The sequence below is a fragment of the Candidatus Vogelbacteria bacterium genome (assembly GCA_021414225.1).
Lineage (GTDB): Bacteria > Patescibacteriota > Minisyncoccia > Phycocordibacterales > XYD1-FULL-46-19 > JAIOOX01.
This window is the reverse complement of the sequence record JAIOOX010000005.1, coordinates 1-46,185: the sequence shown is the minus strand read 5'-3', so window position 1 is coordinate 46,185 and position 46,185 is coordinate 1. Positions and strand designations below refer to the sequence as shown.

Here is a 46,185-nt window from a genome sequence, read left to right as displayed (position 1 = left end):
TCGGAGGGAAGCGCTGGCTTCTCCCGCACCTTCGTACAATTTTTGCCCGTCATGCCCAGCGCCGTCTTGTCGAGCCGTTCTGTGGCGGCCTTGCGATCACGTTAGGGTTACAGCCAGAAGATGCCCTTCTCAATGACATCATTGGCATACTTTACATGCATAAGAATGACGTCATACTGATAAGCGTCATAATTTGAGAACACACGATTTACGGCACCGGAGACATCCTCAAAACTAGGTGTGAAATCGGGCAGATTCGGGTTGCCGCCATTATCCAACATTATTCTCGCAACTTCGAGATCTGCCAGATACCGAATCTCGATACCTTGTAAATCCGATCTCGCTGTACGTAAGCGCTCCAATGTTTGAATCGCTTCGCTGTGGCGATTAGCAGTTTCCTCTAACAGCGCACGATAGCCCATGCAGTAAGTGTAGGCATCAGACGTAGGTTCGGCGGTCAATTCGGTAGTAAGTCGCTGAATAGCACGCAATGCCCCGTCGAGATCTTGTCTCTCCTGGCTCGCTTGGAACTCGCGGAAATATTCCAACAGACTTGGCGAAAGTGATTCCGCTATGTACTCTGGTTCTCTGACGATACGGATTATTTCGCCTGCAAAGTTTGTTGCTCGTGCAAGTTGCGCCCAGAATACGCCTCCTAGTAGAAGGCAAATAGACACGAACTTGATGCTTGATGCTAAGCGAGATTTCATCGACAGCTCTATAGCTCACTTGTTGGGCGCATGAGCATGCTTTAAGGAAGTTCAGCAGTAGTGTTGGAAGTCGGTTCTGCGGTATTAGTAATACCCGCCTTGGAACGTGCTTCATTCACAATATTGCCGAGTACAGTTGGATGCATGTCGTTACAAGTGGTGCCCACAAGTCGCTCGACCAGCGCGACGGCTTCGGAGGATGCTTGCCAAGTTATGCTCAATAACGCCGCTTCACGTAGTCCCGCAATGATGCGTTCGCGCTGAGAAGCTTCCATAGTCATGATTTGGGTTCCGGCAACTTGAAAATCAGCACGGCTATCCCAATACGCTCCTGAAGACCAGTTTTCGAGTTGGCGTAAAAGGCTTGAATTCTTAATGCGGCCCAAGTACATAATGCCTGTACGAAGCACATCCAGTCTTTGCTCCAACGTTGTACCCTCTGGAAGGCTGCTGGGTAAGGGTGCCTCGATAAACTTTGTTAGTTCAGTCTGTGCCGCGTCCGTACCAAGTTCTGTCAATGCCCAAACCGTCAGACGGCGCGCGTAAAAATCGGAACTCTCATCTCTCAGCACGCTTAGGAGCGCCGTCTCGGTGTTCGAATCGCGCCCAAATACAGCAAAGAAAGACTCCGTTGCACTGGGAAATTCACACGGCGGTTGGGCGATCCGAGTTAGTTCTTCCAAGAAAGCGTCGCTTTTTATGGAATCAAACGTAGAATCTGCGGTTGCATTTGCGATGAAAAGGGTCAAGGAAACGCAGATCGACAAGATGTATACATTTAAAGAAACCTCATGTCTTCCGCGAAGAACATAATGTGACGTGCTCATGACAGCGCCTCCTTTTGGGCTAAGTTGATAGCAATTGTGAACTCTCTCATGAAATATGCAGCTAAAACATGCTAGAACACTGGGTAGACGTAAATTCGCCCGCACCAGAGGGAGTTTGCATTATGTTTGGAGCAGGTACATGTCCAAGACCACCTTCAGTATGCCCAAATTCGTGTGCAATCGTCGAATTTGAGGCTGCCACTTTGATAATGGCGTTTCGGGCGTGGTATGCGGTCATTGCACAACCGGAATAACTTCCTGGCATGCCGCCGCAGGTATTAATTGTTGTCACCCACTTTATTTTTGCCCCACTACCTACTGCGAACACGGCATCTTTCTCGCCGTCATTGTCAATCACGTCCAAGCCGTCACCTGCTGTTCCAAAGCTGGCGAGACTTCCAGAAGGTTGAAGGCCAATGCAACAGTGTATATCCGCTGTTCCGGTGTGGCCATCATTATCCATCAAGTAAAAATCGCTGCTTGCACTCTTGAATTTAGCGGTAAGGTCGCCGGGCGAGGACGCATCAACATGTTTATGGTTCGCAAAGCTTGTGAGTGGTGGCGTGCTTATCGTAATCGTCTCAGTGTCAGTATGAACGCTGCCTTCGTCCACGTGCGAAGCCTCATCCCTGCTTACGGTGACAGTTCCGCTAGTGCCCCATATTGCGGGATCAGTCTTGTACCACTGCTTGTTTTCAAGGGTGCCGGTTGCTGGGCCATCCTTGGATAAGGATCCTGTTGATGTCCACGTGAAAACGACATCACTATTGTCCACGTCTGCACCGCACCGTGAGGAGGTAGAACATGCGGGGCTGCACCCAGTGGTTCGCTTAACGTCACAGTCGCCACCTCCGCTTGCGACCAATTCACTCGATGCTCCAGGACACAAGGACACTGGAGCCGTTAATGTCACCGCAGCATATGCAGATCCTGAATCCCCATTCACCGGTATAGGGTCTGTGGCGCAATCTGGTGAGCCTGTAACGTCACCCAAGGCAGGGGCAACTGCCAGAAGGGATAGGACGCCGACGGAGAGAAGGGTTAATCCCCTTAGGATAAAGTGGAATTGCTGGCGATACTCTGTCTTCGTCTTAAGTTCCTGCAACTGACACATAGTTACGTCTTCCTCCTAAGTCGGGACCTTGCAACCTTACATCTGGAGCAGTATTACACAATAATTTTTGCTTGTCAAGTAGATGTGGTTATGGTACTCTGTTGGTGGAAACCGAAGCAGAGTTTTGCTCGCTTGCCCCCCCTTGCGGCGCATCGTGCCTCATGTCCATGCCGTTTACAGAGGTTTGGTGCTTTTGAGATCAAATTCTTTCGTTTTTCTTGAGTTCCGGTGTTCCGAACACTGTTGCAGGAGTGGTCGTTTCCGTGCCGCTAGAATTAATAGAATCTATACCGATCCTTCTGCTTGAGGGAACACCAGAAGAAATGGGGCACGAGCATGGCCGCTTGCTGAAGAATGAGATCGGGCTCCTAGTGGATGGTTTTGTGCGACGAAGTAACGAGATATTCGGGGTTCCTTATCATTTCCTCCTTGAGCAATCAGCCAGATGCGCGAATTTCATACCGTCGATGTACCTGGAAGAGATGCGTGCCATTGCCGAGGGATGCGAGGTCCCGTATGCCGACATTCTTGCGCTGAACTGCATCGCGGATGTCGATGGCTGTTACATGGGAGCCTTGCATCAATGTTGCAATTTTGTGTTACTTCCAAGCGTTACTAGAGGTCGGCTTATACACGGAAGAAACCTTGATTTTCCGTTGGGTCGCGACATCCATGCAAGGGTGGGCATTTGCATAGCTCGGAGTCCGGCTTCGGAGACGCTGCTTCCAACAATATCGCCGACAATTGTGGGGATGGTTGGGACGTACACGGGAATGAGTGCTGCTAGGCTTTCGCTCTCTGAAGTCAGCACCCCGGCGAGCGATTGCGACATTGAGGGGGTACCGATTTCGATTGTGCTTCGAATGGTCCTGGAAAAGGCACGAAACCTCGCCGATGCTTTGGAAATAGTCAAGAATGTGCCCCGTACCTGTGGGTATAATCTTGCGCTCGCTGACGGAAAGAGCGGGGAGGCCGGTGCGATTGAGTTCACCCGAAGTTTGTGTGCCTGGAGGTCGGCGCGGAGAGGGACGCTCATTGTTGACGATTGTTGCCAGTGCCCACAGACTGCGCGAAATAGACTTACCTATTCAGCAGGAACCTTTCGATACGCGCGAATGCGCACCTTGATAGAGGAACATCGAGGAGCGCTGTGCGCGGAGGCCGCGCTTCGATTTCTGCGTGACAAATACGACGGAGCGACAGGCCGCGAGAATGGGAAGAGCTATAATTGTATATGCAACCATCACACGATTCAGAGTGTCTTGATGTTTCCGGCGGAGATGAGCCTTGCTGTTGCCCATGAGATGATTCCAGCGCCAGACGGGGAATACAGACTAATTGACATGTCTAGTATTTGGGCGCAATATCATGAGTAGTTTTTTGTTTCGTTTGCAATTGCACTGGCATTCCGATCTCTTTCTTCGGCGGTTCCACGGTAACTGGGCCTTTTCACCAATGTCTACAGGGATGATAGAATATCCAGATGGAGCATAGTGTGCCTTTGCCAGCCAGAGATCACGACAAAGCTCGACGGGCAGTCGAAGAAGCCTGGCGACATGACCGTAAGACAATGCTGAAGCGGGTTACTGGTCGAAGCATGTCGCCAACACTTCCCCCAGGCTCAGAGGTAGAAATTCGCTATGCGCTCGATCCGAAGCCCAAGTTCGGAGAGGTCATCTGTTTTCGTCGCGGCTGTGCGAGAGTGCTACATCGCTTCATCTTGCGTTTTGGCCCCGTATGTGTCGAAAAAGGGGATGCTAATCGCTGGCCTGGTATTTGTCTTTATCGCGATATCCTTGGCATTATGGCCGCTCGCTAAATGCCACGCATAATGTCTTGCGTTGACACATGAAGTTGAGTGGAGAGGATACAGATGCTTCAGCCCAAACGACTACCTAGACGAAGAGCGGACGTGAGTGTTCATGAATTTGGTGAGGATGGGGCCTTGTACGATGCCGCCGGAGGTCTAGTGCACGTTTTGAACGACTCTGCCTTTTTCATTTGGCAGAAATGTGATGGGATGACAACTGTCGAGGACTTGTTGGAGCAGATGCTTCAGCGATACGGGCAGGTTCCACGCGAGCGTTTAGAGTTGGACATCCAAGTTACACTCGAAAAACTCTACAGCTTGGGCGTTTGCATGCGCGGCTTAGAATAGATGGAGGTGCTTCTGAAGCGTCTTGACAACTTGCCCTGCCAGTACCGCAGTAGTGGGAGAGGCGATGGATTTCGCTTGACATCAATTGCATATTAGGCTACAATTCCGCAAACTTTGGAGGAATTTGTCATGAAGAACCCATACGAAATGCCGACTATCGAGACCTATTCGGAAGCCGATTTTGCCAGCGAGCCGGTTGTTGCCCTCTGTACATGATGAGGGCGGAGAGAATTTGGTTACGCTAATTTCCTACGCGGAAATTGGAGTTCATGGGCTATTTTCTTCTCCCTTTCGATGTCTTCACGACCGTGTACTGGAGCATTTTCAAACGCTGCCCCGTACTTCGATTGATGGCGTCCAAGCGCAATGGCAACTGCAAGTGCGCGAACAACGGGCCGGCAAGTTTAAAGCTGAGCTGGCTTCAAACACCGCATTGCTGGTTCTGCAAAGGGAATGGCCGGGATTAGAGCATCTCATTGAACTTCTCATCGTTAAGTCCGCTTCAAATTTGAGATTCATCCACGCATCCTGTGTCGCTGTTCTCCTTCAGCCTTTTGTGGCGGCAGATGCATGGCGGAAAAGCCAACGGCTGGGATCAGTACGACAAACGGAAGGCCGAGTGAGCACCCCGAGGCCGACGAGGAGGGGATCTCATCGACAAGACGGCAAAGACCACCATACTGCGAGAAGAAATTCCGGTACTGGGTCCAACTGGTTCACAGAACTTTCCAAGGCATGACGATTGTTTCGTCTATGCCTCAACCGGGGACATTGGAATTGTCTCCATACCCCAGGGGCAAGCGGATCAGTATGGGCTGGATTGCGGTTTCGTTGCGGTAATGCTCCTGTCCCAAAAGGATGGCCTGCTTTTTCAGGCGCTGCCGCGCCGCTCGGCGGAGCGTTGTGCCCCAAAAGGCGGACTGAAATTATTCCGCCCACTTGCCGCTCGCCCAAAAGACAACACCCAAAGGAGTAAGTAAAATAAGGGTATAGCGAGCTTTTTGAGAGTCATTGCGTACCCCCCTTATTAGTAAGTGTAGGGCTTGCGATGGATCGGGGCTAGAAGGCATTTTGTGTTGTGGGCGGCACCTAATCAAGGCGAATGTGGCCATAGGCCACCCTGGCTTGATAATTTCAGATGTTGCTTTGTCAATGGTTTTACCATAGACGCATTTTGATAGTTTTCTGTTTCTTACTCTTTTTCGTGCTCGATCAGGCAAAACACTACAGATAGTGTCGGCAAACTAATCCGCCCCCACCCGAAGCGCTCTCTTGGGTGCAAAAAAGCACCCACAAGAGGGCAGCAATTGTTATCCACATCCCAATCTAGAAGTCCATAAGATATTGGGATACAATGGCTTATGGATAGTTGCGAAAGTGACGAGGGGAAAATACTTGACATTTGCATCGTTGTTCTTTAAAAAGCGCACAGTGAAAGCACATACATGCTCAGCATGTATCTTAAGGGAGGCTCTTTACTTCTACAGCGTCGCATGGTATTCTCTAGGGTTTTAACTTCAGGATTTCCGCAAAAGGAGGCCGTGCATGGCAACGGTTCCAGATGCGTCAAAGACGCCTCTAACCTTCGAAATCGACCAAAATGTCTCCGATGACGACATTGAAACGATAGCATGTGAGCTTGACGCGGAAATCGAAGAGTTGGAGGAATCGCGGGATTAACATTGGATCTTTGACACACGAACTCATTATTTTTGTCGGGGAGATGCCTTGATGCAGCGTTTTTGGGGGTGGTTCGGGCCAATAGTCAACAACTTGAGCGCCGTAATATCGATCATGGTGGCAGTTGGAGCTGTCTGGGCCAAATCACAACCCGACGCTCGCATTGGCATATTTTTTCTTGGACTACTCGCAGTTCTTTTTTTCATCGTCATGGTCTATCAGCAGTTTCGTTACTCGAGAAAAGCACGGTATGTGGAATCACTCCAAATGCTGACGGCCGCTTTCCTTGATGCACAGGACGCCTCACCCGAAGCGATGGCAAATTCCGAGCCGATTACCTCGATTACAAATCTCATCGCCGAAGCATTCACTGTTTTGACAGGCACCCAGTGTGCAGCATGTGTCAAATTTGTTCAGCCCACTGCTGAAAGCTCAGATCTAGAGTTTGTCACATTGTGTCGGAGCACACACTCGAAAGATCGAGATGCCGCACATGGTAGAGTGAGGCACTCACTTCAGAAAAATAGTGCATTACTTTGGATTTTTGAGCATGTTGGCCAACCTGAAATGGAAGTCTTTTTCGAAGACGACTTGCCAGGACGACCGCATTATGAAAATACCTCGTTCGAGGTATATGGTAAACCAAAAGAAGATCGGCCAATGTTTCTTAATCCGTTGCGGCGTCGGATGACTTGGAGATTACCATACCAAAGTGTCATCCTGTCGCCGATAGTGCCGCGTTTGAGCGGCGAGAAAGAGAAAATTGTCGGATTTCTTGCCGTAGATAGTCGGTCCCGAAAAGCATTTTATCGACGTTACGATATTCAATTGGTAAGAAGCTTGGCTGCTGCTCTACACCCGTTGGTATACGAATGGCTGTCAAAAAAATATCCCAAGCAGGAGAATCTCAATGACAAAAAAGGATGAGTCGTCGCTCCATTGCGAACGCGTCGATGACCGGACATTTAAGGTCATAAGCGAGAACGCTCAGGGGCATCGAGTTGAATCACTGGTGATGGTTGCACCTCCGGGTACACCTTCTCCGGTTCAGGTAGAGAGACGCATTACGCGCCCTCCAGGGCTATTCCAGCGTGTATTTCGGCACAAGATTGCTTGATTGCGCTGGGCAATTCGCAACCTTTGCTTGAGTGATATCCGTCATTCAAGCATTTTTTATAAATAGAGATCACAGCCATCCCATCATTATTCAATGGATGGGATAGCTGTGCAATAAAACATAGATGCGAATTGCGACAAAATTATTGACCCCGGCAAGCTGCATCCAGATTCCGGTAACTATCGTTGGGGAGAACCTCAATTTTAAAGCGACAAACTTGGAATCAATTATACTGCGCCAAGCGAAATGGTTGCTTCAAGTAAAGACGGTATTAGCCATGCTCGAAATAGGGCTTTTATATCCTAACGAGGATAAAAACTCTAAGCGCGCCTATAACGAAATGCATGCTAGCATTAAAGAGCTTGAGTTATATGGACAGCTCGATAAGAATCTACACAAGGCGGCATTGCGACTGGATGATAGACTGAGAACTCAGTCGTTAGATTGGATTCCCCTTCTTTCCTTTTTAATAGAAAGAATGAGAATATCTTTGGGGGAAATGCGGGATATTCTTGGAGAAGTTGATGAACTTGCAAGCGTTTTCGGGAAATCAGAAAAGCTGACCTATTACGAGAACGTCCTTTGTGTCGATATGGTGACGTCAAATGCTCAACGGGGTGCGAACTGGAGCAGGCTCCGAGGGATTCTACATGCGATTCGTATGAAAGCCCGTAGACAGTCAAAAAACGGACGCACGGCAATTATAGCCGAAATTCCTCCAGGAGAGACGGTGGTTTCGCATGGCGCTTGGATCTGCGCTACAGGACCTCTTGCGCGAGTTTGGCTTACCAGAATGGCGATTCAGGCGATTGAAGAGCTTGGTTCGGATATTGTAGTTCGGTGTGTACTGTTTTCAAGTCTACCAAGTAATGGCCGGTTAGTTAGAAGCGATCGTTCAACAAGCTATCTCGGGCCAACGTTTTGGGAGAGGGCACGCATATTCCTTGATGCTAAACTCGGTTATGCGAAAGCGACCGCCTTGATGTTGGTATCTGGTACTGTAGACGGTGATATCAAGGGCATTGAACGGGAAGTTCGTATCGAGCTTGGCAAACGCATTTTTCGAGCGTCTGAGCTCGAGAGGCATTCTATCGGGGCGCTAGTTCCCCATATGATCGATCTAGTTCAATTCGAAGTATCCCCTAAGAGCACGAAAAGGGTTCATGAAATGCCGAGACGACCAAAGGTTGACGTTGGAATTCTAACTGTAGTTCCAGATGAAATGTATATGGTAAGGAATTGGTTGAAAGAAAGAGGTGGGTTTGGAGAAGCCGCTGGCTCACGTTCGACGCGAAAGTATTCCGAAGGATTTGGAAGGTTGCCTGCTGGCGAATCATTTAGTGTAGCCGCCGTGCGTGCCCTTGAGCAAGGCAATAGGTCGATAATGCCAGCGTATCGTGATCTGGCAGAAGAGTTTGCCCCAAAGGTTATGGTATTAGTTGGAATCGCCGGATCTATACACAAGGATGTGAGCATAGGTGACGTTGTCGTGGCAGATGATATTTTTTATTATGATAAACGCGTCGTGACTAAGCAAGGCACTCAGCATAGATTATTGCCGTATAATTTAAATCCTATAGTGAGAAACGCTATTAATTCCGTCTTTGATAATTCGGGTGATATCTGTTGTCTCAATTCCAACGCTAATGATGATTCGACAAAGTTTCGATTGCATTTTGGACCCATTGGCACTGGGGAAGCCGTGATCAGGTACCGAGAGGCGGAGGAGCGAGTGTGGCTAAATGGCGTAAATGATAAGACGTTGGCTCTTGAAACTGAGGCAGGCGGTGTCGCACAACAATTTGTCGAAGATCAGCTACACTATGGATATAGACCCCAAGCCTATCTTATAGTGCGGGGGGTGAGTGACCATGCAGATTGCGAAAAAGATGATAAATTCCGGCAAATTGCCACGGGAAATGCCTTATACGCATTAGAGCATATTCTTTCTCCAATGCTACCATTGCTGGAATAGGCCTGAACTCAACCAATAAGGGAGCTGCTCTTTGCCTGAACAGCTCCCGATGACCCATCGTTCTAAGTACTGTGCGTAAGCGCACCCGCGGCATCGGTATACATCGGCGACAAGGTCTATGCTCCGTACATCCTTAGCTAGCGGTCCGGGGCGACCACCCCATTCGCCAGTTATCACATGAATTCTGTTCAATGCGATTTCTGACTTTCCTCTCACGAAAGGCCACCGCGTGATTTTCCGCGATGGAAAAACACACAATGTAATAGTAGCATGTGGGCAAATTCTTGCAAGCCTCTGTAGCCCGCAGCTTCGATCTCAAAGTGCAACGATTCCCGCCTGAAAAGCTGCGCTGGGGTGCTGTAAACGAGTTTCTTACTGGGATGCTAACTTAGCCTGTCGACGTAGACCTTTGAATCGGCCTGAAGGCGCTGTATCTTTTCCTGGACCTGCCGGTCAATTATTTCGCTGCGGACACACTTTACCGGGCAGCCCTTCGTGTGACAGCGGTAATAGGTGTGGCCTTTCTTGATCTCGCCGATGAGGTGGTTACGGCAAGAGGCGCAGCGGAGAAGCTTGCGGTAGACCAATGAAGGCGACTTCACCTTTCGCCTCATCCGGCCATTTAGGATTGCCCCGACGCGGCGGAAAAGATCGTCCGGGATGAACGGTTCATGCAGGCCTGCGAAAACCTCACCGCTTTTTCCAAGAACCATCTGGCCGCAATAGAAACGGTTGCGCAGTATCCGCGCCAGGGCGTTGTTGGAAACGGAATGTCCAGTACTGTTGCGTAAGCCGCGACTGAAGCACTCGGCGGAAAGCTGTCGGAGGGTGAATTCACCAGCGGCGTAGAGCTCGAAAGCGCGCCGAACAAGCGGGGCCGTCTCCGGGCACCAGGTTTTTACCTTGCCCCGTCCATTGTTGAGGTATCCCAACGGCGCACCCAAAGGATACAACCCTTGGTTGAGTCGACCGTAGAATCCTTTCCGGGCTTCCTCTTTCAGGTTGCGTACATAGTCGGCAGCAACCACCGCTTGAATGTCTGCCGATAGGCGACCCGAGCGGGAACTGAGGTCTACTGAGTCAGCGACGAACCGCACTTCTATTCCATGATCAATGAGTTCACCCAGGGCGGCCCAGTCTTTGAGATTGCGGGCACCCCGATCTATTTTATGGATGATGACGCCGGTAGCTTGGCCTTTTCTGAGCCGGGTCAGCATTTGAGTGAACAGGGGACGACCAGCTTTGGCGGCTGTTACTGTTTCTTCAATCCACTCTGAAATCATAATGTTGTGACGGGCTGCGTAATACTCGATGCTCCGACGCTGAGCCGCCAGCGAGGAACCTTGCTCGCCCTGGCGCGGGGTGGAGACGCGGATGTAGGCGAAGTACACAGGCTTACCGGTCATTGTCCGGCGTATTGAGGGAACGCTGGTAAATCTGGATGACCAGGGCGAGGTAGGCTTGTAGGGCCAGACCCGAATATTCGTTAAAATTGTTTTTCATTGTCTTTTTATTGAACTAATTGTTGAAATATAGCATCACTCGCTACATTGGAATCTGGATTGCAGCAGTATTGCGATTTGCGTCTCGCGAGAGTATGCTATGTCAATGAATGCGAAAAAAGTCAAGACTAACAAATACTCTGTCTACATGATCAAGCCGGAGTTCCAAACACTGGATGAGATTGTCCAGAGTAGCAAGAATTCGATTGAGATCGATGGAGTTGGGCACTTTGTCTCTGCTTCAGTGCCTCCCAAAACTCCGAGCTGGGTCAAAGACTTTTTTGGTGATGCTATAAGCCTAGACCGGCCCCTCTTAAACGCCAGCTCGAAGGGGCTTTTGATTGTACCTATTTCGAGACACGGGAAGGCGACGTATTTTGCAGTGGTGTTTGGATTTGGTCGACACCTCTTACGGCCCGGTGTGCTTGAAGAGCGTTTCGGTTTAAAGACGGTTCTCAATTCACTTGATGCGGCAAGTTTTCGCAAGATCGATAAGACGACGCTAGGATCGGTACCGAAACACAGCCAGGAACAAATGAGCCGGAATGTTGCCGCAACTGATTTCGGAATCGATATTGAGCAAGACCTGGTTAGCTCAGTAACCGGAAAGTCACGTGACCCTCTTCTCGGGGGCATTATCACGGGGAAAGATGCACTAAGTGGGTCGGCAAAGGTTAATGTCGGAAACATCGTGGAATTTCTAACTCATTGCCTGGAACGCTATACGAGCGAAGACTATAAGAAAGATTTTGATTGGATTGATCAGATTGCCGAAGTTCGTGACAAGAAAATCGAAGAAGAACTGAATCTTGTGCTGGTTGACAAACTAAATACTCGGACACTAGACAAAGTGTGGATGGCTGTTCCCGAAGTCATTGAGTGGTCCGACGTAAAAGGCTTTCGCTACGCCCGTCAAAAGAGCAACGATTTGCACGACGATTTAGACGTACCAGCTTGCTTGGAGACGCTACCCAGTCCAGTGACGTTGGAGCGACTTAAGCACTCTGCAATATTTCGCATATCCATGGCCACAGACGATGTTGTCGAGCGGTGGACCGTTTTTCAGTGTATGTATGCTGAGGTTGAGTTACGGGATGATGTTTACATTCTGAACAACGCAAAGTGGTATCGAATTGCAAAGGGATTCACCGAGCAGGTGCAGGAACACTTTGATGCTGTCAGGCGATCGGATATTGACCTGCCGGTATGCACCGTGACCAGGGAAGGTGACTACACACCCATCGCAGCCGCGGCTTTGAAAGGCGCTTGTTGTATGGATGGCGAATTAATCATGCACGGCGGTGGCCATAGCAGTGTGGAGTTTTGTGACATTTATACCGGGGAAAATAAACTCCTACATATAAAACGGTATGGCGGATCTAACGTATTAAGTCACCTGTTTTCCCAAGGGGTCGTCTCTGCCGAGCTTTTTGTCAGCGACGCGGATTTCCGCCAGAAGCTGAATGTAAAGTTACCGGTCGGCCATAAACTGGCTGATCCCTCTGCCGCCCCGAATGCGAAGGACTATGAGGTAATCTATGGCATTATTAGTGAGTCAGACAAACCGTTAGATATCCCGTTTTTCAGTAAGGTGAGTCTGAAAAATGCACGCCGTCGACTGAGTATGTACGGTTACCAGGTGGGAATTAAGCAGATTAAGAAAGCTGTAAACTAGCTTTGTTGCCTCCCGTGCCAACTTCACCCCTCTTTCTTTTCCGTCTCACCTCGCCTAAACTGTTTCCATATGCCCGGCTCCAACATCAACACCTCCAACAACCGTGTCAAAAAAGTTCGAGTCGTGGTCAGTAATGGGGCACAAATAAGCGAAGCGTAATTTGTGCGCATGGAGAAAGTGAACTACTTCACTTTCGTCAGGACGAGAAAGACTTTTCTCTGTTTATGAGCCGATAGGCGAGTAAACCAGAAAAGTACCCGCGACGGTAGTCGAGAGTTCTGGCATTAACTCGGTAGAAAATCTTAAGTCGCGGGAGAGTCCTGGTGTGTGCCTTTGATTGCCTAAACCATCTCCTTGGCTATATCGGGGAACAGTTGAGGTAAGACTCGTTTTAGGTTGGCGTGGGAACTGTCCCTCCAGTGATTATCATTACCCTCAGCTTTCTTGGTTGAATAAATTGTTTTAATTTTTTCGTACATTTTTCGGTAAATTTCACCAATTTTTACCTGATCTTCGGCGATAGCTAAACGGCTGAAGAATTCACACTGCATCATTATTTCTTCTAAAATCTGAAATTGAGCAGGATGGTTAGCTAGGTGCTCGTTAGCATTATTAAGCCAGAGGTCGGAAATATTCATAATAGAATTAGTATCTAAGCCGACAATAATCCTGGGCACATTAATTAATTCACCTCTGATTCCCGCTTGGTCAGAAATATAATATTTTATTTTAGTTAGTTCGCCTTTAATTATTTCATTGGATATTTCTATTAATTTTTCTCCAACGTGGCTACTAAAAGTTGCGTCAATGGCTAGGGCTAATTGAGAAGTGTTATTAGGATTAGTTAGTTCCATAATACAGTCAGTCCCATGGGTTAAGTCGTCGTAGTCTGTTGTTCTGGTTAGGGTTGCTTCACTACCAAACCAATTACTTTGTTCTCCGTGATATAAAATAATAGCTTCTAAGACTTCGGCTAGCTTTCTTAGTTCTTTTTCTTGGTCAGTCATATGGATTTCAAATCCTTTTTTACGTCTTTCCACTTCTTTTTGGTCAGCCAGTATTACCTCTGAGCTATAAAGATCAGAGAAACTATCCATTCGTATTTGGTAGCTTTGGAGTTTTTCTTGGGCCAAGGGATAGATATCTTCAATAGAGAAGGGTAGGACTTCAGAAGCAGACTCAAGATTTGGTTTTTTCATAATGTTTAGTATAGCAATAGGTTTTTAGATCACAAATTAAAAAGAAAAGCCCCGGCGCGTGCGCGCGCCGGGGCTCTTGTGTCAGGCGTAGGTCAGACTCTTGGGCAGTCTGACTTCTGGTCTAGACCCCACCCAAGGAAAACCCTCGTCGTCGATGACGACGATCTCATCTACCCCGTCTACTTCGTAACAGATGGACCGTGGCCCACTGGTCAAAGTGGGTCTGAGGGTTAGACCTAGCTCGCCCAGATTTTTCTGGAGTTCTGTCATTGGTGAACCCTCCTTCTGTTTATAATCTTAACACGTTTGGATGATCGTGTCAAATAAGATTTTTATGGTTTTAATTCAGGTTTACTTTTTCAACCCTTATTTTCTGTCCAAAGAATTTACTACCCAGGGTCTGAAATTTGGCGGTGGTATCAGTTGAGTAAAAGCTCAATTTTGATTTTTTAGTTAGAGTGGTTTCTATTTCCGGATGTTTTACAAGATATATTTTTAATTTCTTAGCTACCTCTTTACCTTCAGAAATAACTTTAACTTTGTCACCAAAGATTTTTTTAATTTGCTCTTCTACTAGACCATAGTGGGTGCAGCCCAGGATGACGGTATCAATCTTTTTTTGTTTTAGAGGTTTTATATATTGTTCCAGAATAATCTTAGTGGCTGGATTATTTTTTTCACCGGCTTCGATTAAGGGGACTAACAGAGGACAGCTTTGTTGAAAAACTTTAATGGTTGAGTCTAGTTTTTTTATTTCCCTAACAAAAGAACCAGAAGTTACAGTACCTTCAGTGGCCATAACTCCAATCTTTTTATTTTTTGTTTTAGCTACAGCAGCTTCAGCTCCTGGAATTAAGACACCTAATACTTTTTTTGAAGGGTAATATTGTGGCAGGTATTCTTGCTGAATTTTTCGTAGAGCATCACTGGAGGCGGTATTGCAAGCCAAGATGATTAACTGGCAATTATTTTTAAATAAAAAATCGACAGCCTGCCTGGTGAATTCGTAGATTATTTCTGGTGATCGATTACCGTAAGGCGTCCTAGCATTGTCACCAAGATAAATATAATCATAGTTTGGCAATTCCTTAGTGATTGCTTTGAGAATACTTAATCCACCAAAGCCGGAGTCAAAAATACCAATTGGTCCTAGCTCTTTTTTTATCATAATTCTCACTATACTATAGGAATATGCTACAATGCCAAAATATGGATTATAAGGAGTATTTTAAGGGTAAAAAGGTGACTGTAATGGGACTAGGACTCTTGGGTCGTGGTCTTGGGGTAATTAAGTTTTTGGCTGACTGTGGGGCAGATTTGATTGTGACGGATTTGAAAACCAAAGAAGAACTAGTCTCATCCCTCAAACAACTAAGTCGGTATGAAAACATAAAATATATTTTAGGGGAGCATAGGCTTGAAGATTTTCGTAATCGAGATTTGATTATTCGCGCTCCTAATGCGCCACTTGACTCAATCTATCTTGCCGAGGCTCATAAAAATGGGGTACCAGTGGAAATGGATGCATCACTATTTTGTAAACTAACTCCAACTGGCCTGGTCACTATTGGTATTACCGGGACACGAGGTAAAAGTACCGTCACCCAGTTATTGGCCGAAATTTTAAAGACGGCCGGGCTCACTGTCCATATGGGGGGTAATATTAAAGGTGTAGCGACCTTGCCTCTACTTAAAAAAGTTAAAGCTAATCATGTGGTAGTAATGGAACTTGATTCTTGGCAGTGCCAAGGTTTTGGTGAGTCTAAAATTAGTCCCAACATCGCTGTTTTTACCACCTTCATGAATGACCATATGAATTACTATCAAGGTGATATGGATCGTTATTTTGCCGATAAGGCTAATATTTATCGTTTCCAGAAAGAGGATGATATTTTAATTTTAGGCAGTCAGGTGGCTAGTTTGGTTAAAAAAAATGACGGTCAAAAATTAAAACAACAGATTATTACTCCCAAAATATCTTCAGTGGCTAGTTGGAAATTGAAAATGCCGGGCGAGCATAATCTTTACAATGTCTTGTTGGCTATGACAGCGGCTCAAGCTCTGGGTGTTAAAGATTCTGTTATTAAAAAAGTAGCCCAAAATTTCCCAGGATTACCTTATCGTTTGGAGTTGGTTGGGGAAGCGGGAGGAGTTAAATATATTAATGATACCAATGCGACTAGTCCTGATGGATTGTATGCGGCCCTGGAGGCATTTGAAAAATACAAAGGTAAAATTATTTTACTGGCCGGTGGTACAGATGCTGGTTTGGATTTAGATAATTACTACAAAAAAGTCAGTAAATACGTTAAGGGTTTAATTTTATTCAAGGGAACAGCGACTGATAAGATCTTAACCCAATTGCCACAGCGGCAAAACTTTTCTACAGTTGTGGCTAGTTCAATGAAAGAGGCTTTTATTCAGGTTGAGGAGTTGGTTAAAAAGGGTGATTTAGTTTTGTTGTCACCTGGAGCAAAAAGTTTTGGTGTCTTTAAAAACGAATATGACAGAGGTGATCAGTTTAATGTGGCTGTCAAAAAAATTAAATAAGATATGATTGATTTAGAAAAAATTAATAAAATCCACTGCATTGGGATTGGGGGAGTGGGGATTTCATCTCTGGCTCGGTTATTAGTACACCAAGGTAAAGAAGTGTCCGGCACTAATGATGGGCCCAGTCCAGACACTTTGGACGGCTTAAGACAATCAGGAGTGCAAATTTCTTTAGATCTAGATCCAGCTAATTTACCAGAAGCAGACTTATATATTTATAGTGATGCGTGGCTAACTAATAATCCGGAAGTTTTGGCGCAAGCCAAAACTTCCGGTAAGCCCTGCTTATCATATTTCGAGGCCCTTGGCTTAATAGCCTCAGGATATGATGTGATTGCTATTGCTGGAACTCACGGTAAAACCACCACCACTTCGATGGTGGCCGATGTCTTGGAAGATGCTGGTCTTGATCCCACGGTGGTGGTCGGTTCTATCCGAGCTAAAACCAAAAGTAATTTCCAAGCTGGTAATAGTAAATGGTTAGTAGTGGAGGCTGATGAATATCGCCGTCATTTTTTACAATTTACTCCGAAAGTTTTAGCCATTATTAATATTGATGCTGATCATCTTGATTATTATGAAGATCTGGCCGACATTCAATCAGCCTTTCGGGAGTTGGTGTTGAAAGTTCCAGTTGATGGTGTGGTGATTTGTAACCCAAGTGATCCTAATATTGGACCAGTAATTAAAGACGCAACTTGCCAAATTGTTGATTATACAAAATTTATTGACCCCAACCTTAAACTTAATGTGCCAGGCGAACACAATCGACTGGATGCTGGAGTGGTGTTAACGGTGGCCGATTGGTTGAAAATATCCATCACGCTTAGTCGAGGGGCTTTAGAAAAGTTTACTGGCACTTGGCGCCGATTTGAATATTTGGGTACAACTAAAGATGGAGTTTTGGTTTATGACGATTACGCTCATCATCCAAAAGAAATCCAAGCGACCTTAGCTGGTGCTCGAGAAAAATGGCCAGCTAAAAAAATTGTTGTCGTGTTCCAACCTCATTTATATTCTCGAACTAAATTATTACTTAATGACTTTGCTGGCAGCTTTACTCTGGCTGACGAGGTCATTATTTTACCAATTTATGCAGCGCGAGAGACGGCCGATCCGACAATTAGTCATCAAATATTAGTCGACGAGATAAGTAAGCATCAAGTCCAAGTTTTGGCTGTGGAGAGCTTTTCTGAGGCTAAAATTAGGCTAAAAACAACCCTCGAAAGTGGGGAAGTGGTTATCACAATGGGGGCTGGCAATGTTGTGGAAATAGCTAAAAGTATGTTATAATCCAACACATTATGCATAATATTATTTGGCGCAACCGAGCTAGCGCGATATTGGGTTTGATGATCATTGTGCTACCTTTCACTGGTTTTCCAAGTGTGATTAAGACTAGTTTATTTGTGATTTTGGGGGCAATTATAGCTTTATTTGGTTTTACTGGAACTAGACATCGAGAAGAATTTTTGAGAACTGTTTCTGAAGTGAGTGATAATAACGAGAGCAATCAATAAATTATTTAAACTTATGCCAAAATCATCCCACCTCGGTATTTATCTTGGTCTGGGATTATTTTGTTTATTGCTGGTGGGTTATTTTTTGTATGCTGGAGATTTTGTGACTGCTTCGGATTATACAGTTCCGATTTACGGCAGTTTAGGAGCCACTACTAGTTTAGAAAAAATAGAGACTAAAAAGAGAGTTCACTTAGCCACTCCAGAGCCGGTGAAAGCTATTTATATGACCAGTTGGGTGGCGAGCACTCCTTCTTTGAGAAACCGGGTGGTTAATTTAATTAAAGACACGGAAATCAATGCAGTCGTAATTGATGTTAAAGACGATACTGGTAAGGTGTCTTTTACGACTGATAATCAGATAATTACGAAAATTGGTTCAACGGAAAATAGAATTCGTGACCTGGCGACTATTATTGAAGACTTACATAAAGATGATATTTATGTGATTGCTCGGATTGCTACTTTTCAGGATCCTTATTTAGCTAAAGTTCGACCAGACTTAGCGGTGTTGAGATCAGGTGATGGCGCTGTCTGGAAAGATAGAAAGGGGTTGTCTTGGGTTGATCCAGGCGCTGAAGAGGTGTGGGAGTATGTGGCCGAAATTGCCAAAGAAGCTCACGAGCTTGGTTTCGATGAAATAAATTTTGATTATATTAGGTTTCCTTCTGATGGTGATTTACGGAATCTAACTTACCCTCATTCTAATTTGGCTTCTACGACCAGATCGGCGGTGATCAAAAATTTCTTTAGTTATATTGATAAGACTCTTGAGCCACTTGGGGTGCCGTTGTCAGCTGACTTGTTTGGTATGACCACCACCACTTTTGATGATATGAATATTGGTCAGATTTTTGAAAACGCCTTACCTTATTTTGATTACGTCTCACCGATGATTTACCCATCACATTATCCGCCTCATTTTAATGGTTATGCTGATCCAAACGAAGCACCTTATGAAATAATTAAATATGTGATGGATTCAGCTGTTAAGCGGGCGATTGCGGCTAGTTCTAGTCCAGACAAAATTAGGCCCTGGTTACAAGATTTTGATTATCCGGTTACTTACACGGTCGCTGATGTTAAAGCGCAAAAACAGGCTGTTTATGATGCTGGGTTAACTAGTTGGCTGATGTGGGATCCATCTAATACTTATACTCGCGAGGCTTATGACTCGGCAGTGTTAACAAAACCAGTTAGTAATTAATCAATTACTATTTTTAACTTAGTAAACCTGCGCTATACTAGAACTAATTATGTCTTCCAATCCTCATATTAACTATTTTGCTCAGACTGATTTTCGCGGTAAAAAAATTCCTTTCGGAATTAAGTCTGAAGACAGAGCTCGTCATATGTATATTATCGGTAAAACCGGTATGGGTAAGTCGACCTTGTTGGAAAACCTGGCTATTCAAGATATTAAAAACGGTGAAGGTTTAGCCTTTATTGATCCGCACGGTAAGTCAGCCGAATTATTGTTGGATTATATTCCACTAGAACGAAAGAAGGATGTTATTTATTTTGCACCTTTTGATTTAGATAACCCGATTGCTTTTAATATTATGGAGGATGTTGGCAAGGATCAGCGCCACTTGGTGGCTAATGGTCTGATGGCTACTTTTAAAACTATTTGGGCTGATGTGTGGTCAGCTCGAATGGAATATATCCTGAACAATACTATTTTGGCCTTATTAGAATACCCAGGCTCAACTTTATTGGGTGTTAACCGAATGTTTTCTGACAAAGAGTATCGTCAGAAGGTGGTGGACAATATTCAAGATCCATCAGTTAAATCTTTTTGGGTAGACGAGTTTGCTAATTATACCGAGCGATTTGCTCAAGAAGCCACCCCAGCGATTCAAAACAAAGTTGGTCAATTTTCTTCTAATCCGTTGATTAGAAATATTATTGGTCAACCGAAATCAACTATCGACTTTCGTAAAGCGATGGACGAGAAAAAGATTTTTATTATTAACTTGTCCAAGGGTTTGGTGGGTGAAGATAATGCGCGACTGTTGGGTGGGATGTTGGTATCCAAACTTTATTTGGCGGCGATGTCTAGAGCTAATGTTCATGAGTTGGAATTACGTAAGTTGCCCTCTTTCTATTTATATGTTGATGAGTTTCAATCTTTTGCTAATGAATCTTTTGCCGATATTTTGTCAGAGGCTCGTAAGTATAAACTAGCTCTGACAATTGCTCACCAGTATGTGGAACAAATGCCGGAAGAAGTCCAAAGTGCGGTATTTGGTAACGTGGGTACCACTATTTGTTTTCGAGTTGGTCCACTAGACGCCGAGACGTTTGAAAAGATATTTTTTCCGACTTTTACTAAAGAAGATTTGGTGAACATGGGGCGATTTCAGATGTATTTAACTTTAATGATTGATGGAGTTGGGTCTCAGCCGTTTTCGGCGATGGCTTTACCACCTATTCCAGCTTTACTTAATTCTAATAAACAAGAGTTGATTGATTGGTCAAGACAAAATTACTCTAAACCACGAGCGGAAGTGGAAGCTCGGATTATTACTTGGATTGAAGAAGCGAGGGTAGCTGCTAGTCAGGCACCTAAAACCAATAACAATAGTTATGGTAATCAAAAAAAGGTTGGTGGCGGACGATCTGATGACCGACCGAAAGCTGTCACTGGGTCTACTAATAAACCAACAGCTCCTCTCAAACAAGAACCAAAACCAACCCCTAAAGAGGTGACTTACGAAGGGGTACCGGTTTTTAAATCCCAACCAGAGACAGTTAAAGAAGTTCCTGCAAAACATTTTTCTTTAGATCAACTTAAAAATAAAAAACGAGAAGACAAACCGAAAAGTACTGGTGCCAGTAAGGCGGAATTACGGTCAGCCCTTCAAGAATTGTTGGGAGATAATAAATCAGATATTAAAATAGAGGAGATAAAAAATGGTATAAAACCAACCCCAGAGAAGACTGAAACTGATCAGATAAAAAAGTCAGATCCGGTTAAACCATTAGTACCAGAAATTCCGGAAGATGTTTTACGGCAAATGTTGGCGGTTGATAGTCAGTAAATTATGGTTAGTCCTATCTCAAAACCAAGAGTCCTTATTTTTTCGACTGCTTATTTTCCATTTGTGGGTGGAGCAGAAATAGCGATCAAAGAAATTACTGATCGACTAATTGATTATGATTTTGACTTGATCACTGTTAATTTTGGTGCTGAATACCTACCAATTGAAACTGTTGGTCGAGTGACTGTTTATCGAGTAGGTAGAGGGACTTTAGGGAAATTTCTATTACCAATCTTCGGAGTAATAAAAGCCTATAAACTTAATCAAATAAGAAAATATAATTTTTTGTGGGCGATGATGGCCAGTCAGGCTGGCGTGACTACAGCTATTTATAATAAATTTTTCTTTCAAGGTCGATTACTTCTAACTTTACAGGAAGGGGACGAAGAAACTCATTTAGCTCGATATGTAGGTGGTGTTAGTTTTTTGTACCGCTTATTAATTAAACCTTGGTATTTATTTGTTTTAAAAAGTGCCACCCAAGTAACAGTTATTAGTCATTATCTTAAAAGCAGAGCAGTCACAACTGGAGTTAATGTGCCAATTACAGTCGTCCCTAATGGGGTTAATTTTGAAGTGTTTAAACCAGCGACCAATAAATTTATTTTAGATTATAAGTTGGTGGTGACAACTTCGCGGTTAGTTGAAAAAAATAATATTGATACCCTGATCAGGGCAATGGTTTATTTACCATCAGATGTTCATTTAGCTATTGTTGGCGATGGTCCAGATCGGGGGAAATTAACTAAAATCATAGACGAGTTGAGTTTATCTGATCGGGTAGAAATAATTGGTTATTTACCACAGGTAGATATGTTGACCTTTTTGCGGCAAGCTGATGTTTACGCTCGAGTTAGCCGTTCGGAAGGTTTAGGTAATTCTTTTTTAGAAGCGATGGCAGTCAAAGTACCAGTACTGGCTTCAGCGGTAGGTGGTATTGTAGATTTTCTTGATGACGGGCGGACTGGTTGGTTTGCAGACCCTAATAATTCTAAGGATATAGCAGAAAAAATAACATATATTCTTCAGTCTAGTAATAAAGAAGTGGTTCAAGAGGTGGTTGAAAAAGCTTTTATTAAAGTTCATCAAGATTACACTTGGGAGTCGGTCGTCTTGCGCCTGAAGCCGATATTTGATTTGCTTACTACCAATGATAGTAAATAAGTCTCAAGGCCAGTTGATTTTAATAGCGACGGGTATATATCCGCCGGCAATTGGTGGCCCAGCTCAGTATGCCGTTAACGTGGAGAGAGAGTGGCGGCTAAAAGGTTTTAAAGTGGTGGTTAAAACTTTTACGTTTGAATATTTTTTGCCGACCGGGATTCGTCATCTGTTTTATTTGGGTAAAATTTTACCAACTATTTGGCGGGCTGATTTTATTTTTATCCTTGATACTTGGAGTGTGGCTTTGCCGGTAGCGACTGCTTGTTTGTTGTTGCGGAAAAAATTTGTAGTTAGGACTGGGGGAGATTTTTTATGGGAAAGTTATGTAGAGAGAACTAAAAAACCGGTTTTATTGCGAGATTTTTATAAAACAGAAATGCAGAACTTAAGTTTCAAAGAAAGAATTATTTTCAAAACGACCAGGTTTGTTTTATCTCAAGCAAAAACTATAATCTTTTCCACTAAATGGCAGCAGTCTATCTGGTTAGAACCATATTGTTTATCCTCCCAGTCTATGGTCATTGTTAGTAATTATTTGGGTACTCAAGATCAAAAAAAGACCGACTCACCTGAGGTGCACAGTGATTTTATACTAGTGTCATCTAGTCGGGGTTTGGTTTGGAAAAATAAAGGAATTTTGGAAAAAGCTTTAGCTATAGCTCAAAAAAGTAATCCTAAATTACGTTTATTTGATGACAATGTTTCGTATCAGGATTTTATGAAAGTGATCGAGAAATCTCAAGCTATTATTTTAGTATCCCTTGGTGATATTAGTCCTAATATGATTTTAGATGGTTTGCGTTTTGGTAAGCCTTTTGTCTGTACGAAGGAGTGTGGTCTGTATGAAAATCTAAAAGATCTTGGTCTATGGGTCGACCCTTTAGATAGTTTAGCTATCGCTGAGGCAATGGTTGAAATAAGTAAACCGGAAGTTTATCGTTCACTGGTCGATAAAATAAATAGTTCTGAATACAGACACAGTTGGGTTGAAATTGCTGATGAGATCATGCTTATAATGACAAAAAAATGAAACTAATTATCTTTTCCAAAGATACTAAAATATTTGACAAGTCTAGTTCAGTCCAAAAAAGGATGCTGGACCTGGCTGGTGCCTTTGAACAAGTTCATATAATAGTTTTATCATCTGGCCGTCAAAAATATTTACCAGAGCTTTTACCACCTAATTTGTTTTTATATAGCGGTCAAGCAAGTTTTTATTTTTTTGGATATGCAACAGCTTTGTCGATAGGTTTGCAAATAGTAAAAAAAATAGGAAAAACCGGAGTTGTTATCACAGCTCAAGATCCGTTTGAGGTTGGCTGTATTGCTTATTTAGTTTCTAAAATAAGTAGGGTCAAACTACAACTACAAGTTCATACTGACTTGGGTAATTTTTATTTTAGAAAAGATCTGTTTAAAAACAGAATTCGTTTATTGATTGCTGGTTACTTATTACCAAGAGCGGACAAGGTCAGGGTTGTTTCAAGTAAAATAAAAGATTTTTTAATTTCTAGTTTCGGAGTTGAAGAAAAAAATATAACCATTCTGCCGGTCTGGATGGATTTTGGGGAATATAGATCAGCTCCAGTTAAAATTGATTTAAGAAAATTGTATCCTCAGTTTGATGAAATTATTTTAATTTCATCTCGCCTGACTAGAGAAAAAAATATCAGTCTTGCTTTGTTGTCTTTTAAAAAGATATCAGAGCAAAGGCCAATGGCTGGTTTAATTATTGTTGGTGATGGTCCGGAGAGGTTAAATTTAGAAAATCAGGTCAAAGCTTTAGGCCTTGAAGGCAGGGTGGTTTTTAGGGGTTGGTCAGATGATCTGACTTCTTGTTATAAAACAGCTGATTTATTTGTAAATACTTCCTGGTATGAGGGTTTTGGGCGGACCCTGCTAGAAGCATTGGTTTGTGGTTGTCCAGTAGTTTCAACTGACGTTGGTATAGCCAAAGAAGCCGGTGTAACAATTGCTGATTTTACCCCTGACGATTTTGCTGGTAAGATGATCGCTGTATTAAGTAAACCTGGCCCAGTATTGTTTCCGGCCAAATTTAATCTAACTAAGGAAGAGTATATTAAAATTTTTAAGACCAGTTTAGAGTGAAAAATTCTACAGCCCAAATATACGAATATCACCATTCTACAGCTCGAGCTGAAGATTTTAGTATCCTAAAAGAAGCTAGGGGGAAATTATTTAAATTCTTAGTGGGTCAAAATAAAATGGTTTTAGATATTGGTTGTCGTGATGGCGCTCTAACTAGTTTTTTTGTTGAAGGAAACAAAGTTTTAGGGGTTGATGTCGATTCCATTAGTCTATTAAGGGCTAAAGAGAGGCTTAATATAGAAACGACCATTTTGGACCTTCATGGTAACTGGGCTGAGATATCAGGGCGGTCGTTTGACTGTGTAGTAGCTGGAGAGGTTCTAGAGCACGTTTATTACCCGGAAGAGGTAATTAAGAAAGTCAGGGGTCATTTAAATAGTGGTGGTGTTTTTATTGGCTCTGTACCTAATCCTTTTAATTTTAAAAATAGACTACGGTATTTATTGGGATCAAAAAAAGGAACACCGCTTTCAGACCCTACCCACATCAACCATTTCCATATTAACGAACTAAGGTCTGTTCTGGGGAAGTATTTTTCTAAAGTCGAAATAATTGGATTGGGTAGATGGGTCAAACTAGCTCGTTGGTTTCCGGGCTGGTGTAGTTTTGATCTAGTTTTTGTTGCTCGAGACTAATTTAGGTATGAAGCTGCTAATTATTACTCAGAAGGTTGATTTAGCTGATCCGATATTAGGTTTTTTTCATGGTTGGATATTGGCATTTTCGCAGAAATTTAATTCAATTACAGTTATTTGTTTAGGAAAGGGTGAGTATAACTTACCTGGCAACGTTAAGGTTTTATCTTTAGGTAAAGAGATAAAAAAATCCAAGGCAGTGTATTTATGGCGTTACTTCTTTTTTCTTTTGAAAGAAAGAAAGAAATATGACGCCGTACTGGTTCATATGAATCAGGAGTATGTTATTTTGGCTGGCTGGTTGTGGTGGTTTTTGGGTAAAAAAGTTTTTATGTGGAGAAATCATCATTCAGGCTCATGGCTTACTGATTTAAGTGTCCTTTTTTGTGATAAGGTTTTTTGTACTTCAAAATATTCCTACACTGCCAAATATCGAAAAACAGTTTTAATGCCGGTGGGTATAGATCTTGATTTATTTAAAGAAAATCTAGTTGGCGAGAAAATTCCAAAGTCCATTCTTTTTGTAGGTAGAATTTCTCCAGTTAAAAAAATTCACGTTTTGATTGAAGCCCTAAAATATTTAAAAAATGAAAATATAGACTTTTCAGCTAGTGTCTATGGTGACCCTTTGGAGTCGGATCAGGGCTACTACCAAGAACTACAAGAAAAAGTTGTTCAAGGTGGCCTCGACAGACAAATTAAGTTTTATTCAGGTGTACCAAATAGTTCAACTGCCAATATTTATAATAGTCATAAAATATTTGTTAATCTAAGTTCAAGTGGTATGTATGATAAAACTATTTTTGAATCGATCGCCTGTGGGTGTTTACCAGTTGTTTGTAATAAAAATCTAGTAGGACAAATAAATAATGACTTTATTTTTATTGAAGATGATCATCGAGACTTAGCTAGTAAGTTAAAAACGATGTTGAAATTTGCACCTACTGAGAGAGACAGATCCTGTTTACATGATGTTGTTATTAATCATTCCTTGACTAGTTTAAGTTCTAAAATATTTAATGAAATTAGATAGGTTTATAAAATTTATATCAAATAGACTTAAGATATGGCAGCTTGAGTTAACTTTTATCAGTAAATTGAGATTATTTTTCTGGTCTTTTTTGTGCCCTTTTTTTAAAAAAATAAAAATACCAATACCAACCATACACATAAAATTTAAAAATAAATCCCTTTTTATTTTTGATTGGACGGATATGGGTACTTTTTTTGAGATTTTTATTTTTGAAGAGTATTTTGTCGAAGTTGATCAAGCTCTGGTTAAGAGGGTTTTAGATTTGGGGTCAAACCGTGGTTATTCTTCAATATATTTAGCAAATAAATTTCCTGGAGCTCAGGTCATTTCAGTTGAGGCTGATCCAGGTAATATAGAAAAACTTAAAATAAACCTAAGTGATTTCGGGGATAACGGTATCGTAATAGAACCTAAGGCGATTTCAGATCATGGAGGGGTAGTTGATTTTTATTTAAACTTTGGAGTTAGTATTTCAGGATCTACATTGATTAGAGATGCTAAGGCAAAAAAAGTTTCCGTTCCAGCTATGACCTTGGTAGATTTAGAAAAGAAATACGGATCATTTGATGTGGTTAAGTTTGATATTGAAGGAACAGAAACCACAGCTATTAAGCCTGAATCTTTAGGATATAAACCTATGATTTGGATAGGTGAGTATCACGAAGATTTAACTGCGGTACCGTTAGATGTTTTTTTGCAACGGTTCGAAGGTTACCGATTATCAAGTGTTAGAAAAATTGCTAAATTTCGGAGTTTAATTATTTTGGAATTAATCAAATAGGTTTGTAATCATCCTTTCTTTTTGGTAGGGTTGTGACATGAAAGTAGGTTTAATTCTGCACCCTTATGGTGAAAAAATGGCCGCCGGCTTAGGGCGGTCTATTTTTTCTTTAGCTAAGTCTATAGTTGAAGGTGGGCCAGAGACCCAATTTACTATTTTCTTAAAGGATACAAAGATGGTTGAGCCTTTTTCTGAAACAAAAAATTGGATACCTGTTACCTTGCCTGGGCATCTATTCTGGTTGGATTTTGGCCTGTTCCGTAAAAATGACCTTGATGTTTACGTCTTTTTCACACCAGTGATGCCGTTGTTTGTTAAGTTGAAGAAGACTGTTTTAGTTGTTCACGATCTGGGGTATTTAAACTTACCCGCTAATGGAATTAGGCAGTACCTCAGTAGAATGGCGGTTAAACTTGTTCACCGGCACTCTCTAATGAGGGTGGATAAAATAATTGCTGTATCTGACTACACGAAAAGCGAGATTGAGAAGTTTTATCCCGAAGTGGTTGATAAAGTAGTAGTCATTCTAAATGGTTTCAATAAAATTAATGCAAACAATTTAGAAGCTGTAAAGCAGTTGCCAGACCATGATTTTTTCTTATTTGTAGGGGTTTTGAAAGACCGTAAAAATCCTATGGGTGTAGTAAAAGCTTTTGACTTGTTTAAGGAACGTACCCACTCGCATAATATATTAGTTTTTGCTGGTAAAAATGATAATAGTGAGGTGTCAAAGCTTATTAACGAAAGTAAGTACAAGAATGATATTTTTTGTTTGGGTTATGTTAGTGAAAAACAATTGGCTTATTTATACAAAAAGGCCCTAGCCCTAGTTTTCCCTAGTTTGTTGGAAGGTTTTGGTATGCCTATTTTAGAATCAATGGATGTTGGGACACCGGTTATTACTTCTGATAGGGGGGCTATGAAAGAGGTGGCTGGAGTGGCGGCTTACTTAGTAAATCCTGACTCGGTTGAAGATATTTGTTTAGCTATGGAAAAAATTTCCTCAGATGAAAACCTCAGATCAAATTTAACAGAGTTAGGATTAGAGAGATCTAAAAACTTTTCTTGGGAAAAGGCTGCTAAGGGATATCTAAAAATTATTTATGAAAAAAATAATTAATAGTCTATATTTTCGTTTTATAATAGCAGGATCATTAGGGGCAGGAGTTAACCTGTTTATTTTCCATTTATTATTTTCGGTTTTAATGTTTCATTATTTGTTTGCTTCAATGGTGGCGGTTGGGGTGTCTTTGATGGTTAGTTTTTTATTGCAGAAGTTTTTTACCTTTAAAAACAAAGAGATAAATAATTTAAGTTCACAAGTTGGGGGTTATTTATCAGTTGCTGGGTTTAATTTGGCAGCTAACGTAGCTATTGTTTTTTTTCTGGTAGAGTGGTTAAATACGTTTGAGTTGTTGGCTCAGGGTCTGGCAGCTGCCATTCTGGCTGTATCGTCCTTCATATTTTATCGGTTTTTTATTTTTGGCAATACTTCTATGAAAAAATATAATTTAATTAATCAGGCTGCGTTTTTGGTTTTGGCGGCGGTGATTGCGATTTTTTTGGTTTTTAGTGTGAACGGTGTTTATGATCTCCGGATAGATAGTGAAATATATCTGGGTCAGATTGATTCATTTTCAAAAAATCAACTTTTTGAAAGCAGTTCAGGGGTGTTATTGCGGCTGGCTAAACCGGTCTATGGTTTCGTTGGGGCAATTTTCTCAACAATCATGTTACCCCAGCAGTCTCTACTGCTCATCAATATCTGCTTCTTCTTTATTTTAATTGCTAGCTTTTTTTGGCTCCTACTCTTACTCGGTTTTAATCAGCGCTTTTCATTGATTGGTTGTATTTGGTTGATTTTCAGTTATCCGTTATTAAAATATGGACTAGCTTTAGGAACAGACATATCAGGCTGGGCTTTGGCTGCTATGTCAGTTGCTTTAATCTTGTCTGCTATAAAATCTGCTAAGGATTATAGGTTTCTAGTTGCTTCATTGGTTGGAACAGTAGGTCTTTTGTCTAAAGAAACAGGAGTTATGGGTTTGTTGTTTGGTGTGGTGATCATCGTCTTTTACTTTAAGAAACAAGGATTACGTCAAACCTTGAAACGACTCTCTTTGTTGCTAGTTCCGGCTGGCCTGATTACCGGGTCTTATTTTATGATTCTAGCCGGACGAGCTCCTCTATTTTTAGATTGGTTTAAACAAAATCAGTCTGTTTATCAAAATGATTACCACACTTTTGTTAATTTTGTTTTAGTGGAGAGCTCATCTTTTAACATTCTATGGTTGTTGGTTGTAGTTTCTTTAGTATTTGCCTTTAAATTTTGGAAGAAGGGAATTTATTATCCCATCATGTTTTGGCAATACATGCTAATTTTAAGTGTTGTTACCTTGCCTGTTTTATTGTGGCCGATATTTATTTCGCGGATTATCTTTATTCAGTTTTTATGGGTGATACCGGTGGCTTTATTGGGTTTGTCCGAGATTGAAAAAATAGCCATTCGAAATAATAGACAGGAATTATTCTGGATCATCGCGGCCCTGCCTGTTTTATGCAGTGTTATTTTATTTGTGATCAGTCAAGGTGGGTCTCTCTACGATATTTTTCTCTAGATATTTTTGCTGGAAAAATAGTTTAAGTATCTTGAATATGGTAATTAAACCATCTCGGTAGCGGATCTTCTTCCCTTCGGCGACGCTTCTTGGGTTGTAAGAAATACTGCCTTCTAAGATTTGGTATTCGTGCCTAAGGGCTTTTTGGATAAACGTTATTTCAGATTCAAATTTTCCTTCGTCAAAAAAGATGAATGCAGATCGGGGAAATAATTTATAGCAAGTCCAGACGTCAGTTAAGTTTTGGTTATATAATAAGTTTATTAAATAAGTGATAGTTTTAACACCTAGGCGGGGGATTAATTTACCCCTAGTGGTTTCTGTTGATAAGTTTCGTGAACCAAAAACAATAGTCTTTTTGTCCTTAACTTTTGTAATTAAGTTAACAATATCTTTTGGATCATATTCTAAATCAGCATCCTGAATAATAACAAAATCACCAGTAGCTAAAGTTAGGCCAGACTTTATGGCAGATCCTTTGCCTTGATTTTTGGGTAGGTTATAGATGATTAAAAAGGGGTATCTTTCTTTAAAATTTTGTAAAATTTGTGAAGTTTCGTCAGTTGAGCCGTCATTAACTATAATTATTTCTGTTAGCCAGTTTTCTAGAGATAAACTAACCACCTTGTTCAGTAATTCAGGTAAAGTTTCTTGTTCGTTGTAACAAGGGATGATTATAGAAAGTTTCATTGTGGCCCTAATATATCACAAAAGCAGATAATCAGTCTAAGCTTGATTAGTGCCCCTTTTTATATATAATAGCCTGTAATTATGGAAAATAGAAAAATTTTAATTACTGGTGGTCTGGGCTTCATTTTTTCCCACGTAACAGAGTATTTTGTTAAAAAAGGTTGGAATGTGGTGGTGATAGACAAAGAAGCAACAGGTAGTCATCCTGAGATAGTTGATGGTTCTTTTGTTTACTACAAATTGGATGTTTGTCGACCTGAAGTTTTAGATATTATAAAAAAAGAAAATCCGGGATATGTTATTCATGCTGCGGCTTTGAGTGATGTTGATGATTCGACCAAAAAACCTAATCGTATTTTGGAGAAGAACATCATGGCTAATATAAATCTATTTGAAGCTTGCCGGTTGTTGCCTGATTTACAAAAATACATCTATGTGTCGACTGACGAAATTTATGGTGAGTGTGAAGTAAAAAAATTAGAAGGCGATAATTTTTATCCCAAAAATCCGTATTCATGCTCTAAAGCTACTGGCTCTTTGATGAGGATGGCTTATGAAAATACTTACGATAATCTTAAAAACAAGATAGCTGAGACCAGGTTTTGTAACGTTTTTGGACCAAGACAGGACAAACGCAAAATCTTGTCTTTAATAAAACATGGGGTTGATACTGGGGAGCCTATACCTGTTCACAATGAAGGAACTGGTTACCGTGAGTATATTTACGTTAAAAACATACCACCGGCCATAGAGCTGATTTTAGAGAAGGGAATCGGTCCGTATAATGTGACATTAAATGATGGTTTTACAGTGAAAGATTTAATAAGCCGTGTGGAAAAGGTGACTAATAAAAATGTGCCAACCACTCCTTCTCATCGCCCGGGTATGGACCTTAAATATCAAATGAATGGAGAAAGATTGAATAAAGAACTTGATTGGAAACCTCTCTACAGCTTCGATCAGGGTATCGAGGAATATTTTAATTTATCTAAGTAGATGGATATTGAATCTACATTTTTGAAAGATGTATATGTTATTAACCCTAAGGTTAATCTAGATGAGAGAGGTTTTTTTGTAGAGACATACAGGGCTGATTTGTTTAAAGAGGTTGGTATTGAAGATTTTTTTGTTCAAGATAACCATTCTTTATCAGTTAAAAAAAACACAATCAGGGGTTTGTATTTTCAGTTTGACAAGCCGATGGCTAAATTAATGAGGGTCACTAAGGGCTCTGCTTTTTTGGTGGCAGTTGATATAAGGAAGGATTCTCCCACTTTTGGTCAATGGATTGGTCTTGAGGCTAGTGCTGACAACAAAAAACAATTGTATGCGCCTGCTGGTTTTGCTAGAGGCTTTCAAACCTTAGAAGATATGACGGAAGTTCAATATAAAGTTTCGGCTTTCTATAACCCTGATGGTCAAGGAGAAATCTTGTGGAATGATAAAGATATCGACATTAACTGGCCAATCAAAGAAGAACCAGTTATATCTGATAAAAATAAAAATGCTCCAGCTTTTAAAGAGTGGTGCAATAACCCAAAGTCGGATTTGTTTAAAGTTAATACTTAAATAACGTTATGTTTTTTGCTAAGTTGCGTTTGTTTATTTTGAGTATATTTTGGCAATTAAAAGTATTTCGTTCTTTTGTTATAAAAAGATTACCTTCCCACACTAGAGGATATAAATACTACTGGGTTAAGGAGGATGGTAAAAAATATCGTCTATCTATGTATGACAGGCAAAGGAAAGGTGGAGCTGATCCTTTACACACGAACCCTAATAAAAAAGAATTAGTGGCTGTTATAAGTGTCTATAATCCAAAAAGTGTTTTAGAAGTTGGTTGTGGTTATGGTCGTTTGTTGCTCGAACTAAAAGATCATTTCAATGTTAGTGGTATCGACATATCTAGAGACTTATTAGATTTATGTGATTCATCTCTATCTGTTTCTGAGGTGGATATAGTTAGTGCTACTGACGAATGGTTAGATTCTAATAATTGGGATGTTGTTTTTTGTCGGGCAGTAATGATGTATTTTTTAAACAATGAGTCTGATATGAGGATGGCTATGAAAAATATGGAATCAGTGGCTAATAAAAAAGTTATTATTTGGGAGTGGCCACACGTGTGTGATTATATGAAAAAAGTGTATCCTTCGGATAAGTTTGAATACCAGCCATTGGCATTAAAGGTTGAGTAGCTATAGGTTGATTTTAGGCCTATTTTCAATATATAATGGCATCCAATGAGAAAAGTACCATTATTTAAGACCTATATGGGCCAGGAGGAGGTGGAGGCTGTTAAAGAGGTCCTTTTATCTGGGTGGGTGACACTTGGTCCTAAAACAGTGGAATTTGAAAATGCTTATGCCAAATTTATTGGTTCTAAATATGGCATTGGTACTAATTCGGGAACGGCGGCATTACATCTAGGTTTGGCTATTTTTGACTTTCCTGAAGGTAGTGAGGTCTTGATGCCAACTATTAACTTTATTTCTGCTCCCCATGCTGCTTACTATAATAAATTAAAACCAGTTTTTGTTGACGTTGATCCTAAAACTCTATGTATAGACGTTGTTGATCTGGAGAAAAAAATTACACCTAAATCAAAAGCGATAATTGCTACTCACTTGGGGGGTATTCCGGTCAATATGGATGCCATCATGAAGATTGCGGAGAAGTATAGTCTCAAGGTGATTGAAGACGTGGCAAATGCAGTTGGGGGATCCTATGATGGTAAAATGTTGGGCTCGATCGGACATGTGGGTTGTCATAGTTTTGAAGGTAAAAAAAATATGACTACTGGTGATGGTGGGATGATTACTTTAAATGATGACGAACTTAATGACAGACTAAGACGGATGCGATGGTTGGGTATTAATAAAGATACTTGGAAGAGATTTAGTGAAAAACAGGGTAGTTATAGCTGGTATTATGAGGTTTCTGATATTGGTTATAAATATAATATGAACGATATTATGGCTGCTATTGGTTTGGTTCAATTGGGAAGATTGCCTGGGTTGTTGCAAATAAAAAATAAACTAGTAGAAAAATATAATAAAGAACTATCGACGTTGGCTTGGGTTGAAACTCCTACGATTGAACCGAAAGGGGTTGTTGCTCCGTGGCTTTATATAATTAAAGTGCCCGATAGAGATGGTCTGATGAAGTATCTAGAGGATAATGGTGTAACCACCGGGGTTCATTTTATGCCAATGCACCTTCACCCGTTGTATAAACAAGAAGCTAATACTCCGGTGGCTGATAAAATTTGGCATAATATTGTTTCTTTACCGCTTTATCCAGGTATGACCGATGAAGATCAGGATTACGTTATTAATTTAATAAAAAAATATGCCTAAAAAAGAATTTAGACAAATAACTTATGGCGGTGCTTTGATTGGACAAGAAGAAAAAGACGCTATTATTAAGTGTATTAATAAAGGTGATGGCCGTAATTGGCAACAAGGTGAAGAGGGGGCTTTGATGGAAAAGGAAGCTTGTGATCAAATTGGACTTAAATATGGAATACTAACCAATTCGGGCTCTTCGGCTGGTCTACTGGCATTGTCTGCTCTTGAATTACCAAAAGGGTCAGAGGTGATTATTTCGGCGGTTACATTCCCAACCATATTTAATATTATCTTACAATGCGGATTAGTTCCGGTGGTGGTTGACGCTAAGGTGGGGACTTATGTTTTTGATATTGATGAAGTTGAAAAAGCTATAACAAAGAAAACCAAAGCGATTATTGCTGTCCACGCTGTTGGTAATCCGGTTGATTGGGTTGGTCTTAAGAAGGTTGCCCAAAAATATAAAATTAAAACAATTTTAGATAACTGTGATGGTTGGGGAACTAGTATTAATGGTAAAAAAGTTGAAACCTATGCAGATATTTCGTTTACTTCATTTCATGCGGCTCACATTGTCTCAATGGGTGTTGGTGGTGGGGTTTTTACGAATAACAAGGAGTTAGCAGTTAATGTTAGAATGTATCGCGATTGGGGGAGACAAGCTAATACGGACAAGCCTCATACATGTAAAACTCTACCAAAAGATTATAACCCTAGATTTGTTTACGATAAAATTGGTTACAATTTTCAGATTTTAGAATTACAGGCAGCGATGGGTCGTGTGCAACTCAGGAAGGCTGATAAAATTAAAAAGTTACGGAAAGACAATTTTGACTACTTGGTTAAACATCTATCAAAATATAAAGATTTGATTATGCCAACTACTGTTAAGGGGTCTGATGTTTGTTGGTTTGCTTTACCGCTAACTTATACTGGAGATAGAGGTAAATTAGTGGCTCATCTAGAGAAAAATGGCATCGAGACTCGGTCTATGTTTGCTGGTAATATCACTCGTCATCCAGCTTATCGGGACTCAAAATACAGACTGGGTAGTAAATTGAAAGAAGCAGATTATATTCTAGAACACAGTTTCTGGATAGGGGTTCATCCTCGGTACACCCAAGAAGATCGTGAATATATAATCTCGGTTTTTGATGAATTCCTGGGATCAAAAAGTTAGTTGTTAATGAAAATAATTTTTTTCACCAAAGGAGATAGGCGTTTACCTAGTTCTCGAACCAGGGCTTTTTTGATATCAGATTACCTAAAGAAAACTTTGGGGGTGGATAGTGATGTTTATCATATTAAAACTAGAGCTTGGTGGGATATATCCAGAGCTAGGTTTTTAGAAAATTACCGAAACCTAAAAATTCTCTGGCATCTGAATAAAGAAGATGTTGTTGTTTTGCAGAGAACTGTTCACCAGGTGGATTTTATGGTGTTAATATTATTGAGGCGTTTTTTATTTGGTCGGGGTTATGCTTTTGATTTTGATGACGCTATCTTTCTAGAAAAAGGAAGTTCTAATACTAAAACTAGTTTAATAATTAAATATGCTGATGTTGTTTTGGCTGGCAGTGAATTTTTAAAGAACTACGCTTTAAAATATAACCTAAATTCTCATGTTTTTACTACGGTGATTGATACAGAAAATATCTTCAAACCTGACTTGAACAAGACAGATTTAGTAGAAGTGGTTATTGGTTGGACTGGTACTCCGGTCCACTACAATAACATGTTGCTTCTAGTTGAACCGCTCAAGCGGTTGATCGCTGATGGATTATCAATTCGTTTATTATTGGTGGGTGGTGGAGAAGAGATTCCTAAAATATTTAGAAATATAAAAGACTTAAATCTGACTGTCATCTCTGTGCCTCCGACTTCGGGTATGTGGACTGAGCCAAGAGAGATTGTCCGTTATATACAAAACTTTGATATTGGTGTTTACCCTTTAGAAAAAACAGAATGGAATAAAGGTAAGGATGTATATAAAGCGAAGGAGTTTATGGCTTGCGGTGTGCCGATAGTTGTTTCTGATTGGGGTGAAAATCCTAGATTGATTAAAGAAGGGGTAAATGGTTTTTTAGCAGATGGTTCTGACGAGTGGTATCAAAAATTGAAGTCTTTGATCACAGATAAAAAACTAAGGACACAAGTGGCGGCTAATGGCAGGTCTTTTATGGAGAATGATTGTTCTTTTAAGGTTTTTGTTCCCAAGCTTCTAGATTTGTTAAATAAAAAATAATGGTTATGGATAAAAACAAAAAACTTATAACTATTTTTATTTCATCATTCAGATCTGGTGGTGGAGAAAAAATGATGGTGGAATTGGCTGGTGCTTTGGCTCATAGGGGGCATAGGGTTGATTTGGTGGTGATGAAAAATGAAGGACCGCTACTTAGTCAAGTTGACCCTCTAGTCAGGGTGGTAGATTTGAAAGTTGGTCGAATTATTTTTAGCCCCTTAAATTTAAAAGACTATTTAATATTAAACAATCCAGATGTTGTTATGTCTTTGGATGAATATACTCATCTGGTGTCACTATTGTCTAAACGTTTGGCCGGCAGTCGAGTGAGGATAGTCTTACGAGTAGGGAATATGTATTCTGAATTGTTTAGAAGGTATGGGAAAATAAGAGACAGGTTTCTTATACCTATATTAGTGAGAAAATTTTATAAACAAGCAGATAAAATCATTGCTGTGTCTAATGGAGTAGCAGACGATATTACCAGTGTGGCAGATCTTGATAAGAAGAAAGTGGTTGTTGTTTATAACCCAAAATCAGAATCTTTTATCTCAAAAAAAACAGCAGAGCCGGTCGGGCATTCTTGGGTAGAGAGAAAGAGTGATTTACTAATAGTGGCTGTTGGTAGATTGAGAGAACAGAAAAATTTTAGTTTTTTGATAAAGTCTTTTAATCGAGTAAGAGCGCAGATAAATTGTCGTTTAATAATTGTGGGTGCTGGTCGTGAAGAAGAAAGATTGAGAGAACTTACTAGAGATTTAAAGTGCGAGGATTATGTTTCTTTACCTGGCTATACAGATAACCCTTATCGTTATTTAGCTAAGGCTGATGTGTTTGTGTCAGCTTCATTGTGGGAGGGAATGCCTAACGGAGTTCTGGAGGCTATTACTTGTGGAGCCCCGGCTGTTGTTTCTGATTGTGACTCTGGTCCCAGAGAAATTCTAGCTCCTGATACGGATTATCGTTTAAGGTTGGATAAAGGATTTGAGATGGCCGATTTCGGTATATTGTGTGCTGTTGGGGATGAAGATGGGTTAGTGCAAGCTATTTTGAAAATACTTAAGGATGATGGTCTGAGACAGGCTTATTCTTTGGCTAGTCGTAAGCGGGCGAAAGATTTTGATTTTGATCTGATTATTTCTAAATATGAAGGGGTTTTAGTTAACTAAAATATTCTTGTTTAAGCCTATGAAACTTTTATATGCAACATCGATAACTTTGCCATCACCGCTAGCTAATCGAATTCAGATTTTAAGTATGGCGGAGATATTTAACCAAAGGCTTGGTAAAGATTTTTACTTAGGTATTGGCCAATCTAAATCAGAAAAAGAATTTGATGGTCAAATGGTTATCATGGAATCAGATCTGAGAAGCTTTTTTTTGGCTAAAGCTTATCTACGGTATATAAAAAAAAATAAGTTTACTCATGTATTTTGTCGGGAAGAGAAGCTTTTGTTTTTCATGATTATCTTTAACTGGTGGTTTAGGACTGGTGTTAAATTTTGTTACGAGATTCATTATCTTGAGTATTTGACCAAACTTTGGTACCGAGTCATCTTAAATAAGTCTGATTTTATTATTTCAATCACCGAGGGGATGAAGAATGTCTTGGTTAATAAAAATAAATGTTTGGCTAAAAAAATATTAGTAGCACCTGATGCTGTTGATTTTGACAAATTTAATCTTGATTTAACAGTAGAAGAGGCTAGGCTAAAGACAGGATTACAGGTGGAAAGAAAAATAATAATGTATACAGGAAGTGTTTTTTCTTGGAAAGGGATTGATATTTTATATCAAAGTGCTAAAGAATTTAGTAACGATTATTTATTTGTGATAATTGGTGGTCGTGATAGCTGGGTCAAGGAGTTTCAGGTGGTTCATCCTGAGACTGACAATTTCAAAATGCTCGGCCATAAAGAACACCAGGAAATACCGGTTTATCTTAAAGCGGCTGATGTCTTGGTATTGCCAAATTCAGACCGAGAGGAAGTATCTCGTATCTGTACCTCCCCAATGAAACTATTTGAGTATATGGCCGCTGGTCGACCGATTGTTGCTTCTGATCTACCTTCTATTAGAGAGGTTTTAGATGAAGATTCTTCTGTTTTGGTTGAGCCGTCTGATAGTCTGGATTTGGCGAGAGGGATTAAACTAGTCTTAAGTAATCAGAAGCTGGCTGAAAGTATTGCCAATCAGTCTTTTAAAAAATCTAGAACCTACTCTTGGAAGGCTCGGGTGGATAAAATAATTAATTTTATTAACAATGACTTGGCTTAAAAATACAGGATTATTGTTGGGGATCTTGGTTTATAGGTTGTTTAGGGTTTCTTGGTTTTCTTCAAATAGTCCTGGTATCAAGACAGTTGTCTTTATTCAACAGGCAAAATTGGGTGATATGGTTTGTACTACTCCAATGTTTAAAGCGGTTAAGTTAAAATATCCACAAGCCAAGGTTATTGTAGTTGGAAACAAGGTAAATCAATATTTATTGACTGGTCATTCAGATGTTGATGAGTATGTTGTTTTTAGTGGATTGTTAAATTTGGTTACCTTTTTAAGGACTAGAAAGATTGATTTTGGTTGTATTGTCGGGCCCGATTTTTTTGGTTTGGCAGCATTATTATTGGGGAACGTCGATCTAATTACTGCTCCAAGAGTTATAAATAATAACAGTCCTTATGAGACGATTTGGTATAAACTTCTTTGTCTATTTATTAAAACTAAAACCCATGATTTTTATGGTTATGCTCCAAGAGAATATTTGAGATTATTAGAAGTTATTAATGTTTTTTCCGATGATACTAAAAAAACTCTATTTTACTCAAAAGAAGCCAACTACAAGATGGCTGAATTTTTTGCTGGTATTGGTGTAACTTCGGATGATATTTTAGTTGGCATTTCACCGTCAGCTGGTAATAAAGTAAAAAAATGGAGTAGCGCCAAGTTTGCCAAAGTGGCTGAGCATTTAGTTAAAAAAGATAGAGTTAAGATCTTTGTCATAGGGAGTCAGGATGACTTAGGGGATGCAATAGAAGTATGTTCATTTGTCGAAGGTGAAAAAACTAAAATCTTTAACGTGGCCGGACACTTTAGCTTAGAGGAGCTTAAATGTTTTATATCTAAATTACAGCTATTTATATCAGTCGACACTGGTCCTATTTATATAGCCGAAGCTTTTGGTGTTCCAACTATTGATATTATTGGTCCAGTTGATGAGAGGGTTCAGCCGCCAGTTGGCAAAAAACATAAATTGGTTCTTCCCGAGAGAGATAAGGCGGAGTTATTTATCATGGATGCTCGTTCTTTTGATCCCAAAGAGGCTCGTCGGCAGATTGAGTCAATAACAGCTGAGGAGGTGGTTGAGGTGGCTGATGATCTACTGAGAGATCTTTTCTCTATTTGATTGACTAAACCAGGTGGGTGATTTTAGTAAAAAAATTAAAATAATGGTGTCTATTATTTTTGACCCAACTAAAGCCATGATCGCTCCAATTATTTGAAAGGGAGGTATTAGTAATAGAAACAAAACTATTTTTATAATAGGGGAGGCTGTGTTGTAGATATATAATTCTTTTTTCTTGGCTTGAGCGGTCAGGGCAGAAGAAATTAGAGCAAAAGGTTGGAAGATGATTAACAGTCCAGCTACTTGGGCGTAGAAGACGGCTTCTAGATATTTAGGAAAAAAGAAACTGAAGATTAAAGGGGTAAATATAATGTAAGTTATGGTAACCAGGGTGATTGGAAGGATTAAATATAAAATTTTAGGTAGTAACGTTTTTTGGATTGTTTTTAAATCATTGGTGGCTAATTTAGGAAAAGCTAAACGATTTATAATTTTAACAAAACTGGCCGCTTTTAGGGGAATTGTTAAAGAAAAAGTGTAGATCGCAACTTGGATGGGGCCCAATACTTTCCACAGGATTATTTTATCAATACTAGAACTAACAGTGTTAAGAATAGTCATGGCAGTTAGATGTTTTCCATAAGAAATTGCTCCAGGGTCTGATTCTGTGACTGGGGGAAATTTTTTTAAAGTTAATGTTAGAAAAAACAATCTAGCTAATAACCAAGAAAGGAAAAAAGTGGTCAGAATAATTAGCAGGTTTTGGTTTAACCAAATACAAAATATTAAAAGTCCAACTGATATAGATTGGGCGCCTAGTTCATATAAACTTAAGGTTTTGAAATTTTTTTTACCTTGTAGATAGGGAACGTATATTCCTAAGGTTTCTGATAATGGAATAAAGAGTCCGACAATTAAAAAACAAATAGCTAATATGTTGTTAGAATTAAACCAGTAATAAATTGCTAAACCACTAGCTAATAAAAGAGACCAGATTCCCCACTGAATTCTCTTTTTTAAACCAACTAGGATTGTTTTGTCGTAACCTCTAGCGGTTGATTGGGTCACAGCGGTGTTTATCCCGGCCAGCGTAGGAATAGCTAGAATGCTACTGACCGATAAAATATATTGATAAGTTCCGTAGGTTTCTTTTGGTATTAAGTTGGCAAAAGCCACGGCCGATAGAAATGAGATAAAGGCGGAAGCTACACTACCAAGAGTTAACCAAAAACCGCCCTTAGCTAGGTAGCGGACATCGGTTTTAAGGTAGGACTCAAGGGTGTTTAGGGGTTTGATGAAATTTGACTTCAAGTGATTTAACATGTCTTAAATAGTAGCCTAGTCTTAGTATTATAACAAATAAGAATAGCCCTTAATTTCATTCTAGATTAGATTCTGTTATAGTTTTAACCATATGATAATATCAAACAAAGGGATAAACTTAATCGAAAAAATAGCTGTCATTTTAGCCTTTATTGTACCGATTACAGTATTAATTGCCCCATTGCCACCATTTTCTCCAATTGTAGCCCTATTCTTCTTTCCCTATATTAGTGCAAAAACATTTTTTTTCCGTATTTTGATTGACGTTATTTTGGTGCTGGTTTTGGCTTTGGGTTTTTTGGATAAAAAATACAGATCTGCCTGGTCTTGGATTACTATAAGTGGCCTGGTCTTTACTATTATAATTACGATAGCTGATTTTGCGGGGGTTAATCCAACGAGAAGTATTTTCAGTAACTTTGAAAGGATGGAAGGTTTGATTACCTTACTTCATCTGGCTGCTTATTTTTTTATACTAATTAGTCTGTTTAAGACAGAAAAACACTGGAATAAATTTTTCTGGATTAACTTGGGGGTGGCTGGAGTGGTGGCGGTCTATGGTCTTATTCAAAAAATTGGTTGGTTAGCAATTCAACAAGGTGGAGGACGTATTGATGGGCCATTTGGAAATGCCTCTTACTTTGCTACTTATATGTTTTTTGCTTTTGGTGTAGCCACTTTTATATTTTTAGGTAAGAAAGAATTACATGATTCAAGGCCGAGTAGTCATTATTTGATTTATGGTCTAACTTCTGGCTTGTTTGCTTTTTTGGTGTATTTAACTGGTACCAGGGGGGCGCTTTTGGGATTAATTGTTACTATTACATTAATTATTGTCGGGTTGTTGGCTATTAATCGTGGTGGCGGTCAGGCTAAAAAAATAAGGTTGATTTTGGTTTCCGGGTTGGCAGTTTTGTTTGTAGCTTTCTTGCTTCTATGGTCATTTAAAGATTCACAATTTGTTCTTGATCGACCAACTTTAGCTCGAGCCGCTTCGTCGTTTAACTTACAAGATAAAACCATTGAATCCAGATTAACTATTTGGAGAAATATAGTTTGGCCAGGATTTAAAGAGAGGCCAATTCTTGGTTGGGGTCAAGAGAACTTTATTTCCGTGTTTGGCAAATATTATGATCCAAGTATGTACAATCAAGAGCCTTGGTTTGATCGAACACATAATACGATCCTTGATTGGTTAATTGCTGGCGGTTTATTAGGCTTGCTATCTTACCTATATCTATTAGGGGCTTGGGTTTGGTGTTTGATCAAGGTCCCTGGAAAGTATTTATCAAATAACCAAAAGGTAATACTGGGAGCTATTATTGCTGGGTATATATTTCAGAACCTGGTTATTTTTGATAACCTGACCAGTTACTTGTGGTTCGTGACTTTGTTGGCCTATGTCCATGTTCTATATGTTAGTGATAAAAACACTCAACAATTATCGCCAAAAAACAACTCATTAGGAATTCTGGGTGGGGTAGTCTCGATCTTTTTGGTTTTGGTTTTTATGTATACGGTCAATATCAAACCCTTGTATGCCAACTTGTCTTTAATTGGCGCAATACAAAGTGTGGCTAATCAAGACTTTGAGTCAGGTCTAACTAAATTTAAAAAAGCTTTAGCGGTTGCAACTTATGGAGATGTAGAAATTAAAGAGAATATTGTTAGGGCTGCTGGAAATGTCTTGGCTGATCAGAAGGTCGAGGCGCGACTAAAACAGGATTACGTTAACTTACTATTGGAACAATATGAGCAACATTTTAAAAAGTACCCAGATGATGTACGTTCTCGTTTGGTCTTAGCTAGTTTTTTGGGACAGTTTGGTCAATCTAAACAAGCTTTGGAGTTATTGGATCAAGCGGCTACTCTCGCTCCCAAAAAACAAGTGGTTTTTATGATGCGAGCAAGGGTTCAGGCGTCTATAAAAAACTACCCCAAAGCTCTAGAAGATGCTAAATATGCGTTTCAACTAGATGAGTCCTATCTTGAAGCGCGTATGCTTTACGCTAGTATGGCTACTTTGTCTGGGGATACCACTTTAGCTAGTGAATTAAAAAAAGAAATATCGATTGATAGTTTAAGTATTAACGAGCAAATAAACTATTACGCTGAAAGAAATGATTATTCTAAACTAGTTAGTTTGTGGCAGTCCAAGTTAGAAAGTAATCCAACTGATATTCAAAATTACATATCACTAGCTGTTAGTTTGTATGCAAACAAGCAAAAAGATAAAGCCCTAATTGTTTTAGAGGAAGCATTAAGATTATTTCCTAATTTGAAAGACAATATAAATCAGGCCATGAATCAAATCAAATCAGGAACAGTTATTGTGCAGTAGTTGTTGACTTTTAGTCTAGATCTGCTATAATAGATGGTGTGAGTGCTTAGGGGTTGTTATTAAATGACCCCTCAAATCTCCAACTAAATGTCTTCACCAAACCCGCCTCTGGCGGGTTTGGTGTTTTCTGGTGATAATTGATTTGCTATACTGTATGAGTCTGCAGCTAGGTATGACTAGCGGCAGCACTCACATTAAGACATTTAGCCTTTGGAGTTTTGCTTCCGCTAGTCATACCTGGATGGAGTCAAAATAAAAATCACATTAACTAGAATTAGTTGATGTGATTTTTATTTTAATAGAAATTTTTTCAAAGAATTAGCAAATAAATTTTAAAATGACAAAAATTATTTTATATATTTTATATTACTATTTAAAATTTTTTAAAAAAATAAAATAAAAAATATTTTTTTTATTTTGTTATCCACAACTTTTTGTAAAAAAATATTGTAGTAAGTTTTTTTTCAAGAGATAATAGTATCAAGCTGTGATAACAGAAAATATTTTTTGTATTTCATTTAGTTGTTATACAAAAGGTCGGTGTTATCGCCAGACTATTTAAAAATAACTTTTTCATCACTACAATGGCTGCAAAAAAGAAAACTGCTAAGAAAGCAGTAAAGAAGACTGTTAAGAAAGCAGTAAAGAAGGTTGCTAAGAAGAAGACAACTAAAAAACGAGCGTAATCGTAATTAGTTACAAAAAAATCCTCCTGGCGTAAGCCAATTGGGGGATTTTTTTGTTTATGCTAGAATGCCTAAATGTCGTTTATAACCAAAATCTTTGGCGATGGTAATAGTCAAAAAGTTAAAGCCCTGGGCCCTTTTGTGGACATGGTTAATGCTTTGGAGGCTGATATTCAAAGCTTGTCTGATGAGGAACTGAAGGCTAAAACGCCTTATTTTAAAAACCTCCTAACAGAAGGTAAAAAACTGGACGATATTAGCGCTGAAGCTTTTGCTGTAGTAAGAGAGGTGGCCAGACGAACCCTAAATCAACGTCATTTTGACGTCCAATTGATGGGTGGATTTTTTTTACACAAAAGCGGAATTGCGGAAATGAAAACCGGTGAAGGCAAAACCTTGGTGGCAACGTTACCGGTTTATTTGAATGCTTTATCTGGTGAAGGAGTGCATGTTGTGACAGTTAATGATTACCTTGCTCGCCGAGATACTGTTTTGATGGGGCAAATATATAATTTTCTTGGTCTATCTGTTGGGGTGATAAATAGTCAGACCGCTTATTTATATGATCCGAGTCATGTTAAATCAGAATCTGATGAAGAGCGAGATGCGCTTGGTGGTTTCAAGGTTGTTTATGAATTCTTGAAACCTTGTTCTAGGCAAGAGGCTTACTTAGCGGATATTACTTATGGGACCAACAATGAATTCGGTTTTGATTATTTACGTGACAACATTGCTCAACGAGCTGATCAAATATCTCAACGTACAGATGCTAATGGATTATTTAATTACGCGATTGTGGATGAAGTCGATTCTATTTTGATTGATGAGTCTAGAACTCCTTTAATTATCTCTGCGCCAGCTGGTCGGTCAACTGATTTATATAATACCTGTTCTAAGATAGCCAACTCACTACAGGCAGAAGTTGATTATACAGTTGATGAAAAAATGAAAGCGATTACCCTAACCGATGTTGGAATTGAGAAATCGGAACGGTTGCTTGGGGTGGAAAATATTTACACTGACAAAGGAGTGGTGTATGTGCATCACTTAGAAACAGCTGTTCGAGCTAAAGCTTTATATGAACGAGATCGTGATTATGTAGTTAAAGATGATGAGGTGGTGATTGTCGATGAATTTACTGGGCGACTGCAACCAGGTCGTCGCTGGTCTGAGGGTTTGCACCAAGCTGTAGAAGCTAAAGAGGGGGTGCAAATCAAAGAAGAATCTCGGACTTATGCTACTGTTACGTTACAAAATTATTTTCGCTTGTATAAAAAACTAGCGGGTATGACCGGAACAGCCCTGACTTCCTCCGAAGAATTTTTAAAGGTTTACGGTTTAGAAACAATTGCCATACCAACCAATAAGCCGTCAGCTCGTATTGATAAATCTGATCTTATTTTTCAAACTGAAAAAGGTAAATTTAAAGCTTTATCAAAAAGGATAAAAGAATTACAAGACCAAGGCCAGCCGGTGTTGATTGGTACCGTGTCAATTGAAAAAAATGAACTATTATCGGCCTACTTAACTAAAGAGGGGGTTCGTCATCAAATTCTTAACGCCAAAAATCACGAGCAAGAAGGAATGATTATTGCTGATGCTGGTAAAAAAGGAGCAGTAACTGTCGCTACCAACATGGCTGGTCGCGGAATTGATATTAAGTTGGGTGGTTCATTGGCTTCAACTGTTGATTATGAAAATGTAAAATCATTTGGGGGAATTTGTGTGATTGGAACAGAAAGGCACGAAGCAAGACGAATTGATAATCAGCTGCGAGGCCGATCTGGGCGTCAGGGTGATCCTGGCGAGACCCAATTTTATATTTCCCTTGAAGACTCTTTGATGCGTATTTTTGCTCCAGATCGGATTAAAAACATGATGAATCGTTTGGGTATACCGGAGGATGAGCCGATTGAAAACAGAATTGTCTCAAGGGCGATTGAGAATGCTCAGTCTAAGATTGAAGGAATGCACTTCGATGTTCGGAAACACTTACTGGAATATGACGATGTGATCAATCACCAGAGAATTACTATGTACACCAGACGGCGAGAAGTCTTGTTGGGCGGTGAAGCTGAAATAAAAACCTTTCTAACTCGTGGGGGTGAATTGATGGGCTGGTCTGAAGAGGAGGTTGAAAACTTTTGGGTTATTTTTGAGCAAAAAAAGGTTCAACTTGGAGAAGAAGAGTTTTTGTCATCGACTAGAGCTGCTTGCTTGCAGATTATTGACATGTTTTGGATTGAACACCTAGAGGCTATAGACTATATGAAAAATAGTGTGCGCTTACGGGCTTATGGTCAGCGTGATCCGTTAGTAGAATTTAAGCGAGAAGGTTTAAATCTCTTTAAAGGTTTGGAATTTTCTATTTTCAGTGAGATTTTTAGGATTATTCCCAACATTGGAGCTCCGGTGAAGGTGGAAACTGTGTCTAATCTGCAAGAAATTCATCAGGAGTTGGAAGTGGATGGTAGTTTAGTTTCTACTAATTCCACTAATCAAAATAATAGTGAATATAAAAACGTTGGCCGAAACGACTTATGTCCATGTGGTTCAGGAAAAAAGTTCAAAAAATGCCATGGTCAGTAGGTAGTTTTTAAGTTGTTTTCTTATCAAAAAATTACCCACTAAAAATTAATTTTTAGTGGGTAATTTTTATCCCCATCTCCACCTCTCAAAACACCAAAATATTGAGCATTTTCATGGTAAAATTAGTCCATTATTCATCCTTAATCTTCTAAAAATTAACCGATGCTTTTCCGCATCGACATCTACAAACTAAAACGTAGTGTT

The 46,185-nt window shown here is 40.3% G+C and carries 38 protein-coding genes; 30 read left to right on the top strand and 8 right to left on the bottom strand.

The annotated features are described in order from the left end of the window. Window positions 1-197, top strand: a 197-nt coding sequence (locus tag K8Q91_03780) for a DNA adenine methylase (GenBank protein ID MCE9629087.1), incomplete at its 5' end; no start/stop codon positions are given. Here the strand turns inward: K8Q91_03780 and K8Q91_03775 are convergent. From K8Q91_03775 to K8Q91_03765, 3 genes are all read right to left on the bottom strand, one after another. Further along, complete coding sequence (locus K8Q91_03775) at window positions 108-710, bottom strand: hypothetical protein (GenBank protein MCE9629086.1); 603 nt, start codon at window positions 708-710, stop codon at window positions 108-110. The genes K8Q91_03780 and K8Q91_03775 overlap by 90 nt on opposite strands. A 41-nt stretch (window positions 711-751) precedes the next feature. Further along, window positions 752-1,537 (bottom strand): hypothetical protein, encoded by a 786-nt coding sequence (locus K8Q91_03770; GenBank protein ID MCE9629085.1) that lies wholly within the window; start codon window positions 1,535-1,537, stop codon window positions 752-754. 61 nt (window positions 1,538-1,598) lie between these two features. Then, window positions 1,599-2,312, bottom strand: coding sequence for a hypothetical protein (locus K8Q91_03765; GenBank protein MCE9629084.1), 714 nt, complete (start codon window positions 2,310-2,312; stop codon window positions 1,599-1,601). Between the two features lie 557 nt (window positions 2,313-2,869). Between K8Q91_03765 and K8Q91_03760 the strand changes: the two genes are divergently transcribed. The 4 genes from K8Q91_03760 (at window position 2,870) to K8Q91_03745 (ending at window position 9,581) form a co-directional block, all read left to right on the top strand. Beyond that, window positions 2,870-4,027, top strand: a complete 1,158-nt coding sequence (locus tag K8Q91_03760; GenBank protein MCE9629083.1) for a hypothetical protein — start codon at window positions 2,870-2,872, stop codon at window positions 4,025-4,027. A gap of 536 nt (window positions 4,028-4,563) precedes the next feature. After that, window positions 4,564-4,809, top strand: a complete 246-nt coding sequence (locus K8Q91_03755) for a PqqD family protein (protein MCE9629082.1) — start codon at window positions 4,564-4,566, stop codon at window positions 4,807-4,809. A gap of 1,794 nt (window positions 4,810-6,603) precedes the next feature. Continuing rightward, window positions 6,604-7,416 (top strand): hypothetical protein, encoded by an 813-nt coding sequence (locus K8Q91_03750; protein MCE9629081.1) that lies wholly within the window; start codon window positions 6,604-6,606, stop codon window positions 7,414-7,416. Window positions 7,417-7,730: 314 nt separating this feature from the next. Then, window positions 7,731-9,581, top strand: coding sequence for a hypothetical protein (locus K8Q91_03745; protein MCE9629080.1), 1,851 nt, complete (start codon window positions 7,731-7,733; stop codon window positions 9,579-9,581). A gap of 383 nt (window positions 9,582-9,964) precedes the next feature. Here the strand turns inward: K8Q91_03745 and K8Q91_03740 are convergent, their stop codons facing one another. Then, complete coding sequence (locus K8Q91_03740; protein ID MCE9629079.1) at window positions 9,965-10,987, bottom strand: recombinase family protein; 1,023 nt, start codon at window positions 10,985-10,987, stop codon at window positions 9,965-9,967. 202 nt (window positions 10,988-11,189) lie between these two features. Between K8Q91_03740 and K8Q91_03735 the strand changes: the two genes are divergently transcribed. Next, window positions 11,190-12,758: a TIGR04141 family sporadically distributed protein gene (locus K8Q91_03735; GenBank protein MCE9629078.1), complete on the top strand. Its 1,569-nt coding sequence runs from the start codon at window positions 11,190-11,192 to the stop codon at window positions 12,756-12,758. Between the two features lie 341 nt (window positions 12,759-13,099). Here K8Q91_03735 and K8Q91_03730 read toward each other — a convergent pair whose 3' ends face one another. Further along, on the bottom strand, window positions 13,100-13,957 hold the full coding sequence (locus tag K8Q91_03730; protein ID MCE9629077.1) for a hypothetical protein: 858 nt from the start codon (window positions 13,955-13,957) through the stop codon (window positions 13,100-13,102). Window positions 13,958-14,297: 340 nt separating this feature from the next. Beyond that, window positions 14,298-15,122 carry a glutamate racemase gene (murI, locus tag K8Q91_03725; protein MCE9629076.1) on the bottom strand — a complete coding sequence of 275 codons (825 nt, stop codon included), beginning with the start codon at window positions 15,120-15,122 and terminating at the stop codon, window positions 14,298-14,300. 44 nt (window positions 15,123-15,166) lie between these two features. On the opposite strand from murI, the gene murD reads away from it, so the two are divergent. Genes murD through K8Q91_03660 form a run of 13 tightly spaced genes read left to right on the top strand, consistent with a single transcriptional unit; the run spans window position 15,167 to window position 29,414 of the window. Beyond that, window positions 15,167-16,507, top strand: coding sequence for a UDP-N-acetylmuramoyl-L-alanine--D-glutamate ligase (gene murD / locus K8Q91_03720; GenBank protein ID MCE9629075.1), 1,341 nt, complete (start codon window positions 15,167-15,169; stop codon window positions 16,505-16,507). 3 nt (window positions 16,508-16,510) lie between these two features. Next, entirely contained in the window at window positions 16,511-17,803 is a 1,293-nt protein-coding gene (locus K8Q91_03715; protein ID MCE9629074.1) for a UDP-N-acetylmuramate--L-alanine ligase, read from the top strand. 11 nt (window positions 17,804-17,814) lie between these two features. Continuing rightward, a complete protein-coding gene (locus K8Q91_03710) occupies window positions 17,815-18,030 on the top strand; it encodes a hypothetical protein (GenBank protein ID MCE9629073.1) in 216 nt (71 codons plus the stop codon). A 13-nt stretch (window positions 18,031-18,043) separates the two neighbouring features. Continuing rightward, window positions 18,044-19,237: a putative glycoside hydrolase gene (locus K8Q91_03705; GenBank protein MCE9629072.1), complete on the top strand. Its 1,194-nt coding sequence runs from the start codon at window positions 18,044-18,046 to the stop codon at window positions 19,235-19,237. Window positions 19,238-19,286: 49 nt separating this feature from the next. After that, a complete protein-coding gene (locus K8Q91_03700; GenBank protein ID MCE9629071.1) occupies window positions 19,287-21,074 on the top strand; it encodes a type IV secretion system DNA-binding domain-containing protein in 1,788 nt (595 codons plus the stop codon). A 3-nt stretch (window positions 21,075-21,077) separates the two neighbouring features. Continuing rightward, window positions 21,078-22,238, top strand: a complete 1,161-nt coding sequence (locus K8Q91_03695) for a glycosyltransferase family 4 protein (GenBank protein ID MCE9629070.1) — start codon at window positions 21,078-21,080, stop codon at window positions 22,236-22,238. Then, on the top strand, window positions 22,225-23,268 hold the full coding sequence (locus tag K8Q91_03690) for a hypothetical protein (GenBank protein ID MCE9629069.1): 1,044 nt from the start codon (window positions 22,225-22,227) through the stop codon (window positions 23,266-23,268). The genes K8Q91_03695 and K8Q91_03690 overlap by 14 nt, the downstream gene beginning before the upstream one ends. Further along, window positions 23,265-24,347, top strand: coding sequence for a glycosyltransferase (locus K8Q91_03685; GenBank protein MCE9629068.1), 1,083 nt, complete (start codon window positions 23,265-23,267; stop codon window positions 24,345-24,347). Before K8Q91_03690 ends, K8Q91_03685 begins: the two co-directional genes overlap by 4 nt. Beyond that, on the top strand, window positions 24,344-24,982 hold the full coding sequence (locus K8Q91_03680; protein MCE9629067.1) for a class I SAM-dependent methyltransferase: 639 nt from the start codon (window positions 24,344-24,346) through the stop codon (window positions 24,980-24,982). The genes K8Q91_03685 and K8Q91_03680 overlap by 4 nt, the downstream gene beginning before the upstream one ends. Before the next feature lie 7 nt (window positions 24,983-24,989). Next, window positions 24,990-26,015 (top strand): glycosyltransferase family 4 protein, encoded by a 1,026-nt coding sequence (locus K8Q91_03675; protein MCE9629066.1) that lies wholly within the window; start codon window positions 24,990-24,992, stop codon window positions 26,013-26,015. Next, a complete protein-coding gene (locus K8Q91_03670; GenBank protein MCE9629065.1) occupies window positions 26,002-26,796 on the top strand; it encodes an FkbM family methyltransferase in 795 nt (264 codons plus the stop codon). Before K8Q91_03675 ends, K8Q91_03670 begins: the two co-directional genes overlap by 14 nt. A 37-nt stretch (window positions 26,797-26,833) precedes the next feature. Further along, entirely contained in the window at window positions 26,834-27,916 is a 1,083-nt protein-coding gene (locus K8Q91_03665; protein MCE9629064.1) for a glycosyltransferase family 4 protein, read from the top strand. Next, the gene (locus tag K8Q91_03660) at window positions 27,900-29,414 is read left to right on the top strand and encodes a GtrA family protein (GenBank protein ID MCE9629063.1); all 1,515 of its coding nucleotides are present in this window, start codon (window positions 27,900-27,902) and stop codon (window positions 29,412-29,414) included. Before K8Q91_03665 ends, K8Q91_03660 begins: the two co-directional genes overlap by 17 nt. Here K8Q91_03660 and K8Q91_03655 read toward each other — a convergent pair. After that, window positions 29,367-30,104, bottom strand: coding sequence for a glycosyltransferase family 2 protein (locus K8Q91_03655; protein ID MCE9629062.1), 738 nt, complete (start codon window positions 30,102-30,104; stop codon window positions 29,367-29,369). The genes K8Q91_03660 and K8Q91_03655 overlap by 48 nt on opposite strands. An 81-nt stretch (window positions 30,105-30,185) precedes the next feature. Here K8Q91_03655 and K8Q91_03650 point away from each other — a divergent pair, with 81 nt between their 5' ends. From K8Q91_03650 to K8Q91_03610, 9 genes are read left to right on the top strand one after another with little or no spacing between them, the layout of a single operon-like run. Further along, window positions 30,186-31,100, top strand: coding sequence for a GDP-mannose 4,6-dehydratase (locus tag K8Q91_03650; GenBank protein MCE9629061.1), 915 nt, complete (start codon window positions 30,186-30,188; stop codon window positions 31,098-31,100). Continuing rightward, window positions 31,101-31,673 (top strand): dTDP-4-dehydrorhamnose 3,5-epimerase, encoded by a 573-nt coding sequence (gene rfbC, locus K8Q91_03645; protein MCE9629060.1) that lies wholly within the window; start codon window positions 31,101-31,103, stop codon window positions 31,671-31,673. 8 nt (window positions 31,674-31,681) lie between these two features. After that, window positions 31,682-32,302, top strand: coding sequence for a class I SAM-dependent methyltransferase (locus tag K8Q91_03640; GenBank protein MCE9629059.1), 621 nt, complete (start codon window positions 31,682-31,684; stop codon window positions 32,300-32,302). Window positions 32,303-32,347: 45 nt separating this feature from the next. Next, window positions 32,348-33,463 carry a DegT/DnrJ/EryC1/StrS aminotransferase family protein gene (locus tag K8Q91_03635; GenBank protein ID MCE9629058.1) on the top strand — a complete coding sequence of 372 codons (1,116 nt, stop codon included), beginning with the start codon at window positions 32,348-32,350 and terminating at the stop codon, window positions 33,461-33,463. After that, a complete protein-coding gene (locus tag K8Q91_03630) occupies window positions 33,456-34,634 on the top strand; it encodes an aminotransferase class I/II-fold pyridoxal phosphate-dependent enzyme (GenBank protein MCE9629057.1) in 1,179 nt (392 codons plus the stop codon). The genes K8Q91_03635 and K8Q91_03630 overlap by 8 nt, the downstream gene beginning before the upstream one ends. A gap of 6 nt (window positions 34,635-34,640) precedes the next feature. Further along, the gene (locus tag K8Q91_03625) at window positions 34,641-35,699 is read left to right on the top strand and encodes a glycosyltransferase family 4 protein (protein MCE9629056.1); all 1,059 of its coding nucleotides are present in this window, start codon (window positions 34,641-34,643) and stop codon (window positions 35,697-35,699) included. 5 nt (window positions 35,700-35,704) lie between these two features. Continuing rightward, window positions 35,705-36,868, top strand: coding sequence for a glycosyltransferase (locus K8Q91_03620; GenBank protein MCE9629055.1), 1,164 nt, complete (start codon window positions 35,705-35,707; stop codon window positions 36,866-36,868). A 19-nt stretch (window positions 36,869-36,887) separates the two neighbouring features. After that, the gene (locus K8Q91_03615; GenBank protein MCE9629054.1) at window positions 36,888-37,976 is read left to right on the top strand and encodes a glycosyltransferase family 4 protein; all 1,089 of its coding nucleotides are present in this window, start codon (window positions 36,888-36,890) and stop codon (window positions 37,974-37,976) included. Then, window positions 37,963-39,102, top strand: a complete 1,140-nt coding sequence (locus K8Q91_03610; GenBank protein ID MCE9629053.1) for a glycosyltransferase family 9 protein — start codon at window positions 37,963-37,965, stop codon at window positions 39,100-39,102. Before K8Q91_03615 ends, K8Q91_03610 begins: the two co-directional genes overlap by 14 nt. On the opposite strand, the gene K8Q91_03605 is transcribed toward K8Q91_03610, so the two are convergent. Further along, complete coding sequence (locus K8Q91_03605) at window positions 39,076-40,365, bottom strand: oligosaccharide flippase family protein (protein MCE9629052.1); 1,290 nt, start codon at window positions 40,363-40,365, stop codon at window positions 39,076-39,078. The two genes, K8Q91_03610 and K8Q91_03605, sit on opposite strands and share 27 nt — an antisense overlap. A gap of 91 nt (window positions 40,366-40,456) precedes the next feature. Between K8Q91_03605 and K8Q91_03600 the strand changes: the two genes are divergently transcribed. Further along, window positions 40,457-42,706 (top strand): O-antigen ligase family protein, encoded by a 2,250-nt coding sequence (locus tag K8Q91_03600; protein MCE9629051.1) that lies wholly within the window; start codon window positions 40,457-40,459, stop codon window positions 42,704-42,706. A gap of 761 nt (window positions 42,707-43,467) precedes the next feature. Continuing rightward, the gene (secA, locus tag K8Q91_03595; protein ID MCE9629050.1) at window positions 43,468-45,981 is read left to right on the top strand and encodes a preprotein translocase subunit SecA; all 2,514 of its coding nucleotides are present in this window, start codon (window positions 43,468-43,470) and stop codon (window positions 45,979-45,981) included. Window positions 45,982-46,185: the final 204 nt, after the last annotated feature.

What these genes read in the sequence shown, in the direction of transcription:
- K8Q91_03775 (MCE9629086.1), bottom strand. Translation starts at nt 710, where the DNA reads ATGAAATCTCGCTTAGCATCAAGCATCAAGTTCGTGTCTATTTGCCTT.
- K8Q91_03770 (MCE9629085.1), bottom strand. Translation starts at nt 1,537, where the DNA reads ATGAGCACGTCACATTATGTTCTTCGCGGAAGACATGAGGTTTCTTTA.
- K8Q91_03750 (MCE9629081.1), top strand. Translation starts at nt 6,604, where the DNA reads ATGGTGGCAGTTGGAGCTGTCTGGGCCAAATCACAACCCGACGCTCGC.
- K8Q91_03745 (MCE9629080.1), top strand. Translation starts at nt 7,731, where the DNA reads ATGCGAATTGCGACAAAATTATTGACCCCGGCAAGCTGCATCCAGATT.
- K8Q91_03740 (MCE9629079.1), bottom strand. Translation starts at nt 10,987, where the DNA reads ATGACCGGTAAGCCTGTGTACTTCGCCTACATCCGCGTCTCCACCCCG.
- K8Q91_03735 (MCE9629078.1), top strand. Translation starts at nt 11,190, where the DNA reads ATGAATGCGAAAAAAGTCAAGACTAACAAATACTCTGTCTACATGATC.
- K8Q91_03730 (MCE9629077.1), bottom strand. Translation starts at nt 13,957, where the DNA reads ATGAAAAAACCAAATCTTGAGTCTGCTTCTGAAGTCCTACCCTTCTCT.
- murD (MCE9629075.1), top strand. Translation starts at nt 15,167, where the DNA reads ATGGATTATAAGGAGTATTTTAAGGGTAAAAAGGTGACTGTAATGGGA.
- K8Q91_03715 (MCE9629074.1), top strand. Translation starts at nt 16,511, where the DNA reads ATGATTGATTTAGAAAAAATTAATAAAATCCACTGCATTGGGATTGGG.
- K8Q91_03710 (MCE9629073.1), top strand. Translation starts at nt 17,815, where the DNA reads ATGCATAATATTATTTGGCGCAACCGAGCTAGCGCGATATTGGGTTTG.
- K8Q91_03705 (MCE9629072.1), top strand. Translation starts at nt 18,044, where the DNA reads ATGCCAAAATCATCCCACCTCGGTATTTATCTTGGTCTGGGATTATTT.
- K8Q91_03700 (MCE9629071.1), top strand. Translation starts at nt 19,287, where the DNA reads ATGTCTTCCAATCCTCATATTAACTATTTTGCTCAGACTGATTTTCGC.
- K8Q91_03695 (MCE9629070.1), top strand. Translation starts at nt 21,078, where the DNA reads ATGGTTAGTCCTATCTCAAAACCAAGAGTCCTTATTTTTTCGACTGCT.
- K8Q91_03690 (MCE9629069.1), top strand. Translation starts at nt 22,225, where the DNA reads ATGATAGTAAATAAGTCTCAAGGCCAGTTGATTTTAATAGCGACGGGT.
- K8Q91_03685 (MCE9629068.1), top strand. Translation starts at nt 23,265, where the DNA reads ATGAAACTAATTATCTTTTCCAAAGATACTAAAATATTTGACAAGTCT.
- K8Q91_03675 (MCE9629066.1), top strand. Translation starts at nt 24,990, where the DNA reads ATGAAGCTGCTAATTATTACTCAGAAGGTTGATTTAGCTGATCCGATA.
- K8Q91_03670 (MCE9629065.1), top strand. Translation starts at nt 26,002, where the DNA reads ATGAAATTAGATAGGTTTATAAAATTTATATCAAATAGACTTAAGATA.
- K8Q91_03665 (MCE9629064.1), top strand. Translation starts at nt 26,834, where the DNA reads ATGAAAGTAGGTTTAATTCTGCACCCTTATGGTGAAAAAATGGCCGCC.
- K8Q91_03660 (MCE9629063.1), top strand. Translation starts at nt 27,900, where the DNA reads ATGAAAAAAATAATTAATAGTCTATATTTTCGTTTTATAATAGCAGGA.
- K8Q91_03655 (MCE9629062.1), bottom strand. Translation starts at nt 30,104, where the DNA reads ATGAAACTTTCTATAATCATCCCTTGTTACAACGAACAAGAAACTTTA.
- K8Q91_03650 (MCE9629061.1), top strand. Translation starts at nt 30,186, where the DNA reads ATGGAAAATAGAAAAATTTTAATTACTGGTGGTCTGGGCTTCATTTTT.
- rfbC (MCE9629060.1), top strand. Translation starts at nt 31,101, where the DNA reads ATGGATATTGAATCTACATTTTTGAAAGATGTATATGTTATTAACCCT.
- K8Q91_03640 (MCE9629059.1), top strand. Translation starts at nt 31,682, where the DNA reads ATGTTTTTTGCTAAGTTGCGTTTGTTTATTTTGAGTATATTTTGGCAA.
- K8Q91_03635 (MCE9629058.1), top strand. Translation starts at nt 32,348, where the DNA reads ATGAGAAAAGTACCATTATTTAAGACCTATATGGGCCAGGAGGAGGTG.
- K8Q91_03630 (MCE9629057.1), top strand. Translation starts at nt 33,456, where the DNA reads ATGCCTAAAAAAGAATTTAGACAAATAACTTATGGCGGTGCTTTGATT.
- K8Q91_03625 (MCE9629056.1), top strand. Translation starts at nt 34,641, where the DNA reads ATGAAAATAATTTTTTTCACCAAAGGAGATAGGCGTTTACCTAGTTCT.
- K8Q91_03620 (MCE9629055.1), top strand. Translation starts at nt 35,705, where the DNA reads ATGGATAAAAACAAAAAACTTATAACTATTTTTATTTCATCATTCAGA.
- K8Q91_03615 (MCE9629054.1), top strand. Translation starts at nt 36,888, where the DNA reads ATGAAACTTTTATATGCAACATCGATAACTTTGCCATCACCGCTAGCT.
- K8Q91_03610 (MCE9629053.1), top strand. Translation starts at nt 37,963, where the DNA reads ATGACTTGGCTTAAAAATACAGGATTATTGTTGGGGATCTTGGTTTAT.
- K8Q91_03605 (MCE9629052.1), bottom strand. Translation starts at nt 40,365, where the DNA reads ATGTTAAATCACTTGAAGTCAAATTTCATCAAACCCCTAAACACCCTT.
- K8Q91_03600 (MCE9629051.1), top strand. Translation starts at nt 40,457, where the DNA reads ATGATAATATCAAACAAAGGGATAAACTTAATCGAAAAAATAGCTGTC.
- secA (MCE9629050.1), top strand. Translation starts at nt 43,468, where the DNA reads ATGTCGTTTATAACCAAAATCTTTGGCGATGGTAATAGTCAAAAAGTT.